39 protein-coding genes and 3 tRNA genes are annotated in these 45,482 nt (G+C 61.5%); 23 read left to right on the top strand and 19 right to left on the bottom strand.

Annotated features, from left to right (window positions below; all coding sequences use genetic code 11):
* The first annotated feature begins 184 nt into the window (after window positions 1-184).
* On the top strand, window positions 185-586 hold the full coding sequence (locus J7E36_RS08260) for a MerR family transcriptional regulator (RefSeq protein WP_215001715.1): 402 nt from the start codon (window positions 185-187) through the stop codon (window positions 584-586).
* Between the two features lie 138 nt (window positions 587-724).
* Entirely contained in the window at window positions 725-1,624 is a 900-nt protein-coding gene (locus J7E36_RS08255; RefSeq protein WP_215001713.1) for a hydroxymethylglutaryl-CoA lyase, read from the top strand.
* A gap of 566 nt (window positions 1,625-2,190) precedes the next feature.
* Here J7E36_RS08255 and J7E36_RS08250 read toward each other — a convergent pair.
* A complete protein-coding gene (locus J7E36_RS08250) occupies window positions 2,191-3,888 on the bottom strand; it encodes an AMP-binding protein (RefSeq protein WP_215001711.1) in 1,698 nt (565 codons plus the stop codon).
* Between the two features lie 297 nt (window positions 3,889-4,185).
* On the opposite strand from J7E36_RS08250, the gene J7E36_RS08245 reads away from it, so the two are divergent.
* From J7E36_RS08245 to J7E36_RS08230, 4 genes are all read left to right on the top strand, one after another.
* Window positions 4,186-5,349: an isovaleryl-CoA dehydrogenase gene (locus J7E36_RS08245; RefSeq protein WP_215001709.1), complete on the top strand. Its 1,164-nt coding sequence runs from the start codon at window positions 4,186-4,188 to the stop codon at window positions 5,347-5,349.
* Window positions 5,350-5,446: 97 nt separating this feature from the next.
* Window positions 5,447-7,051, top strand: a complete 1,605-nt coding sequence (locus J7E36_RS08240; RefSeq protein WP_215001707.1) for a carboxyl transferase domain-containing protein — start codon at window positions 5,447-5,449, stop codon at window positions 7,049-7,051.
* A gap of 13 nt (window positions 7,052-7,064) precedes the next feature.
* Window positions 7,065-7,886 (top strand): gamma-carboxygeranoyl-CoA hydratase, encoded by an 822-nt coding sequence (locus J7E36_RS08235; RefSeq protein ID WP_215001705.1) that lies wholly within the window; start codon window positions 7,065-7,067, stop codon window positions 7,884-7,886.
* A complete protein-coding gene (locus J7E36_RS08230) occupies window positions 7,883-9,832 on the top strand; it encodes an acetyl/propionyl/methylcrotonyl-CoA carboxylase subunit alpha (protein ID WP_215001703.1) in 1,950 nt (649 codons plus the stop codon). Before J7E36_RS08235 ends, J7E36_RS08230 begins: the two co-directional genes overlap by 4 nt.
* A gap of 29 nt (window positions 9,833-9,861) precedes the next feature.
* Here the strand turns inward: J7E36_RS08230 and J7E36_RS08225 are convergent, their stop codons facing one another.
* A complete protein-coding gene (locus J7E36_RS08225; RefSeq protein WP_215001701.1) occupies window positions 9,862-10,491 on the bottom strand; it encodes a LexA family protein in 630 nt (209 codons plus the stop codon).
* 129 nt (window positions 10,492-10,620) lie between these two features.
* Here J7E36_RS08225 and J7E36_RS08220 point away from each other — a divergent pair, with 129 nt between their 5' ends.
* Complete coding sequence (locus J7E36_RS08220) at window positions 10,621-10,968, top strand: DUF6124 family protein (protein ID WP_215001699.1); 348 nt, start codon at window positions 10,621-10,623, stop codon at window positions 10,966-10,968.
* A gap of 481 nt (window positions 10,969-11,449) precedes the next feature.
* A complete protein-coding gene (locus J7E36_RS08215; protein ID WP_215001721.1) occupies window positions 11,450-12,601 on the top strand; it encodes a M14 family metallopeptidase in 1,152 nt (383 codons plus the stop codon).
* 62 nt (window positions 12,602-12,663) lie between these two features.
* Here the strand turns inward: J7E36_RS08215 and J7E36_RS08210 are convergent, their stop codons facing one another.
* Both J7E36_RS08210 and J7E36_RS08205 read right to left on the bottom strand, forming a co-directional pair.
* The gene (locus tag J7E36_RS08210) at window positions 12,664-13,212 is read right to left on the bottom strand and encodes a cytochrome b (protein WP_215001697.1); all 549 of its coding nucleotides are present in this window, start codon (window positions 13,210-13,212) and stop codon (window positions 12,664-12,666) included.
* Window positions 13,209-14,291: a catalase family peroxidase gene (locus J7E36_RS08205; RefSeq protein WP_215001695.1), complete on the bottom strand. Its 1,083-nt coding sequence runs from the start codon at window positions 14,289-14,291 to the stop codon at window positions 13,209-13,211. The genes J7E36_RS08210 and J7E36_RS08205 overlap by 4 nt, the downstream gene beginning before the upstream one ends.
* Before the next feature lie 167 nt (window positions 14,292-14,458).
* Between J7E36_RS08205 and J7E36_RS08200 the strand changes: the two genes are divergently transcribed.
* Window positions 14,459-14,965, top strand: a complete 507-nt coding sequence (locus J7E36_RS08200; RefSeq protein WP_215001693.1) for a sigma-70 family RNA polymerase sigma factor — start codon at window positions 14,459-14,461, stop codon at window positions 14,963-14,965.
* Window positions 14,962-15,714: an anti-sigma factor family protein gene (locus tag J7E36_RS08195; protein ID WP_215001691.1), complete on the top strand. Its 753-nt coding sequence runs from the start codon at window positions 14,962-14,964 to the stop codon at window positions 15,712-15,714. Before J7E36_RS08200 ends, J7E36_RS08195 begins: the two co-directional genes overlap by 4 nt.
* A 146-nt stretch (window positions 15,715-15,860) precedes the next feature.
* On the opposite strand, the gene J7E36_RS08190 is transcribed toward J7E36_RS08195, so the two are convergent.
* A complete protein-coding gene (locus J7E36_RS08190; protein WP_215001689.1) occupies window positions 15,861-16,697 on the bottom strand; it encodes an IclR family transcriptional regulator in 837 nt (278 codons plus the stop codon).
* Between the two features lie 245 nt (window positions 16,698-16,942).
* On the opposite strand from J7E36_RS08190, the gene J7E36_RS08185 reads away from it, so the two are divergent.
* From J7E36_RS08185 to J7E36_RS08150, 8 genes are all read left to right on the top strand, one after another.
* Window positions 16,943-17,968, top strand: a complete 1,026-nt coding sequence (locus J7E36_RS08185) for an ABC transporter ATP-binding protein (protein ID WP_215001687.1) — start codon at window positions 16,943-16,945, stop codon at window positions 17,966-17,968.
* Window positions 17,965-18,834 (top strand): ABC transporter permease, encoded by an 870-nt coding sequence (locus J7E36_RS08180; protein WP_215001685.1) that lies wholly within the window; start codon window positions 17,965-17,967, stop codon window positions 18,832-18,834. Before J7E36_RS08185 ends, J7E36_RS08180 begins: the two co-directional genes overlap by 4 nt.
* A gap of 6 nt (window positions 18,835-18,840) precedes the next feature.
* Window positions 18,841-19,635, top strand: a complete 795-nt coding sequence (locus J7E36_RS08175) for an ABC transporter permease (RefSeq protein WP_215001683.1) — start codon at window positions 18,841-18,843, stop codon at window positions 19,633-19,635.
* A 7-nt stretch (window positions 19,636-19,642) separates the two neighbouring features.
* Window positions 19,643-19,933, top strand: a complete 291-nt coding sequence (locus tag J7E36_RS08170; protein ID WP_215001681.1) for a (2Fe-2S)-binding protein — start codon at window positions 19,643-19,645, stop codon at window positions 19,931-19,933.
* A gap of 187 nt (window positions 19,934-20,120) precedes the next feature.
* The gene (locus J7E36_RS08165; protein ID WP_215001679.1) at window positions 20,121-21,476 is read left to right on the top strand and encodes an NAD(P)/FAD-dependent oxidoreductase; all 1,356 of its coding nucleotides are present in this window, start codon (window positions 20,121-20,123) and stop codon (window positions 21,474-21,476) included.
* Window positions 21,473-22,588 (top strand): NAD(P)/FAD-dependent oxidoreductase, encoded by a 1,116-nt coding sequence (locus J7E36_RS08160; RefSeq protein ID WP_215001677.1) that lies wholly within the window; start codon window positions 21,473-21,475, stop codon window positions 22,586-22,588. The genes J7E36_RS08165 and J7E36_RS08160 overlap by 4 nt, the downstream gene beginning before the upstream one ends.
* A 17-nt stretch (window positions 22,589-22,605) precedes the next feature.
* Window positions 22,606-23,652 (top strand): ABC transporter substrate-binding protein, encoded by a 1,047-nt coding sequence (locus tag J7E36_RS08155; protein WP_215001675.1) that lies wholly within the window; start codon window positions 22,606-22,608, stop codon window positions 23,650-23,652.
* 68 nt (window positions 23,653-23,720) lie between these two features.
* Window positions 23,721-25,040: a leucine-rich repeat-containing protein kinase family protein gene (locus J7E36_RS08150; RefSeq protein WP_215001673.1), complete on the top strand. Its 1,320-nt coding sequence runs from the start codon at window positions 23,721-23,723 to the stop codon at window positions 25,038-25,040.
* A gap of 44 nt (window positions 25,041-25,084) precedes the next feature.
* Here J7E36_RS08150 and J7E36_RS08145 read toward each other — a convergent pair whose 3' ends face one another.
* Window positions 25,085-25,789 (bottom strand): YebC/PmpR family DNA-binding transcriptional regulator, encoded by a 705-nt coding sequence (locus J7E36_RS08145; RefSeq protein ID WP_215001671.1) that lies wholly within the window; start codon window positions 25,787-25,789, stop codon window positions 25,085-25,087.
* 218 nt (window positions 25,790-26,007) lie between these two features.
* Here J7E36_RS08145 and J7E36_RS08140 point away from each other — a divergent pair, with 218 nt between their 5' ends.
* Both J7E36_RS08140 and J7E36_RS08135 read left to right on the top strand, forming a co-directional pair.
* Entirely contained in the window at window positions 26,008-27,414 is a 1,407-nt protein-coding gene (locus J7E36_RS08140; RefSeq protein ID WP_215001669.1) for a type VI secretion system Vgr family protein, read from the top strand.
* A 101-nt stretch (window positions 27,415-27,515) separates the two neighbouring features.
* A complete protein-coding gene (locus tag J7E36_RS08135) occupies window positions 27,516-28,064 on the top strand; it encodes a cytochrome b (RefSeq protein ID WP_215001666.1) in 549 nt (182 codons plus the stop codon).
* Between the two features lie 6 nt (window positions 28,065-28,070).
* Here the strand turns inward: J7E36_RS08135 and J7E36_RS08130 are convergent, their stop codons facing one another.
* Both J7E36_RS08130 and J7E36_RS08125 read right to left on the bottom strand, forming a co-directional pair.
* On the bottom strand, window positions 28,071-28,979 hold the full coding sequence (locus tag J7E36_RS08130; RefSeq protein WP_215001664.1) for a 1-aminocyclopropane-1-carboxylate deaminase/D-cysteine desulfhydrase: 909 nt from the start codon (window positions 28,977-28,979) through the stop codon (window positions 28,071-28,073).
* A 176-nt stretch (window positions 28,980-29,155) separates the two neighbouring features.
* A complete protein-coding gene (locus J7E36_RS08125; protein ID WP_215001662.1) occupies window positions 29,156-31,195 on the bottom strand; it encodes an FAD-dependent oxidoreductase in 2,040 nt (679 codons plus the stop codon).
* Window positions 31,196-31,398: 203 nt separating this feature from the next.
* On the opposite strand from J7E36_RS08125, the gene J7E36_RS08120 reads away from it, so the two are divergent.
* Window positions 31,399-32,529, top strand: a complete 1,131-nt coding sequence (locus tag J7E36_RS08120; protein WP_215001660.1) for a carbon-nitrogen hydrolase family protein — start codon at window positions 31,399-31,401, stop codon at window positions 32,527-32,529.
* Between the two features lie 2 nt (window positions 32,530-32,531).
* Window positions 32,532-33,569: an AraC family transcriptional regulator gene (locus tag J7E36_RS08115; protein ID WP_215001658.1), complete on the top strand. Its 1,038-nt coding sequence runs from the start codon at window positions 32,532-32,534 to the stop codon at window positions 33,567-33,569.
* A 78-nt stretch (window positions 33,570-33,647) separates the two neighbouring features.
* On the opposite strand, the gene J7E36_RS08110 is transcribed toward J7E36_RS08115, so the two are convergent.
* The 11 genes from J7E36_RS08110 to J7E36_RS08060 all read right to left on the bottom strand — a co-directional run bounded on the left by J7E36_RS08110 (window position 33,648) and on the right by J7E36_RS08060 (window position 44,306).
* Window positions 33,648-33,830 carry a hypothetical protein gene (locus tag J7E36_RS08110; protein WP_215001656.1) on the bottom strand — a complete coding sequence of 61 codons (183 nt, stop codon included), beginning with the start codon at window positions 33,828-33,830 and terminating at the stop codon, window positions 33,648-33,650.
* Window positions 33,831-33,904: 74 nt separating this feature from the next.
* On the bottom strand, window positions 33,905-34,762 hold the full coding sequence (locus tag J7E36_RS08105; protein WP_215001654.1) for a DUF2242 domain-containing protein: 858 nt from the start codon (window positions 34,760-34,762) through the stop codon (window positions 33,905-33,907).
* Between the two features lie 223 nt (window positions 34,763-34,985).
* Window positions 34,986-36,857, bottom strand: coding sequence for a SurA N-terminal domain-containing protein (locus J7E36_RS08100; protein WP_215001651.1), 1,872 nt, complete (start codon window positions 36,855-36,857; stop codon window positions 34,986-34,988).
* A gap of 223 nt (window positions 36,858-37,080) precedes the next feature.
* A complete protein-coding gene (locus tag J7E36_RS08095; protein ID WP_002552737.1) occupies window positions 37,081-37,353 on the bottom strand; it encodes an HU family DNA-binding protein in 273 nt (90 codons plus the stop codon).
* Between the two features lie 148 nt (window positions 37,354-37,501).
* Window positions 37,502-39,898 (bottom strand): endopeptidase La, encoded by a 2,397-nt coding sequence (gene lon, locus J7E36_RS08090; protein ID WP_215001649.1) that lies wholly within the window; start codon window positions 39,896-39,898, stop codon window positions 37,502-37,504.
* Window positions 39,899-40,114: 216 nt separating this feature from the next.
* Window positions 40,115-41,398: an ATP-dependent Clp protease ATP-binding subunit ClpX gene (gene clpX, locus J7E36_RS08085; protein WP_024778305.1), complete on the bottom strand. Its 1,284-nt coding sequence runs from the start codon at window positions 41,396-41,398 to the stop codon at window positions 40,115-40,117.
* 107 nt (window positions 41,399-41,505) lie between these two features.
* Window positions 41,506-42,147, bottom strand: a complete 642-nt coding sequence (clpP, locus tag J7E36_RS08080; RefSeq protein WP_003183177.1) for an ATP-dependent Clp endopeptidase proteolytic subunit ClpP — start codon at window positions 42,145-42,147, stop codon at window positions 41,506-41,508.
* 92 nt (window positions 42,148-42,239) lie between these two features.
* Window positions 42,240-43,550 (bottom strand): trigger factor, encoded by a 1,311-nt coding sequence (gene tig, locus J7E36_RS08075; RefSeq protein WP_215001647.1) that lies wholly within the window; start codon window positions 43,548-43,550, stop codon window positions 42,240-42,242.
* Between the two features lie 420 nt (window positions 43,551-43,970).
* A tRNA-Leu gene (locus J7E36_RS08070) sits at window positions 43,971-44,055 on the bottom strand.
* 58 nt (window positions 44,056-44,113) lie between these two features.
* Window positions 44,114-44,189, bottom strand: a tRNA-His gene (locus J7E36_RS08065).
* 40 nt (window positions 44,190-44,229) lie between these two features.
* Window positions 44,230-44,306: transfer RNA gene (locus J7E36_RS08060), tRNA-Arg, on the bottom strand.
* Window positions 44,307-44,587: 281 nt separating this feature from the next.
* Here J7E36_RS08060 and folD point away from each other — a divergent pair.
* The gene (gene folD / locus J7E36_RS08055) at window positions 44,588-45,442 is read left to right on the top strand and encodes a bifunctional methylenetetrahydrofolate dehydrogenase/methenyltetrahydrofolate cyclohydrolase FolD (RefSeq protein WP_215001645.1); all 855 of its coding nucleotides are present in this window, start codon (window positions 44,588-44,590) and stop codon (window positions 45,440-45,442) included.
* Window positions 45,443-45,482 lie beyond the last annotated feature (40 nt).

The raw sequence follows: 45,482 nt of genomic DNA, 5'->3' as shown, positions 1-45,482 counted from the left end.
AGTTCAGCCTGCTCGCGATAGCGTCAGGTCAGGCAACATTGATACCGGCCGATCCAGCGCTATCGCGAGCAGGCTCGCTCCCACAGGTTCTGCGTGTGCCATGAAGCGAGGGCGTCTCATTGCTTGACGCAAACGTCAACCTGCCTTTAGCTTAGCGCCAGCCCCTTTTGTTTCGAGCGCGTCCATGAGCAGCCAGACCTACAGCATCTCCGACCTCGCCCGCGAGCTGGACATCACCACCCGGGCCATCCGCTTCTATGAAGAACAAGGCCTGTTGAGCCCGGAGCGGCGGGGACAGGAACGCATTTATTCGCCGCGGGACAAGGTCAGCCTGAAGCTGATCCTGCGGGGCAAGCGCATCGGCTTTTCCCTGGCCGAGTGCCGCGAACTGATCGAACTCTACGACCCCACCAGCGGCAATCAGAAACAACTGCACAGCATGCTGGCAAAAATCACCGAACGCCGCGAACAGCTCGAACAGCAATTGCTGGACATCGAACAGATGAAGCTGGAACTCGATACGGCCGAAGAACGCTGCATCCAGGCGCTGGAGCAGACGATCAAGGGGCAGGAAGCTGTTCAATAACGATGTAGATCCCTCGTGGGAGCGGGCTTGCTCGCGAAAGCGGTGTGTCAGCCAACACATTCGCCAGCTATAAGTCCGCATTCGCGAGCAAGCCCGCTCCCACATTGCTCAACGCCTCCACTACTACAGGTCAACCCCATGTCCCTCCCTTCCTTTGTACGCTTGATCGAAGTCGGCCCCCGCGACGGCCTGCAAAATGAGGCGCAGCCCATCAGCGTCGCCGACAAGGTGACACTGGTGGATGCCTTGAGCGCCGCCGGCCTGGGTTACATCGAGGTCGGCAGTTTTGTCTCGCCCAAGTGGGTGCCGCAAATGGCCGGTTCTGCCGAGGTCTTCGCGCAGATCCAGCGCAAACCCGGCGTGACCTATGGCGCCCTGGCGCCGAACCTGCGGGGTTTTGAAGACGCGTTGGCGGCTGGGGTGAAAGAAGTGGCGGTGTTTGCCGCCGCGTCCGAAGCGTTCTCCCAGCGCAACATCAACTGCTCCATCCAGGAGAGCCTGGAACGCTTCGCGCCGATCATGGCGGCCGCCAAGCAACACGGCGTCAACGTGCGCGGTTACGTCTCCTGCGTGCTGGGTTGCCCCTATGAAGGTGCGGTCAAGCCCGAACAGGTCGCCTGGGTCGCGCGTGAGCTGTATGCGATGGGCTGCTATGAAGTATCCCTGGGCGACACCATCGGCACGGGCACTGCCGGCGCGACACGCAGGCTGTTCGAGGCAGTTGGCGCGCACGTGCCGCGGGACAAGCTCGCCGGGCATTTCCACGACACCTACGGCCAGGCCATGGCCAACGTGTACGCCAGCCTGTTGGAGGGCATCGCGGTGTTCGACAGTTCCATCGCCGGCTTGGGTGGCTGCCCTTATGCCAAGGGCGCCAGCGGTAACGTCGCCACCGAAGACGTGCTCTACCTGCTCAATGGCTTGGGCATCGAAACCGGCGTCGACCTGGAGGCCTTGATCGGCGCGGGCCGACAGATCTGTGACGTGCTCGGCCGCCCCACCGGCTCGCGCGTCGCCAAGGCCCGCAGCGCACAGTGAGGTGTTACCGCAGGGTTTAGTAACGGCGACGAAACGAGTAACACGGAAACAATTTGTCAGGTTTGCTCTGACAGATTTTTTTAGCAGAATTTTCAACTTGTTGATTTTAATAGAATTTTTAAAGTTGGCACGGCACCTGCTATATCTCTGGCATAACAAGAATAAAAAAACGCAGCAAACCCAATAAAAACAAGACGAAACGACTCTGACATAACAAAAACAACACGGCAGAGACGCAGCTAACAGATTTTTTTGGAGAAGATGGGCTTTTCAGGGTGCTTCCAGGAGCAACCCGCAACCGGGCAGAGAACAATAAAACTACCTTCAGGTAGCTCCCGAATCGGTTGGATCGCAAGGCGAAAAAGCAGATCAGCGCTCAAAAAAATACGTTTGCTCTTGATCCCGGATGGGGATCGCCAAAAACAGCGGTAAAGGGTCACGGCTGCCAAAAACAACAACAGGCCGCCCCTCAATAATAAAAAAGAGCACGCGACGACAAAATTAAAGGGGAGCTTCGGCTCCCCTTTGTGCTGTCTGGTGTTTGGGTTTCCTTTGTGGGGTTGAGGCTAGTCTTTTTTATCGCACAGCTCTTCGATACTGATTTCCCGCATGCGGAATTTCTGGACCTTGCCCGTTACCGTCATCGGAAACGCCTCGACGAACCTGAAGTGCCGTGGCGTCTTGAAGTGCGCAATGCGCTCCTTGCACCAGGTTTGCAGCTCCTGTTCGGTGGCACTGTGGCCGGGATGGAATTTGATCCAGGCGACGATCTCCTCCCCATAGCGCTGGCAGGGGATGCCGATCACCTGCACGTCCGCCACCGCCGGGTGGGTAAAGAAGAACTCTTCCAGCTCGCGCGGGTAAATATTCTCACCGCCACGGATGATCATGTCCTTGTTACGCCCGACGATACGGACATAGCCCTGCTCGTCCATGGTCGCCAGGTCGCCCGTGTGCATCCAGCGGTCCCGGTCGATGGCTTCGGCAGTGCCCTTGGGGTTGTTCCAATAGCCGAGCATCACGCTGTAACCACGGGTACACAGCTCGCCAATCTCATCGCGGGGCACGATCTCACCGGTTTCATCGACGATTTTGCTTTCCAGTTGCGGCTGGGTGCGACCGACGGTAGTCACCCGTAACTCCAGGTCGTCTGAAGGACCGGTCTGCAATGACACCGGACTGGTTTCCGTCATGCCGTAGGCAATCTGTACCTCGCTCATGTGCATCTCGTTGATGACCCGGCGCATCACTTCGATCGGGCACGTGGCCCCAGCCATGATGCCGGTGCGCAGGCTGGACACGTCGAACTCGCCGCGCTGTGGCTGATCCAGCAGGGCGATGAACATGGTGGGCACGCCATAGAGCGCCGTGGCCTTTTCTTCAGCCACGGCGCTCAGGGTCAGTAACGGATCAAATGCATCGTTGGGGTAGATCATGGTGCTGCCGTGGGTCATGCAGCCCAGGTTGCCCATGACCATGCCAAAGCAATGGTAGAGCGGCACCGGAATCACCAGTCGGTCGGCGGCGGTCAGCCCCAGACTCTCTGCGACCATGTAGCCGTTGTTGAGGATGTTGTGATGACTGAGGGTCGCGCCCTTGGGAAAACCGGTGGTGCCCGAGGTGTACTGGATGTTCACCGGCTGATCGTAATGCAGGCTGGCCTGGCGCTCAGCCAACTGCCCGGTGGTGATCGACGCGCCAAGGGATGCCAGTTGCGACCAGGGCAGGAAACCCGATGGCGGCTGGCGGTCGAGGCTGATTACACCACGCAAGTCCGGCAACCGCTCGCTGTGCATCTGGCCGATCGACTGCTCTGCCAGCTCCGGCGCGAGCGCTTGCAGCATGGCGTGGTAATCCGAGGTCTTGAACGCCCCGGCACACACCAGCCACTGGCAGCCGGATTGCTTGAGCACGTATTCCAATTCGGAAACCCGATAGGCCGGGTTGATGTTGACCAGAATCACGCCGATCTTCGCACTGGCAAACTGGCTGATGCACCACTGGGCACAGTTGGGCGCCCACACGCCGAGGCGGTCACCGGTTTTCAGTCCCAGCGCCAACAACGCTCGGGCATGCAGATCGACAGCGTCGGCCAGCTGTTGCCAGGTGTAGCGCAGCGACTGATGGCGAACCACAAGCGCCTCGCCGTCAGGATAACGATCCACGGTCTGGTCGAAAGCCTGGCCAATGGTCTGCGCCAGTAAGGCCTTGGTCTGAGAGCCGTGGGTGTAGCTGAGCTGCGAATGCGCCCCGGGTTGATCCATGACGCCCCCTCTTGTCTTTATTAGTGGGTTGCTACGCTTGAACCTGTGCAACGCAACCTGTGGGAGCCGAGCTGCTCGCGATGAAGGCGCCTCGGTTCCGTGCCGGGAGACCGCGTTATCGTTCATCGCGAGCAAGCTCGGCTCCCACAGGAGCACGCTGCCAGCCGCCTCTACTCTGGACCAAGTTGACGTTAACGTAAAGGTGATTGACAGCCATTTGCCCCAGGTTTACGTTAACGTCAAGTTGAGAGCCATTTCCCAGCGCTCCGCACCCGATAAAAAAGCCAAAGGTGTCCCATGAGCTACCCATCCCTGAACTTTGCCCTCGGCGAAACCATCGACATGCTGCGCGACCAGGTGCAAGCCTTCGTTGCCAAGGAAATCGCCCCTCGGGCGGCTCAGATTGATATCGACAACCTGTTTCCCGCTGACCTGTGGCGCAAGTTCGGTGACATGGGCCTGCTCGGCATTACCGTACCGGAAGAATATGGCGGCGCCGGCCTGGGCTACCTGGCCCACGTGGTGGCGATGGAAGAAATCAGCCGTGGGTCGGCCTCGGTGGCCCTGTCCTACGGCGCGCACTCCAACCTCTGTGTGAACCAGATCAACCGCAACGGCAATCACGAGCAAAAAACCAAGTATCTGCCCAGGTTGATCAGCGGCGAACACATCGGCGCACTCGCCATGAGCGAGCCCAATGCCGGTTCCGACGTGGTGTCGATGAAGCTGCGCGCCGACAAGCGTGGCGACCGTTACGTGCTCAACGGCAGCAAGACCTGGATCACCAACGGCCCCGACGCCAACACCTATGTGATCTACGCCAAGACCGACCTGGAAAAAGGCGCCCACGGCATCACGGCGTTTATTGTCGAGCGCGACTGGCAAGGCTTCAGCCGCAGCAACAAATTCGACAAGCTCGGCATGCGCGGTTCCAACACCTGCGAGCTGTTCTTCGATGACGTCGAAGTCCCGGAGGAGAACATTCTTGGCGTGCTCAACGGTGGTGTGAAAGTGCTGATGAGCGGGCTCGACTATGAACGCGTGGTGCTCTCCGGCGGCCCCACCGGAATCATGCAGGCTTGCATGGACCTGATCGTGCCGTACATCCACGACCGCAAGCAGTTCGGCCAGAGCATCGGCGAATTCCAGCTGATCCAGGGCAAGGTCGCCGACATGTACACCCAGCTCAATGCCAGCCGCGCTTACCTGTATGCGGTGGCCCAGGCCTGCGAACGCGGCGAGACCACTCGCAAGGACGCCGCCGGGGTGATCCTCTACAGCGCCGAACGCGCCACGCAAATGGCCCTCGACGCGATCCAGATCCTCGGTGGCAATGGCTACATCAACGAATTCCCGGCCGGTCGCCTGCTACGCGACGCCAAGCTGTACGAAATCGGTGCCGGCACCAGTGAGATTCGTCGGATGCTGATCGGTCGCGAACTGTTTAACGAAACGAAATGAATTTCGTCAGCGCCGAGCGGCAAGCTTCAAGCGGCACGAGAACCGCGCTTTTACTTGTCGCTTGTAGCTTGAAGCTCAAAGCTGCTACGGAGTAGCCATGATCCTGCACACCCAGCTCACCCCCCGTTCGCCGGAGTTTGTCGCCAACCGCGACGCGATGCTCGCACAGGTCGAGGCCCTGCGCATCTTGCTTGCCCAGGTCCAGCAAGGCGGCGGTCCCAAGGCTCAGGAGCGCCATACCTCCCGGGGTAAATTGCTGCCCCGGGAACGCATCAACCGGCTGCTGGATCCCGGTTCGCCGTTTCTGGAGATCAGCCCCCTCGCCGCCCACGAAGTGTATGGCGAGGACGTTCCCGCCGCTGGCGTGATTGCCGGCATCGGCCGCGTGGAAGGCGTCGAATGCATGATTGTCGCCAACGACGCCACTGTAAAAGGTGGCTCCTATTACCCGCTGACGGTTAAGAAACACTTGCGCGCCCAGACCATCGCTCAGCAGAATCGCCTGCCCTGCATTTACCTGGTGGACTCCGGTGGTGCCAACCTGCCACGCCAGGATGAAGTGTTCCCGGACCGCGAGCATTTCGGCCGGATCTTCTTCAACCAGGCCAACATGAGTGCCCAGGGAATCCCGCAGCTTGCGGTGGTCATGGGTTCCTGCACCGCTGGCGGCGCTTATGTGCCGGCGATGGCGGACGAGGCGATCATGGTTCGCCAGCAGGCCACCATCTTCCTCGCCGGCCCGCCGCTGGTGAAGGCCGCCACGGGTGAAGTGGTCAGTGCCGAAGACCTCGGCGGCGCCGATGTGCACTGCAAGATCTCGGGCGTGGCTGACCATTACGCCGACAACGACGAACATGCCCTGGCCCTGGCCCGCCGCAGCGTGGCCAACCTCAACTGGCGCAAACTGGGCGAGGTGCAACAACGCCAGCCTATCGCCCCGCTGTATTCGAGCGACGAGCTGTACGGCGTGGTATCGGCGGATCCCAAGCAGCCGTTCGATGTCCGGGAAGTGATCGCACGCCTGGTGGACGGCTCGGTGTTCGATGAGTTCAAGGCACTGTTCGGCACCACCCTGGTGTGCGGCTTTGCTCATCTGCACGGCTACCCCATCGCCATTCTGGCGAACAACGGGATTCTCTTTGCCGAAGCGGCGCAGAAAGGCGCGCACTTCATCGAGCTGGCCTGCCAGCGCGGCATCCCGCTGCTGTTCCTGCAGAACATCACCGGCTTCATGGTTGGGCAGAAATACGAAGCCGGCGGCATCGCCAAGCACGGCGCGAAGCTGGTCACGGCGGTGGCTTGCGCCCGGGTGCCGAAATTCACCGTGATCATCGGCGGCAGCTTCGGCGCGGGCAACTACGGCATGTGCGGCCGGGCGTACGACCCACGGTTCCTGTGGATGTGGCCGAACGCGCGGATTGGGGTGATGGGCGCCGAGCAGGCAGCCGGGGTGCTGGTGCAGGTCAAGCGCGAACAGGCCGAGCGCAGTGGCCATCCGTTCAGCGCGACCCAGGAAGCCGAGATCAAGCAGCCGATCCTCGATCAGTACGAAGAACAGAGTCACCCCTACTACTCCAGCGCGCGGCTGTGGGACGACGGCGTCATCGACCCGGCCCAGACCCGCGATGTGCTGGGCCTGGCCTTGTCCGCTTCACTCAACGCGCCCATCGAATCGAGCCGCTTCGGCGTGTTCCGGATGTAAACGGGGAATGCCCATGGATAACTTCAACACCCTCGAACTGCTCAGCGACCCACGCGGCTTCGCCACCCTGTGGCTGAGCCGCGAGTCGAAGAACAACGCGTTCAACGCCGAAATGATCCGCGAACTGATTCTGGCCCTGGACCAGGTCAGCAGCGATCCGAACCTGCGCTTCCTGCTGGTCCGTGGCCGTGGCAAACATTTCAGCGCCGGCGCCGACCTGGCCTGGATGCAGCAATCGGCCGAGCTCGACTACCACACCAACCTGGACGATGCCCGGGAACTGGCGGAGCTGATGTACAACCTCGCCAAGTTGAAAATTCCCACGCTGGCCGTCGTCCAGGGGGCGGCGTTCGGCGGCGCACTGGGCTTGATCAGTGCCTGCGACATGGCGATCGGCGCCGATGAGGCGCAGTTCTGCCTGTCGGAAGTGCGCATCGGTTTGGCGCCGGCGGTGATCAGCCCGTTCGTGGTCCAGGCCATCGGCGAGCGCGCCGCCCGGCGTTACGCCCTGACCGCAGAACGTTTCGGCGGGCAACGTGCGAGAGAGATCGGTTTGCTGTCGGAAAGTTACCCGGCCGAGGCGCTGGAGCATCACCTTGAACAGTGGGTCGACAACCTGTTGCTCAACAGCCCGGCGGCCATGCGCGCCAGCAAGGACTTGTTGCGCGAAGTCGGTAACGGCGCCCTCACCCCGGCGTTGCGGCGCTACACCGAAAACGCCATCGCCCGCATCCGCGTCAGCCCGGAGGGCCAGGAAGGCCTGCGGGCCTTCTTGCAAAAGCGCGCGCCAAGCTGGCAAGCCGAGTCGAATGTCAACAAGGAGCCGCGTCGATGAGCGCCCCCGTCCTCACCACGTTACTGGTGGCCAACCGTGGCGAAATCGCCTGCCGCGTGATGCGCACCGCCAAGGCCATGGGCCTGACCACCATTGCCGTGCACAGCGCCACCGATCGCGACGCCCGCCATAGCCGTGAAGCCGACATCCGTGTCGACCTGGGCGGCAGCAAGGCGGCTGACAGCTACCTGCAGATCGATAAGCTGATCGCCGCCGCCCAGGCCAGTGGCGCCCAGGCCATTCACCCCGGCTATGGCTTCCTGTCCGAAAACGCCGGATTCGCCCGGGCGATCGAAAACGCCGGGCTGATCTTCCTCGGCCCACCCGCCTCGGCCATTGATGCCATGGGCAGCAAATCCGCGGCCAAGGCCCTGATGGAAACAGCGGGCGTGCCCCTGGTACCGGGCTACCACGGTGAAGCCCAGGACCTGGACACGTTCCGCGATGCCGCCGAACGCATTGGCTACCCGGTGCTGCTCAAGGCCACCGCCGGCGGTGGCGGCAAGGGCATGAAAGTCGTCGAGGACGTCAGCCAACTGGCCGAGGCCCTGGCTTCGGCTCAGCGCGAAGCGCAGTCCTCGTTCGGTGATTCGCGGATGCTGGTGGAAAAATACCTGCTCAAGCCGCGCCACGTGGAAATCCAGGTCTTTGCCGACCGACACGGCCACTGCCTGTACCTCAATGAACGTGATTGTTCGATCCAACGCCGCCATCAGAAAGTGGTGGAAGAAGCCCCTGCTCCCGGCCTGACTCCGCAACTGCGCCGGGCGATGGGTGAGGCGGCGGTGCGCGCGGCCCAGGCGATAGGCTATGAGGGTGCTGGCACGGTGGAGTTCCTGCTGGATTCGCGGGGCGAATTTTTCTTCATGGAAATGAACACCCGGTTGCAGGTCGAGCACCCGGTCACCGAAGCGATTACCGGATTGGACCTGGTGGCCTGGCAGATCCGCGTTGCACAGGGCGAACCGTTGCCGATCACCCAGGAGCAGGTGCCGTTACGGGGCCATGCCATCGAAGTGCGGCTGTACGCCGAAGACCCGGCCAACGATTTCCTCCCGGCCACCGGGCGCCTGGCGTTGTATCGCGAATCAGCCGAGGGGCCGGGCCGCCGGGTCGACAGTGGGGTTGAGGAAGGCGATGAGATCTCACCGTTCTACGACCCGATGCTCGGCAAGCTGATTGCCTGGGGTGAGGACCGGGAACAGGCGCGACTGCGGCTGCTGAGCATGCTCGACGAGTTTGCCATCGGCGGGCTGAAAACCAACATCGATTTTCTGCGACGCATCGTCGCCCACCCCGCCTTTGCGGCGGCAGAGTTGGACACTGGATTTATCCCACGCTACCAGGCGCAATTGCTGCCAGAGCCTGGCGAGTTGGATGACGACTTCTGGGTCGCAGCAGCGCAGGGTTTCGCCTTGAGCCTGACGCCGCAGGTGCGTGCCGACGACGCCCACTCACCCTGGTCCAGCGCTACCGGCCTGCGCCTGGGGCTGCCAAGGGAAACCAGCCTGCACTTAAGCTGCGAAGGACAGGATCGCACGATCACCCTGAACGCCATCGATCAGCGTGCGGCACGCCAGGGCGAGCAACTGGTGATCGAGCGCAACGGCCTGCGCCGCAGTCATCGCGCCATTCGCCAGGGCGAAAGCCTGTACCTGCAATGGGACGGTGACTTGCACCGTGTCGACCTGTACGACCCACTGGCCGCCGCAGAGGCCAGCCACAGCCATCAAGGCGGCCTGACGGCGCCCATGAACGGCAGCATCGTACGGGTGCTGGTGAGTGCCGGCCAGGCGGTCGAGGCTGGGGCGCAACTGGTGGTGTTGGAAGCGATGAAAATGGAGCACAGCATTCGTGCACCCCAGGCCGGTGTGATCAAGGCGCTGTATTGCCAGGAAGGCGAAATGGTCAGTGAGGGCAGCACACTGGTAGCGTTCGACGAATAGGCATCGGCCCGTTTGCAGGGCCGATCCGGTTAAAAACGAATGGTGGCTTGCACGACCACACCGATCAGGCGGCATTGCTCGGTGTACAGGCTTTTCGGGTAAGTCGGATTGAGCGGGACCAGGTAACGCTGCCCGCTTTCCTCGATCAGTTTACGAAAGGTCGCATCGCTGCTGCCGGGCAGGTAGGCAACCACCAGCTTGCCGGGCACGGCTTCGATGGCCGGATCCACCAGGATCGACATGCCCTCGGGTATGCTCAAACCGCTCGGTGCGGTCATCGCATCGCCCACCACCACCAGCCAGAACGCATCCCCCTGGGCGTGGTAATCCGTCAGCTCATAGCGCAGATCGCCGTCGCGTACGTTGCCGACCTCGTGCCATTCACTGACCGGGTACCGGAAGTACGGGTTGTACTTCTGCGCCAGGGTCATGCCCTCCTCCGTCGAGGTGTCCGGCTCTCGAATCACCATCGCCACTTCAAGAAACTCCAGGCCCAGCTCCTTCAGGACCCGATTCATGTCATCGACACTGGGCTGCCGGCGCTTGGTCAGCCAATGGCCGACGCCGCCCTGGGACATGCCCAACCGTTCTGCGAGCACCACTTGCGTGACGCGCAGCTCCTTCATCTTGGCCTTGACCAACTCTATCCATTTATCCATGTGCGGCACGATACGTGGCTGGCTCCGACCGTCAAAACACAAATTGTAGTATTTAAATTATCGTCACAATTACGATAGGTACTATTCTGAATTAAGGATTTCAGCCCCCACACGGAGACACATGACACCATGGACACACTCAACAAAGATCAGCCCAACAACCCGTTCGATAGCACGTTCCCCCCACTTCAGGATTGCCCAGCCGCTAAAAGGGCGCTCGACTATTACTTGAAACCGGGTGTTTCAGAAGCGCCGACAGAGCACCGGTTCTTCGACGCCAACCATAACATCGGCGCGGAGGAAGCCCTTGTCCATGCGTGCGATCTGCTGCGCTGTGCGGCAGCCACGGCTCACGAGTCCGCCAATCGGCTGGACGGTTCGAGCCGTGACCTGGCATTTTCGGTGGTGCACATGATTGACCTGGTCAAGGTGATGCTTGACCGATCCCTGGATGGCTACCCGACTCGTCAGGCGTAATGCGCAGTAAGGTTGCCGCAAATGGACAACGGGAAAATTTCCAATCGATGCAATAAAACCATTTGACTTGCAAATGATAATGATTATTATTGCATCAACTGATCGCGAGATCAGTGATAGCCCAGAAGCCCTTAGGTCGGACTGCTGGGATATCTCCTCATCAGGCTAATCACGGTTTTTGACCCGGCTTTTGCCGGGTCTTTTTTTGCCGATTTTTCGGCTCATGGCTTCAGGCCAATGAAGTCTTTGGGTGTCGCTGAATCTGCTGGCGGGATGGTATCAAATGAAGATTCACTTACAAGCCTCCCCCTGTTCCACGCGGCCAGAAACTCTCCACGGCAGCACTTGAGAATCAATAACGGACGCTCTAAGCTGACCCAGCGTCCAGGGAGGACGCCCCCCCTCGCCGTTGATGTAAATCGTCCCGACTTCCCCCTCCTTGCGTGTAAAGTAACCGCCATGAACATCCTTTTCGGGAATGGTGACCGTGGCTAAATCTTCTTTTGAAATCAGCGCCAACTTTGACAGCGGCAACATTGAAGTCGTCGACATCAGCAACCCGCTACAGTCGCTCCTCAAGATCAGGCCCGATACCCGCAGTGCTCATTTCCAGTGGTTCCACTTCAAGGCCAGTGGCCTGCACGTCGGCCAGGAGTATTCCTTCCGGCTGCTCAATGCCAGCCAATCGTCGTATAGCAAGGCATGGACCGGCTACCAGACCGTTGCATCCTACGATCACGTCAACTGGTTCCGTATCCCTACTCAATATGAAGGTGATGCCCTGCGCTTTCACTTGGAGGCAGAACAACCCCACGCCTGGTTCGCCTACTTCGAACCGTACAGTCGCGGCCGTCACGATTGGCTGATCGAGCAAGCACTGCACAAGGCCGGCACCGAACTGCTGGCCGTTGGCAAAAGCGTCGAGGGCCGTGACATTCAACTGCTGCGCAAGGGCAACGGTGGCGAAGGCCGGCGGAAAATCTGGATCATCGCCCAACAGCATCCCGGCGAGCACATGGCCGAGTGGTTCATGGAGGGCGTGATCGAGCGCCTCCAGCAACATGATGATGCGCAACTGAACCGACTGCTCGACAAGGCCGACTTGTACCTGGTACCCAACATGAACCCGGACGGTGCGTTCCACGGGCATTTGCGGACCAACGCTAATGGGCAGGACCTCAACCGTGCCTGGCAGAACGCCAGTTTGGAAATCAGCCCTGAGGTGTTTTTCGTACAGCAGCAGATGGAAAAGTACGGCGTCGACCTGTTCCTGGACGTGCATGGCGATGAGGAAATTCCCCACGTGTTCACGGCCGCCTGCGAAGGCAACCCAGGCTACACGCCGCGCATCGCCCACCTCGAAGAGCGCTTTCGCAGCCACCTCAAGCACCAGACCAAAGACTTCCAGACCGTTCACGGCTACACCCGCGACGAGCCGGGCCAAGCCAACATGACCTTGGCCTGCAACGCAGTCGGGCAGAAATACGACTGTTTGTCCCTGACCCTGGAAATGCCGTTCAAGGACCACGACGATCACCCGAATCCACTCACTGGCTGGTCGGGTAAGCGTTCGATGCAGTTGGGCAAGGACGTATTGAGCACCCTTGGCGACCTGGTGGACGAGTTGCGCTGACCCAGCGTACAGATCGCGCAACCCGGTGGGAGGGAATGTGTTCTCCCCACCGTTTTTACGAATCAGCCCTTGCCACGCAACATACTGTCCATCACCTCATCCCGACGCACCCAGGCGTGAAACAGCGCTGCCGCCAGATGCACCAGCACCGTCAGGAACAACAAATAAGCCAGGTAACCATGGGCCTTTCGCAGCATCGCGAAGGTCTGCGCGTGCGCGGGCAGGATCGCGGGCAGGATCGCGGGCAGTCGCAGCGAATGGCCGAGCATCACCGGATCGCCCGCCGCTGAAATCATTGCCCAGCCCAACAGCGGCAGAATCAGCATCAGGGCGTACAACAACCCATGCGAAGCCTTTGCCGCCAACACCTGCCAGCTTGGCAGATCGGCCGGCAGCGGTGGCTGTCGAGTGGTAAAGCGCACCACCAGGCGCGCGATCACCAGCAGCAAAATCGCGATCCCCAAAGGCTTGTGCAGTTGGAGCAACCATTCATGGCGTTCGGACACCGAAGCGACCATGCCCGCGCCAATAAACAGCATGGCAATGATCATCAATGCCATCAGCCAATGCAGCAGCCGGGCCAGCGGTGCAAAGTGACGGGGGGCGCTCATGGGCGGGACTCCTGGGTGGCGGGCAACTGATGGACTTCGCTGGTGCGGCGCAGGTACGAGCTGGCATACGCGGCGGAACGCGCCGCCAACAGCGGATCGTCGGAACCTTCGATGCCGGCGGGCAGGATCAGCGGGTCATAATTGATATCGCGGCACTCACCGTTGTCCTGCGCCTGGGTGCGCTCCAGCACCAGCGTGCCGGCATTGAGCACCTTGCGATCAGCCGGCCAGGGCTTGCTGGCGTCAGTCACCGGATCGCCCGGATTGGCCAAGGTGATGTTCAACTGCCAGCGCAACGGCCCGGCGGCAAGACGCTTTACCAGGTCCTGCTCAAGGAAATCGGCGCCCTGAGGTGGCGTCGCGTCCGCGGCGTCCTGGCTCATCGGCACCACGCCCCAGCGCACCGCCTGGCGCTGTCCGGTGGGGTTGATCAGATAGAACGCGTTGATGCCGTTATAGGTCTCGGTGGCATAACTGGCCGATGGCTTGGCGGTCTTGATCCATTGCAGGAAGGGCATGGCTTCCGGGTGAGCGGCAAAGAACGCCGGTACGGCCGCAGGGTTGGGTTTTCCGGTGGCAGGATCCGGCGACTGGGCCTGCTGGAATTGGTAGAAAGCCTCGGGCGTCCCCACCGGGAACACCGGCATGCTGTTCATGCCCGTGCGCCATTGCTGGCCGTTGGCCTGGGTAAAACGCAGCGCCAGGCTGCGAATCGGCACGCTGCCATCCGGTGCATAGGGGTTGCCGCTGGGCAAGGCAAAGCGTCCGACCACCGGTGTTCGTGCTTGCGTGAACACCTGGGCAGTGGAATAGGCGCCGGCCTCGCCAGTGCTCTCGAAGTAGCCCGCCACACAGACACCTTTTGAGTGATTGCGCCGAAACCCCGGGTGGGTCCCGTTGTTCTGCTCCAGGATATTGACCAGCGCCTTGGGCGTCAGTCGCTGTGGATCAAGGGTGCCATTGACGTAGGCAAACGCCCCGCCCAGCGCCGCGACAACCACGGCAATGCCGGCCAGGCGCAGGGCCAGGGTTGCTGCACTCAAGGGCGGCCGACTCGGTGAAGAGGAAGGGTCAACCATGACAAAGCTCCAAGGCCCGAGGCCATTTGCGGAAAGGACCCGTCAGACGAAGGGCTTGCAGGTTTATTCCCGCGCCTCGTATTTATTTTTCCTGCACTGGAATAATCTCGTTCGCGGGTCGTCTTTCCAGTCCCGGTGCAGCGACTGCCCCTAGAAGCCACACGCCCATGAACGAACTCGATGAACAGCTGCGCGAGCTCATCCCCAGGCTACGGCGCTTTGCCGTGTCGCTGACGCGCAACCCGAGCAACGCCGACGACCTGGTGCAGACGTGCCTGGAACGGGCGTTGTCGAAATGGAACGACAAGCGTCCGGACGGCGATCTGCGGGCCTGGCTGTTCTCGATTCTGTACCGGCAGTTTCTCGACGCCCATCGCCGTTCCCGGCGCTATGCGCGCATGCTGGAATTCTTCACCGGCCGCGACGATGGCCACCCTTCGGCCGAGCGCAGTGTTATCGCGCTATCGTCCCTGCAGGCCTTCGACCAACTCACGACGGAACAACGTGCATTGTTGTTATGGGTCTCGGTGGAAGGCTTGAGCTACCAACAAGTCGCCGACATCCTCGGCGTGCCGACCGGCACGGTGATGTCCCGCCTGTCACGCGCGCGCCAGGCCCTGCGCCAACTCAGCGATGGCGAAATCACCCGCCCTGCCCTGCGGATACTCAAATGATCAACATGCCCCCCAGCGACAACGACCTGCACGCCTATGTCGATCGCCAACTGAGCGAAGCCGACCGGCGCCTGGTGGACACCTACCTCGCCAACCACCCCGACGTCGCCGCTCGGGTCAGGGCTTGGCAACAGGACGCGCAACACCTGCGCAGCGCCTTCAGTGGCGCGTTGCAACAACCGGCCAATCCGGCGCTCGACCCGGCGATGATTCGTCAGCGCCTCAAGCATCGGTCCAGGCGCTACATGGCCAGTGCGGCGGTGTTGCTGCTGGCCGTCAGCGTCGGTGGATTCAGCGGTTGGCACGCGCGGGAAATGACCCTGCTCAGCAGTGCAGCGCCCATGGCTGACGCGCTGCAGGCGTACCGGCTGTTCGCCCAGCAGGGCCTGCTCCCGGCCGATTTCCAAACCGGCGACGCACGCAGCATGCAAGACTGGCTCGACCGCTACTTCACTCAGGCCAACCGACTCCCGGACCTGTCCGGCGCGGGCTTCAAACCGGTCAGCGGCCGCTTGCTCAGCACTGAGCAAGGTGCGGCGGCCATGGTGGTTTACCAGGACCCGAGCGGCGAGAAAATCAGTTTCTACGTACGCCCGCCGGGCCCGAAAAACTTCCTGCTGCCCCGTGGCAGTCGCCGCGATGGCGAGTTACAGGCCGAGTACTGGTCCGGGCCGGGATACAACTATGCGATGGTCATCCCCAGCGGTACGCCGACGACGCAGCGGCTCAAGCAAACGCTGAATTTCTGATCACCACCCCATCACCTGTGGGAGCGAGCCTGCTCGCGATTGCGGTGTATCAGTTAAATAATCACTCACTGGACCACCGCTATCGCGAGCAGGCTCGCTCCCACAGGGGCCTGAGTGTTCTTGAAAGAGTGTTCTTGAAATTTTGCTCACCCCTGCCCAAACACCTGCGAAGGCCGGCGCAGCAGCGGGTCAAACGGGTTGATCCGCGGCCCGATCAGCGCCGCCTCGCGCTTGAGCATTTCCACCACCGTCGGCAGGCGATCGGGCCCGAGGCGGTCGCTCACCGTTGCCACGCTCAAGGCGGCCACGGCCCGACCGTCCCGATCCAGGATCGGCACCGCGACCCCGGCCATGCCCTGCAACACGCCGGTATTGCGGCCGGCGTAACCGAGCGCACGCACGCTTTCCACTTCCGAGCGCAGGAAGACTTCGTCGTACAAATGAAAATCCTTGAGCCGCGGCAGGTTGTAATGGATCACCGTGTCGCGCTCCTCCTCCGGCAGGAACGCCAGGATCGCCAGGCTGCCCTGGCCCACGCCCAATGCCACGCGGCCGCCGATGTCACCGGTAAAGGTGCGAATCGGAAACGGTCCTTCGCTACGGTCCAGACAGATGGCATCGAACCCGCTGCGCGCCAGCAGAAACAGCGAGTCGCCCAGAGAAGCTGACAACCGCAGCATGGCCGGTCGCACCAGTTCCCGCAGGTTGCCGGTGTTGCCGGCGCGGGCGGCCAGGGCGAAGAAGTCCAGGCTCAGTCGGTAGCGCTTGGTGCTCGCGTCCTGCTCGACCATGCCCTCGTCCATCAGGCTGCGCAGCAGGCGATGCGTGGTTGGCTGGGACAACCCGATGCGCTGGGCCAGCTGCGTCACCCGTTCGCCACCCCCGGCGGTGTCCCCCAGGCTGCGCAGGACGGCAAACAACCTCGAAACCGCACCGACGCCGACTTCGCTCTTTTCGCTATTCCGATCAGTGGGATTATTCATCCAATATCCATAATTAAAATTTACTCAATGAATAAAACTGAAAATAAACATCTTCTCAGTGAAATAGATCATTGAGCCCATCCTAGTCTTCGTCCTACTCTGCGTCCATACAGGGGCGATTCGAACAACAGCGGCAGCCGACCCAGGTCGAGCGCCAACGCACCCGCAGTACCCCCTTTCGTATCTGCCCATACAAAAAAGCGCGCCTCGCGGCGACGCATAACAATTCCAGGTGGAGCGCAGCGATGGCTTTTGTGCGACTTGAAGAACTTGGCAAACGGTACGGCGCGATCGACGCCGTGGTCGCCACCAACCTCTCGGTGGAGAAAGGCGAATTCGTCTCGCTGCTCGGCCCTTCCGGCTGCGGCAAGACCACCACCTTGCAGATGATCGCCGGCTTCGTCGACGTCAGCAGCGGGCGCATCCTGCTGGACGGCCGCGACATTACCCACGCCAAGCCCGCCAGTCGTGGCCTGGGCGTGGTGTTCCAGAGTTACGCGCTGTTTCCCCACATGACTGTCAAGGACAACGTCGCCTTCGGCCTGCGCATGCGCAAGGTGGCCAACGCCGACCTGCAACAACGGGTGGCCCGGGTGCTGAAACTGGTGCGCCTGGACGCACACGCCGAACGCTACCCCCGGGAGCTTTCCGGCGGCCAGCGCCAGCGCGTGGCATTGGCCCGGGCGCTGGTGATCGAGCCGCCGGTGCTGCTGCTTGACGAACCGCTGTCCAACCTCGACGCCAACCTGCGCGAAGAGATGCAATACGAGATCCGCCGCATCCAGCGCGAAGTCGGGATCACCACGCTGATGGTCACCCACGACCAGTCCGAAGCCCTGTCCATCAGTGACCGTGTGGTGGTGATGCAAGCCGGGCGCATTACCCAGATCGACGCGCCGTACACCCTCTACGAACACCCACGAACCCAGTTCATCTCCGGCTTCGTCGGCAAAGCCAACCTGCTGCCCGGCGAGCGTGACAGTGCGGGCGTCGTTCAAGCCTGCAGCCACGGCCAGGGTGACCTGACGCTGAGCCTGCGCCCGGAAAAAATCGACCTGTGCCCGGCCGGTTCAGGCCGGCTGCAAGGCACGGTCGTCAGCCGCTTTTTTCTCGGCAGCCAATGGCTGTACGGCGTTTCCACCCACCTGGACGAACTCTGCGTGGTACGCCGCAACGACGGCTCCGCGCCACTGAACGAAGGCACGGCGGTGGGCCTCGATTGGGACCCGGCCCTGCTGCGGGTATTGAGCGCCGACGAGGTGTCGGCATGAAGTGGATCGCTGCGATGCGCCGCGGGCGTCAGGGCTACCTGATGTCCGCGCCGGCCCTGGCCTTGTACCTGGGCCTGTTGGTGATCCCGCTGGGCCTGACCCTGGTGCTGTCGTTCAACGTCTTCGACTACAACTCGGGTATCAACGGCGACGCGTATACATTCGATCACTACACCAGCCTGCTCGGCGATCCGTACTTCTATGAGATCTTCTTGCGCACGCTGTGGATCAGCGCCCTGACCACCCTGTTATGCGTGTTGATCGGGGTGCCCGAGGCGTATGTCCTCAGTCGCATGGGCGCGCCGTGGCGCTCGATTTTCCTGATCCTGATCCTCACGCCACTGCTGATTTCGGTGGTGGTGCGGGCCTTCGGCTGGAGCCTCCTGCTCGGCGCCGATGGCCTGGTCAACCAGACCCTGCAAGCCTTCGGCGGCTCGCCGATGAAACTGCTCTACACACCGTTCGCCGTGGTCATCGCCCTGGTCCATGTGATGCTGCCGTTCATGATCATTCCGGTCTGGACCTCGCTGCAAAAACTCGACCCCGCCGCCGAACAGGCCGCGCTGTCCCTGGGGGCGAGCCAGTTCACGGTGATACGCAAGGTCGTGCTGCCGCAGATCATGCCCGGCGTGCTGTCGGGCACGCTGATCGTGTTCGGCCTCGCCGCCAGTTCGTTCGCCATCCCCGGACTGCTCGGCGGACGCCGCTTGAAAATGGTCGCCACGCTGATCTACGACCAGTACCTGTCGGAGCTCAACTGGCCCATGGGGGCGGCCATTGCCGTCGCGCTGCTGCTGCTCAACCTGCTGATCATGCTGTCGTGGAACCGCATGATCGAAGGCCGCTACAAGAAGTCATTGGGGTAATTCGTCATGTCCAGGAACGGTCCTTTCGCCCTGTTGTTCCATGCCTTGGTGGTGGTGTTCATGCTGGCGCCACTGGTGGTGGTGTGCCTCGTGGCCTTCACCCCGGAAAACACCCTGAGCCTGCCGACCACGGCGTTCTCCCTGCGCTGGTTCCGTGCGGTGTTCGAGCGCGCGGACTTCGTCGATGCGTTCTACAACAGCCTGATCCTGGCGTTTTGCGCGGCTTCGCTGGCGACGCTGATTGCGGTGCCGGCGGCCCTGGCGATCACCCGCCTGGAATTCCCCGGTCGAGACTTTTTCAACGGGCTGTTCCTGTCGCCGATCATCATTCCGCACCTGGTGCTTGGCGTGGCGCTGCTGCGCTTGTTCGCGCTGATGGGCGTGAACGGCAGCTTCGCCTGGCTGATCTTCGCCCACGTGCTGGTGATCACTCCGTATGTGCTGCGCCTGGTGCTTGCCTCGGCCATCGGCCTGGATCGCAGTGCCGAACAGGCGGCGCAATCGCTGGGAGCCGGGCGCTTCACGCTGTTTCGGCAGATCACCTTGCCGATGATTCTGCCGGGTGTGGCCGGGGGCTGGTTGTTGGCATTCATCAACAGTTTCGATGAGGTCACGCTGTCGATCTTCGTCACTTCGCCGGCCACGCAAACCCTGCCGGTGCGCATGTATGTCTACGCCACCGAATCCATCGACCCGATGATGGCGGCGGTGTCGGCACTGGTCATCGCGCTCACGGCGCTGACCATGATTCTGCTTGATCGGGTCTATGGCCTGGATCGGGTTCTGGTAGGTAAACAATGAGGGCGCCATGGCTCTGCTGAAACGACTGGCCGAAGGCGACCGCCCGGCCCTGGACTTTACCCTCGACGGCGCACCGGCCAGCGGCCTGTTGGGCGACACCCTGCTCACCGCTGTGCTGACCTGCAGCGAGCACCTGCGCGGCAGCGATTTCAGCGCCGAGCCCAGGGCCGGCTTCTGCCTGATGGGCGCCTGCCAGGACTGCTGGGTCCGCTTGGGCGACGGCCGCCGCGTCCGCGCCTGCTCGACCCTGCTCGAAGCGGGCCAGCACATCAGCCGCGAACCGGGACGGCTGGTATGACCGTTTCCAGCAGGCATGACCTCATCGCGAGCAGGCTCGCTCCCACAGTAAGTCTGTGGTGGTACCCGACGTTGGGTACGCCACAAATCCCCTGTGGGAGCGAGCCTGCTCGCGATTGCAAATTGTCTGTCACCACCGTCGCTGAATGTACCGCCACAAAGCCCCAGGCCTTGTCGACGAGGTGGTCATGAAACCCACCGCCATCATCGGCGCCGGCCCGGCGGGTATCCGGGCGGCGCAGACGCTGGTCGCCCACGGCGTGTATCCGGTCTTGCTGGACGAGGCCGCCCGCGGTGGCGGGCAGATCTATCGGCAGCAGCCGGCCAACTTCAAGCGCTCGCCGGTCAAGCTTTATGGCTTCGATGCGCACAAGGCCAACGCCATCCACCAGACCCTCGACGAACTGCGCGAACAGCTCGATTACCGTCCCGACACATTGGTGTGGAATACCGAAGCCGGCCTGTTGGATACCTTGCACGAAGGTCGCGCCGACCGTCTCGAATACGCCAGCGTGATCGTCGCCACCGGTGCCACCGACCGGGTCCTGCCAGTACCGGGTTGGACCCTGCCTGGGGCCTACAGCCTGGGCGCCGCCCAGATTGCCCTGAAATTCCAGGGCTGCGCCATCGGTGAGCGGGTGGTGTTCGCCGGCAGCGGCCCACTGTTGTATCTGGTGGCGTATCAATACGCCCGAGCCGGCGCCAACGTGGTCGCGGTGCTCGACAGTTCCCCCTTCAGCGCCCAGGTCCGCGCGCTGCCCGGCCTGTTGGCGCAACCGGCGACCCTCGCCAAGGGCCTCTACTACCGCGCCTGGCTGACTGCCCACGGCATCCCCGTGCAGCAAGGCGCAAGCCTGTCGCGTATCGACGGCGAACACCGGGTGCAGTCGCTGCACTGGCGCAACGCCAAAGGTGAACACACCCTCGACTGCGACGCGGTGGCCTTCGCCCATGGCTTGCGCAGCGAGACCCAACTGGCCGATCTGCTCGGCTGCGAATTCGCCTGGAACAGCCTCAATCGCGCCTGGCTGCCGCTACGGGACCGCGCCGGGCGCAGCAGCGTCCCCGGGGTCTATCTGGCTGGTGACGGCGCCGCCATCATGGGCGCCGACGCTGCGGAAATGGCCGGTGAACGGTCGGCCCTGGCCTTGCTCGAAGACATGGGCTATCTGATCGACGCGCAACGCTGCAGCGAACTGGAGCAATCCCTCGAACGCATCGGCCAGTTCCGACAAGGCCTGGAGCGTGCATTTGCCTTTCCCGAGGACTGGGCCGCCGAGGCCGCCGACCATCTGATGATCTGCCGCTGCGAAGAAGTCCGCGTCGGCGACATCCGCCGGGTGGTGGGTGAAGGCCATTGGGAGATCAACCGGGTCAAGGCGCATTGCCGGGTTGGCATGGGCCGCTGCCAGGGACGGATGTGCGGCGCCGCAGCGGCAGAAATCATTGCCTGCACGAGCGGTCGCCCGGTTTCCGGGATTGGTCGCCTGCGCGCCCAAGCGCCCATCAAGCCCGTGCCGTTCGGCCTGGAGGTCGAGCCATGAGCGAAGTCGACGTGGTGATCATTGGCGGCGGCATCGTCGGCGCCTCGGCCGCGCTGTTCCTGAGCAAGGCCGGACGCCGAGTGGCACTGCTGGAACGGGATTTCTGCGGCTCGCACGCAAGCGGCGTGAACTACGGCGGTGTACGCCGCCAGGGCCGACCGTTGTCGCAACTGCCCCTGTCGCAACGGGCCCATGAAATCTGGAGCCGGTTGCCCGAGTTGATCGGCATTGATGGCGAATACCAGCGCAGCGGTCATCTGAAACTCGCCCGCAGCCTCGATGATCTGCGCGCCCTGCACGACTACGCCGCCAGCAGCCAGGGCTTTGGCCTGGATCTGCAACTGCTGGATCGTGACCAATTGCGCGCTCGTTTCCCGTGGGTTGGCGCCGTGGCGGTGGGGGCGTCGCTGTGTCCGGATGACGGCCACGCCAACCCGCGCCTGGTATCGCCGGCTTTTGCCCAGGCAGCCCGCCGGCATGGCGCGCAGATCCACGAACAATGTGCCGTCAGCACCGTCGAGCACGACGGCCGACGCTTCAGCGTACACACCGAAACCGGCCGGGTGTTCCATGCACCGTGGCTGCTCAATTGCGCCGGCGCCTGGGCGAGCCATTTCGCCGCGCAGTTCGGCGAAGCGGTGCCCATGCACGCGGGGCACCCGGCGATGCTGGTCACCGAACCCCTGCCAGTGGTCATGGACGCCAGCACCGGCGTCGAGGGTGGCGGTATCTACGCGCGCCAAGTCGCCCGTGGCAACTGCGTGCTGGGGGGCGGTCAGGGTTTCGCCCTGGACACTGCGCGCGCCCGGCCCGGCCAGCACGCCGTGCTCGAAATCCTGCGCCAGGCAGTCGAACTTTACCCGTTTCTGGAAGGCGCCCAGGCGATTCGCACCTGGAGCGGCACCGAAGGCTACCTGCCCGATCGCCAGCCGGTGATCGGCCCCAGCGGCACCCAACCCGGCCTGCTGCATGCGTTCGGTTTTGCCGGCGCCGGCTTCCAGATCGGTCCCGCGGTGGGCCAGGCGCTCACCGAGATCATCTGCAGCGGCGCATCAAGCACGCCGCTGGATGCGTTTTCCATCACCCGGTTTCACTCCATCTCCGTTGCTTGATAGAGGAAGGTCGCGCCATGAATAACGTCAAACGCACTGCATTACTGGGTTTTTCCTGCTTGAGCGCATTGCTCACCGTTGGCCAGGCACACGCCGAGCCGACGCTGTACCTGGGCATGAACGGCGGTACCATGGAGCGGCTCTACGCCGACAAGGTCCTGCCGGCCTTCGAGAAAGCCAACAACGTCAAAGTCGTGATTGTGCCCGGCACCTCCGCCGACATCCTGGCGAAGGTCCAGGCGAGTAAAGGCAACCCGCAGATGCACGTGATGTTCCTCGATGACGGCATCATGTACCGCGCCATCTCCATGGGACTGTGCGACAAGCTGCAGGACAGCCCGACCCTGGCGCAGATCCCGGCCAAGGGCCGTATCAAGGATCAGGCCGTCGCTGTCAGCCTCGGGGTGACGGGTCTGGCCTACAACACGCGGCTGTTCAAGGAAAAAGGCTGGAACACGCCGACGTCCTGGATGGACTTGGCCGACCCGCGTTTCAAGGACAAGGTGGTGTTCCAGTCGATGGCCTCGTCGACCTTCGGCCTGCACGGTTTCCTGATGTTCAACCGGATCCAGGGCGGTACCGAAAGTGATGTCGAACCAGGCTTCAAGGCCTGGCCGAACACCATCGGGCGCAACGTGCTGGAATACATTCCCAGCTCGGCGAAGATTTCCGAAATGCTGCAGACCGACGAAGCGGCCCTGTTCCCGCTGACGCCGACCCAGGTGACCGCGCTTAAACTCAAGGGCATGCCGGTGGAGTACGCACAACCGAAGGAAGGCGCCGTGGTCCTCAACGTCGCCGAATGCACCATCGCCCAGAACACCCAACCTGAGCTGGCGCAGAAACTCGCGGCATTTCTATTGACGCCGGAAGCCCAGGCCATTGCCCTGGAAGAAGGCGACCAGATCCCGTCGAACCCGAACACCCCGACCACCGACAAGACTCGTGGCCAGGTGGAAGCGATGAAGCAATACCTGGGAACCGCGATCGCCGTGGATTGGGATCAGGTCAACGAACAGCGCCCGGCCTGGAACGCCCGGTGGAACCGCAGTATCGAGCGCTAGGGCGAGCACATCCACCCACGCTTTGCCGGTATCATGCGGCGTCCAGACGCAATGAACTGACCCCATCCATGGATACCCTCACCCAACTCCGCACCGGCCAGCTCTCAGGCACGACTCGCCTGGACCTGGCCTGCGGCCTGACGCAGTTTCCGCGGGAAATCTTCGACCTGGCCGATTCCCTCGAAATTCTCAACCTCAGCGGCAATCAACTCGACGCGCTGCCCGACGACCTGCATCGGCTGACCCGCCTGCGGGTGCTGTTCTGCTCGGACAACCGCTTCACCGAACTGCCCGAATGCCTGGGCCGTTGCGCCGCGTTGACCATGATCGGCTTCAAGGCCAACCGCATTGAGCGCGTAACCGGCGCTGCCTTGCCGCTGCGGCTGCGCTGGCTGATCCTGACCGACAACTGCATCAGCGACCTCCCTGATGAACTGGGCCAACGCACGCACCTGCAAAAACTGATGCTGGCCGGTAACCGTTTACAGCAGCTGCCTTCGAGTCTGGGCCAGTGCCAGCGTCTCGAACTGCTGCGCATCGCTGCCAATCAACTGGTTGAACTGCCGCAAGGATTGCTGGAACTGCCAAGCCTCAGTTGGCTGGCTTACGCCGGCAATCCGCTGGAACCCCAGGCCGACGCCGTCGCTTTGAATACGACGACGCCTATCGACTGGTCGCAGTTGAACCTGCAGCAACCGTTGGGTGAAGGCGCGTCGGGAGTGATCTACCAAGCGCTGTGGCAAGCCCCAGGCCAGGCGGCGCGAAACGTTGCGGTAAAACTGTACAAAGGCCAGATGACCAGTGACGGTTCGCCGCTGCACGAAATGCACGCCTGCATCACCGCCGGTCGACACCCCAACCTGATCGACGTGCTGGGCCAGGTCGCCGGCCATCCCGAGGAGCAGGCCGGGCTGGTGATGGCGCTGATCGAGCCCAGTTACCGCAACCTCGCCGGGCTGCCAAGCCTGGCCTCGTGCACCCGCGACGTGTATGCCGACGAGCTGCGCGTCAGCGCCTCCGCTGCCTTGCGCATCGCCCGCGGCATCGCCTCGGTGGCGGCGCATCTGCACCGCCAGGGCATCACCCACGGTGATCTGTACGCGCACAACATTCTGTTCAACGACCAAGGCGACTGCCTGCTGGGGGACTTTGGTGCGGCGTCGTTCCATCCCACCACCGACACGAGGCAAACGCGCGCATTGCAGCGCATCGAAGTACGGGCCTTCGGGATTTTACTGGGGGAACTGCTGGAGAGAATCGAACCGGCGCTTGATGCCGCGGCGCTGACAGCGCTGCAAGATTTGCAGGCCGGCTGCTGCCAGCCAGAAGTGCTGGCACGACCGGGGTTCGAGGAGATTGAAACGCTGTTGAGCCGGTTAAACGACTGACCGTGGCGAGGGAGCTTGCTCCCTCGCCACGGAAAGGCCTGCGGTTACCCCGCCAACCCGACAAACATGTCCTGTACGTCATCGTGGTTATCGAGGCCTTCAAGGAAGGCTTCGACTTCAGCCATCTGCTCGTCGGTCAGACCGGCGACCGGGTTTTTCGGTTGATAGCCCAATTTGGCCGCCAACACGGTGAAACCCTGCTCCGGCAAGGCCTTCTGCACCGCGTCGAGGTCAGCAGGATCGGTGATGAACAAGGTCGCGCCCTCTTCGCCCGCTTCGAAATCCTGGGCACCGGCCTCAATGGCGGCCATTTCCGGATCGGCGTCCGGGCTGTCCGGCGAGGCCTCGATCATGCCGACATGGTTGAAGTCCCACGCCACCGAACCCGAAGCGCCCAATTGGCCCTTACGAAATGCGACGCGGATTTCGGCAACGGTGCGGTTGATGTTGTCGGTCACGCATTCAACGATCAGCGGCACCTGATGCGGCGCGAACCCTTCATAGGTGACGCGGTGGTACTGCACGGTCTCACCGAGCTGGCCCGAACCTTTCTTGATCGCACGCTCCAGGGTCTCGCGCGGCATCGAGGCCTTCTTCGCCTGCTCGACCACCAGGCGCAGATGCGCGTTGGTCGAGGTGTCGGCGCCGTTGCGCGCGGCAATGGTGATTTCCTTCACCAGCTTGCCGAAGATCTTGCCCTTGGCGTTCGCAGCCGCTTCTTTGTGTTTAACCTTCCACTGTGCGCCCATTACTCACTCTCTTGTCTGACGCGCCGAGACATCTGCCGGCCGGCGCTGTGGCGCAAGTTTATACGGCCTAAACCGGCTGATCGACCAAAAAATTCAGCCTGCTGAATCGGCATTTTCACAGTGCGTTGTAGGGCTTTTCTGAAAAGAGGACCACAAGCACCATTTCCCTTTGGGGTTTCGTACCCTCTGCGCCTCTCTCCCTGCAAGAAAGAGCCGCAATGCGCAACGACACGGAAAGTCCATTCAGCCTGACCCTCACGCAAAGCGACTTGCAACTGCAAGTACTACGACTCAATGGTCGGGAAGCCCTCAACCAGCCGTACCGCTTTGACCTCGAACTGATCAGCCTGGCGCCCCCCATGAACCCCGACACGCTACTGGGGCAGCCGGCCTTCCTGCGCCTGGATGGCGAATCGGGCATCCACGGGGTCGTCCACAGCGTCAGTCTGAGCGCGCATGCGCCGCACCGCGTCGGCTATCGCCTGACGTTGGTGCCTTACCTCCAGCGTCTGGAGCAAGGTCCCCGGCGGCAGGTGTTCACTCGACTCAGCGTCGTGCAATTGCTGCAACGCCTGCTGGAGCACCACGCACTGCCCGCCGACAGTTACCGCTTCGAATTGCCTCATGGGCAGTACCCGCGCCGGCCCTTCTGCATCCAATACGAGGAAAGCGACCTGGCTTTGCTGCAACGGCTGTGTGAAGAAGAAGGTATTCACTATCACTTTGAACACGCGCCCCAGGGGCATGTGCTGGTGTTCGCCGAAGACCCGGCAAGCTTTCCCCCATCGCCCATGGAGTTGACCCTGTGCACAGACGACAGCGTGAAGCCGGCGATCAAGCGGTTGTACCTGCGTCACCAGCCAATGATGCCAGGCCTGCCCGTCGGGTTCAGTGATCGGGCCAGCGGCGAAATCGAGGCCTCGGCGGCCAATCATGCCTTTGAACGTACCGAGCCCGAAGCCTTGCGGGGCAATCCGGTCCTGGCTCATCCCCACCAGACCGCTCGCCGCCACTTGGAACGCCTGCGCTGCCGACAACGGCAAATCCACGGCCACAGCACTCAACCGACCCTGCGTGGCGGCCACCTCGTGCAGATCGGCGAACACCCGGTGTCAGCCTTCAACGACCAGTGGCTGATCACTGAAGTCCAGCATCGCGGTCGGCATTTCTCCATCCTGGAACCGAACCTGCCCACGCCACCCTCGGCCCGGGACTACCGCAACCGGTTCACTGCCATCCCGTGGTCCACCGTATTCAGGCCGGCGCTTAAACACCCCAAGCCGTGCATCCCGGGCTATCACCTTGCCCATGTGCTCGGCGACACTGGCCAACCGGTGAAGCCCGATGAACGCGGCCAGGTCAGTGTCAGCCTGTGGGCGCCGGATCAGGAGGGCATCCCGCTGCCGGTGTCGCGATTGACGCCCAAGGAGCAGTCCGCCTTGCTGGCCGGCAGCCAGGTGCTGGTGAGTTTCCTCGATGGCGACCCCGACCGACCGGTGCTTTGCCCTGGGGTTTTGGACCCCGGTGCCGGGCCCACCCCCGTACCGGTGAAAACGCCGCAGGGACCCCATGATGCGGGGCTGCTGCTGGACTGGCTGCTGAACCCGCCGGACCTGGCGCCCTGACAAAACCTGATCCAGCACAAGCAAACCCAGCGAAACGGGCTTACAGTACACATAACGCTGCTCAAGACGGCGCTTCACCCTGATTGTTGGAGAGACCTGCAATGCCCTGGAAAAACTCAGAAAGCCGCTACAGTACCGTCACGGTGACCTTGCACTGGCTGATGCTGGTTCTGCTGGCCGTGGTTTACGCCTGCATCGAATTCCGCGGGATTTTCCCCAAGGGCAGTGGCGGTCGGACCCTGATCAAGGAAGCGCATTTCATGCTCGGCCTGACTGTGTTCCTGCTGGTCTGGCTGCGCCTGTTCGCCCGCAGCATGGGCAAGGCCCCGGCGATCTTTCCGGCGTCGCCTGTCTGGCAAACGCTTCTGGCTCGCCTGATGCACTGGGCGCTGTACCTGTTCATGATCGCCATGCCGCTGCTGGGCTGGCTGATCACCAGCGCCGAAGGGCACCAGGTGATGTTCTACGGTTTCGATTTGCCGTTGCTCATCCATCAGGACAAGAACTTCGCCAAACAGCTGGAAGGCTGGCATGTGCTGGGCGGCACTATCGGCTATTGGTTGATCGGGCTGCATGCTCTGGCGGGGCTGTATCATCACTATGTGGTCCGCGACAACACGTTGCTGCGGATGATGCCCAAGCGCGGCTGAGGGCGGTTATTCGAACCCCCGGCGGCCTTGCAAGCCGCCGGTGTGCACGAAGACCAGGCGCGTGCCCGGGGCAAATCGCCCGGCCTCGACCTGCGCCTTGAGCGCCATCAGGGCCTTGCCGGTGTACAGCGGCTCCAACTCGATGGCGTCGGTGGTGGCGATGAAGGCAGTGAGTTCGGCATCGACCCGGGCAAAACCGCCACGGCTGCCGTCGAACAATTCATAACGCGAATGGGCAAGCCCCGCTGCGGCGATGATGCTCTCGACCTGCTGCGCCACGCCGTGATCCTCGGGCACGGCCAACACGCCATGGACCGGACGCTCCCCCGCCTCGGCCAGCACCAGCCCCGCCAGCGACGTCCCCGTGCCGCAAGCCAGCCACCAGCCGTGATAATCCGCCCAACCCAACGCTGCCAATTGTTCCCGAACGCTGGTTACCCAGGCCATGCAGCCTTGGGCGCCGGGCAATCCTGAACCGCCTTCGGGCACGGGGTAAAAATGCGGATAACGTGCTCGCCAGGGCACCCAGAAATCCGCCGCGTGGCGCGCTCGGTAACCGCCGTAACCCAGCCAATGCAGTTCCATGCCGAACGCTTCAAGGTCCAGCACGGTCGGCGTCTCCCGGGGCTGACCGCGCAGCAGTCCGAGCGTTGCAAAGCCATAGCGCTTGCCCGCCGCCGCCAACGCATGCAGATGGTTTGAATAAGCGCCGCCCAGGCTCATGACGCCCCCAGCACCCGCCTCGTGGGCGGCACGCAGATGATGAACCAGCTTGAACCACTTGTTACCGCTGATCAGCGGATCAATCCGGTCCAGGCGCAACACCGCCACTTCCACACCGGCACGGGCGAGCCAGTCGAGATGAAGGCGTTCGAGTCGCGGTTGTGGGTGCCAGTCGAGGGTGGAGCAAAGCATTGCGACAGACCGAGGGAAAAGATGATCGCTATCTTACCAGCTCGATGGCCGTAACCCCTGTGGGAGCGAGCCTGCTCGCGATGGCGGTGGATCAGTCAGCACGTCTGCAACTGACAAACCGCCATCGCGAGCAGGCTCGCTCCCACAGGGGATCAAACGTCTACAGGGCGGGCGCCTTAGAGCTGCGCCGCCAATCGCGAACCCTGGTTGATCGCCCGCTTGGCATCCAGCTCCGCCGCCACGTCAGCACCGCCGATGAGATGAACATTCTGCCCTGCCGCTTCCAGGCCTTCCTGCAATTCACGCAGCGGATCCTGGCCGGCGCAGATCACGATGTTGTCCACCGGCAGCACCTGTGGCTCGCCAGCTTCGCCGATGCGAATGTGCAGGCCGTTGTCGTCGATCTTCAGGTACTCGACACTGTTGAGCATCTGCACTTGCTTGTTCTTCAGGCCCGTGCGGTGAATCCAGCCGGTGGTCTTGCCCAGGCCGTCGCCCACCTTGGATGCCTTGCGCTGCAACAGGAATACCTGACGCGCCGGGGCATGGGGCTCGGCGCGGATCCCGGCCACACCGCCACGGGCCTGGAGGTGAGTGTCGATGCCCCATTCCTTCCAGAACGCTTCACGGTCCTGGCTGGTGGAAACGCCTTGGTGCACCAGGAACTCCGACACGTCGAAGCCGATACCGCCGGCGCCAATCACCGCGACGCTGTGACCCACCGGTTTGCGTTCCAGGATCACGTCCAGGTAGCTCAGCACCTTGGCGTGATCCACGCCGGGAATCGCCGGTACACGCGGGGCGATGCCGGTGGCGAGGATGATCTCGTCGTAACCACCGTCCACCAGCTTCGCCACGTCCACCCGGGTGTTGAGACACAGCTCGACATTCGTCGTCTGCAACTTGCGATTGAAATAACGCAGGGTCTCGTAGAACTCTTCCTTGCCCGGCACGCGCTTGGCCACGTTGAACTGGCCACCGATTTCGCTGGCCGAATCGAACAACGTCACCTGGTGCCCGCGCTCGGCGGCCACGGTGGCGGCGGACAACCCGGCCGGGCCGGCACCGACCACGGCGATTTTCTTCACCTGGGTCACCGGCAGGTAGTTGAGTTCGGTTTCATGGCAGGCCCGCGGGTTCACCAGGCAACTGGTGAGCTTGCCGCCGAAGGTATGGTCGAGGCAGGCCTGGTTGCAGCCGATGCAGGTGTTGATTTCATCGCTGCGACCGGCGGCTGCCTTGTTGACGAACTCCGGATCCGCCAGGAACGGTCGCGCCATGGAGACCATGTCGGCATCGCCTTCGGCGAGGATCTGCTCGGCCACCTCCGGCGTGTTGATGCGGTTGGTGGTGATCAACGGAATGCTCACCGAACCGCGCAGCTTGGCCGTGACTTTGCTGAACGCCGCTCGCGGCACCTTGGTGGCGATGGTGGGAATCCGTGCTTCATGCCAGCCGATGCCGGTGTTGATGATCGTCGCGCCGGCCTGCTCGATAGCCTTGGCCAACTGGACGATTTCGTCCCAGGCGCTGCCGCCTTCCACCAGGTCAAGCATCGACAAACGAAAGATAATGATGAAATTCGGCCCGACCGCCTCACGCACCCGACGGACAATTTCCACTGGCAGGCGCATGCGGTTTTCGTAGCTGCCGCCCCAGCGGTCGGTGCGATGATTGGTGTGGGCTGCCAGGAACTGGTTAATGAAATAACCTTCCGAGCCCATGATCTCGACGCCGTCGTACTCAGCCTTCTGGGCCAATACCGAACAGGTGACGAAATCGCTGATCTGCTTCTCGATGCCCGCCTCGTCCAGTTCCTTGGGCTTGAACGGGTTGATCGGTGCCTGGATCGCACTGGGCGCCACTTGCTTGGGGCTGTAGGCGTAGCGCCCGGCATGGAGAATCTGCATGCAGATCTTGCCACCGGCCTCGTGGACCGCGCGGGTCACGATCCGATGCTTGAGAGCTTCCTCTTCGGTGGTCAGCTTGGCCGCGCCGGAGTAAACGCCGCCCTCGTCATTCGGCCCGATCCCACCGGTGACCATCAGGCCCACGCCGCCTCGGGCGCGCTCGGCAAAATAGGCCGCCATGCGCTCGAAACCGCCCGGCTTTTCTTCGAGACCGGTGTGCATCGACCCCATCAGGGTACGGTTGCGCAAGGTGGTAAAACCCAGGTCCAACGGAGCCAGCAGGTGCGGGTAATGGGCGGCGGTCATCGGTAACTCCACAACGGGCGAACACGGAAAAGGCGGAAGCTCTGTGGCTTCCCTCAGTCATGCCCACAGCCTAAGAGCCGGGCTGCGGGCGCTCAATGACCGTAACTGACAACTTAATGATCCAAATGCGCAGCCCCCCTTGGCAATAACGTCCCCGAGCCCTACCCTTGTCATCGAATCCGCACCCGGCCGCTGATGTCCCCATGCGCAAATTTCTGTACCTGCTGTTTTCACTGGCCCTGGTCGCCGTCCTGATCACCTATGCACTGTGGACGGCGGATCGTCCGGCGGGTCATTACCTGTCGGACCTGCGCATCAACCTGGCAGTCGACCAGGGCACACCTGCAGACCGTGGCAACTTGCTGGGCATCCAGCCCGAACTGTTCCCAACCGACTACCAGAGCCCCGAGCGCCTGCACCGCAAACTGGCGGCCTATTTGCAGACTGCTCGCGACCAGGGCTTGCTCAACGACAAGACCATCGTGGTGTTGCCCGAACACATCGGCACCTGGCTGATGGTCAGCGGTGAAAAGGATGAGCTGTATCAGGCTGCCACGCTGAAGGAAGCCATGAGATGGCTGGCGATCAGCAACCCGGTGGCATTCATCCAGGCGCTGCTCAGTACCCGAGGCGATAACCGGCTGGACGATGCCTACCTGCGCATGAAGGCCGAGCGGATGGCCCATGACTACCAGGCGCTGTTTGGCGGTTTGGCCAAGGAGTTCGGCGTCACCCTGGTAGCCGGCTCCATCGTGCTTCCCGAGCCCAGCGTCAGCGAAGGTGAACTGAAGGTCGGTCGCGGTGCGTTGTATAACAGCAGCCTGGTGTTCGGCAGCGATGGTCGTCCAGTCGGCCAGCCACAACGCCAGCGACATCCGGTGTTCGAGCAACGGGACGTGCTGGGGGCCGAGCACCCGGAGGCCATCCACGTCATCGACACGCCCGCCGGGCGCCTCGGCGTGTTGATCGGCAGCGACAGCTGGTACCCGGTCCACTACCGACAACTCAATGAGCTGGGCGCGCAACTGATCGCGGTGCCCGCTTTCGTCATCGGGCGCGACACCTGGGACAAACCCTGGAGCGGCTATAAGGGCCTGTCCACGCCAAGCGAAATCAGCCTCAAACCTGGGGAAACCAGCGAAGGCCAGGCCTGGCATCGCCTGACGCTCACCTCCCAGTTGCCCATCAGCCAGGCCCGGGGCGGTATCAGCGTCTTCCTGCGGGGTCAATTCTGGGACAGCGGCAGCAGCGGCCAGAGCTTCGTCAGCCATGACGGCCAACACTTTGCGGATGGCAAAGCCCGTGGCGCGCGTCTGCTGAACCTGTGGCTGTGAACATGAAACCGCAGCCGATGCGCCTGGGGGATCTGTCGGTGGGCTTCGTCCACAGCCTGGCCGACGCAGTAGCCAGCCATGGACAGGACCCCCAGCCCCTGCTCGAACAATACGGTCTCGATGCGGCGCGGTTGAGCGAACCCGGCGCACGCCTGTCGATTCCGCGTTATATGCGCCTGGGCCACGCCGCCATCCAACAGACCGGGGAGCCGGCCTTGGGCCTGCGCATGGGCCAGCTCAGCCGTTTGAGCCAGGCCGGGCTGGCGGGCGTCACCGCTGCCCAGGCGCCAACCGTGCGCGAAGCCGCCCGTTGCATGATCCGCTTCGAGCCGCTGTATGGTTCCAACTATCGCGGTCAATCCAGTTTCCACGAGGATGCCCGGGGCGCCTGGCTGCGGTTCTATTCCATCAGCCCGTATAACGCCTACAACCGCTTCGTCGTGGATTCGATCATCGCCGGCTGGCTTACCCAGATGTCCAGCGTGTGCAGCGTCGCGCTGCGGCCGGAACGCATCGAGATCGAATTCGACGAGCCAGCGTACCTGGACGCCTATCGCACGCTCGGTGATTGCCCGATCCAGTTTGGCGCCGAACACAATCAACTGCGCCTGGGTCTGGACAGCCTGGCCCAGCGAAACCCGCAGCATTGTCCAAGTACCTGGCAACACCTGGTTCAGTTATGTGAACGGGAACTGGAGCAATTGACCCGTACCCGCAGCCTGCGCGAGCGCATTATCCAGCTGCTGGGACCGTTGCTCAACGGTGGCCGGGAACCCGACCTGGAAGAGGTGGCGGCGCGCCTGAAACTGCCCACCTGGACCCTGCGTCGCAAGCTGGCCGAGGAAGGTACGCAGTTTCGCGCAATCCTCAACGACACCCGCCGCGACCTGGCCATGACGTACATCCGCGACACCGAACTGGCGTTCGGTGAAATCGCCTATCTGTTGGGATTTGCCTCAGCCGAGGCTTTCCAACGTGCGTTCAAGCGCTGGAACGCCCAGACGCCGGGGGAGTTTCGCCGCAGTCATAGGGTTAACTGAGCTTCAAGCTTCAAGCCTCAAACCTCAAGCTTCAAAGTATTCAGCTTGCGGTTAATAACTTGCAGCTCGCAGCTGCTCCTAAAGCTCCGTCGCATCCTCGGCAGGCTCCAGCGGGTCCAGTTCATACGCCTGGTATTCCAGCAGCTCTTCCTGATAGTCATCCATTGCGAGTCCTTCCTCTGTTGTTGAAACCGATGCCTTGATGGCCTGGGTGCCAGCATAAAGCTGCTTTATGAACAAAACATGAAGCCAAGGCTTCATGTTTTAAACGTAGCACAGCGCCGGGAAATCGCCGCAAGCAGGTGTGGCAAGAAATGTCGCTGCTGCCACCGGCTTCAGTACGAGGGAAGCGGTTGGATTGACTCGGTCGGGGCCGGCAAGTGACTCGCCGGGGGTGGGGTAATCACCTCCATCGTCGATTCCGGCGCTACTGGCGGTGCATATTCGGCGGGCGCAATCGGCGCGGGCTCGCTCGGCGGTGCGACCGGCTCCGACGCAGCAGGGGCTGTACCAGCAGGCGCAGCCGTGTCTGCCGGCGCGGCAGGTGCCGGTGCCGGTGCCGGTTGAGGCTCGGAAGCAGGCGCCAGTGCAGCCGGCTCGCCCTTGGTTTCCGGAACACCCAGCTCCGCCTTCGGCTTGTCGGCATTCACGGCGTTTTTCTTCGCTTCAGGCGGCAGGAAAACCTCCACCAAGGCAAAGAACCGCTCATAGAACTTGGCCGCCGACACGGTTTCGCTGGCGACCTTGACCATCGCATCATCGGATGACCCGATCGGCATCGATACCGAGCCCAACACGCCGACGCCAAGGCTGGCGGAGTTGTTGGTCTTCTTCAGGGCATAACGGTCCTGCAAGGCGTTGGCGAACATGGTCGCGCGGTGCCCGGCTCCGCCGTCTTCGGCGCAGACCAGGTTGAAGCTGATCTCCAGGTGGCTTTCGCCCGTCTGCTGAAAGCTCTTGTGACCGCTGACCAGTTTCGGATCGCTGCTGGTGATGATGTATCCCTGACTGAGCAACGCCCGACGACCGGCCTCGCAAGTGGCCGTATCGCTGACGGGATAAGTGCGCGAGAACGTGCCGGAATCATCGAAGCTCTCGTGCTCGTACACGGCGGTTTTCTTCGACGAGCAACCGGCGGCGGCGAGCAGCGCCAATGCGAGTCCAAGGGTGCGCATATGAAATGATGTAAACATTGAACATCCTGAGGAAAACGATCCGGGGCGTATTGTGCAACAGAACGCGACCCGACAGCGTGAGTAATCTTGTTTCAAAGGAGTGACAAGTCTACTGGGGGTTGTTTGCAGGAAAAAGACGTGAGCCCGATGGACTGACGAGTACCACCTTTCAAACGCAAAGGTGGATACAAAAAGACCCCGGCGTTTCGGCCGGGGTCCTGGACTGGCAACCTTCAGGGCATCAGAAACGCTTGATGTCCGCCTGGCTTTCCAACTGCTTGCGGTACGCCGCAAAGTCCTGCTGGCCGACGCGCGACGCGAGGTAGCGGCGGTATTCGACTTTCTCTGCATCCGTCGGAGCCGCCGCTTCGTTCACGCCGTTCAGACGCACGATCACCAGACTGCCGTCAGGCAACGTCACGCTGGCGAACGTCGGCTTGCCCTTCGACTCAGGCTTGGGCATACGGAACAGGGCCTGCAGCACCGCAGGGTCGATACCCTCCTGGCTGCGGGTCACCGCTTCGGAAGCCTTCCAGGCCTGGCCGTCGACCGGCTTATCCAGGGCAGCCTTGCCGTCGCGCAAGCTGGCAATCAATTCGTCAGCCTTGGTCTTGGCAGCCGCACTGGCATGCTCCTTGGCCAATTGGGCGCGAATCGGCCCCGCCACACTTTCCAGCGGCATCTGCTCAGGCTTGCGATGCTCCTTGGCACGCAGCACCACGACCGTTTCCGGGTCCAGCTCGATGGCGGTGCTGTTGGCACCCTCCTCCAGCACTTCCGGGCTGAACGCAGCGGTCACGACCGCACGGTTGGCCGCAATCCCTTCCCCGCCTTCACGGCCGAACGGCGCCGACGTGTGAACGGCCAGCTTAAGGTCCTGGGCTGGCTGGGCCAAATCGGACGCTTCGAAGGAGGCATCCTCCAGTTGCTTGGTCGCCTCGACGAAACGCTGCTCAACCTGTTGGGTCTTCAGCTCGCGGGTCAGCTTGTCCTTGAGGCTGGCAAAGCTGGGCACCTCAGGCGCTTCGACACCCAGCAGCTTGATCAGATGCAAACCGAAGTCGGTGCGCACCGGTGCCGAAACCTGGTCCTTGTTCAAGGCATACAACGCCTTCTCGAACGCCGGATCGTAGACACCCGGCCCCGCGTAACCCAGATCGCCGCCGTTGCTCGCCGAACCCGGGTCCTGAGAGAACTCCTTCGCCAGGGCTTCAAACGATTCGCCTTTGGCCAGGCGCGCCTGGATTTCTTCGACCTTCGTCTTGGCCTGGGCTTCGGTGACCTTGTCGTTCACTTCGATCAGGATGTGCGCCGCCCGACGTTGTTCGGACAGGTTGGCGATTTCTTTCTGATAGGCCGCTTGCAGGTCCTCGTCCTTGACGCTGACCTGGTCAAAGAACGCGGCCTTTTTCAGCTCGAGGTAATCGATGACCACCTGATCAGGCGTCATGAATTCCTTGGCGTGCTGGTCGTAGTAAGCCTTGACCTCGTCATCGGTCAACTTCACGGTCGCCGGATCGGCCTTGATGTTCAAGGTGGCGAAATCACGGGTCTGTTTTTCAAGACGGGCAAAGGCCAATACCTGGGCATCGGTGACGAAACCGCTACCGGCCAGGCCAGCGCGCAGCTGGCCGATCAGCATTTCCTGGGCCAACATCTGGCGGAATTGCAACCGGCTGTAACCCAGTTGGCGGATCACCTGGTCGAAACGCTCGGGGCTGAACTTGCCATCGATCTGGAACTCAGGCGTTTGCAGGATCACTTGATCCAGCGCGGCCTCGGAGAAGGCGAATTTTGCGTCGTGCGCGCCCTGCAGCAGCAGCTTGCGGTCGATCAGGCCCTTGAGCGCCGACTCACGCAGCATTTTTTCATCCAGCAGCGAGGCATCGAAGTCCTTGCCCAGCTGTTGCATGAGCTGACGGCGCTGCATGTCGACGGCCTGGCTCAGCTCGTTCTGGCTGATGTTTTCGCCGTTGACCTTGGCCGCTTCGTTGCTGTTGGTAGTGGCTTTGAAAATGGCATCGAAACCAGTCAACGCCATCAATGCGACGATGACCCCGATGATGGTCTTGGCAATCCAGCCTTGTGAATTGTCCCTGATATTCTGCAGCATGCGTCCCCCAGAAACGGTTGAACTTCAAATTTAGGCAACCGTGGAGCGTGGGTAGAATCCGGATAGAAGAAAGGCGCATCCGAGGATGCGCCTTCTCGTAACTGGCGGAGCGGACCCGGCTTGAACCTTCAAGCCTTGGCGTGCCAGACCGGTCGCAACCGGCCCTGTTACCGCTCCGCTGCCAAGCCAGGCATGACCCGACCCGGATAAACTCAACGAAACCTTAGTTAACGGCTTCTTTCAGCGCTTTACCAGCTTTGAAGCCTGGCTTCTTGGCAGCAGCGATTTCCAGCGTTTTGCCGGTCTGCGGGTTGCGACCGATACGTGCTGGACGATCGGTAACGGAGAAGGTACCGAAACCCACCAGAACAACGGAGTCGCCAGCCTTCAGAGCGCCAGTGACGGATTCGATTACAGCGTCCAGCGCACGGCCAGCAGCAGCTTTCGGGATATCAGCGGATGCAGCGATAGCATCAATCAGTTCCGACTTGTTCACTCTAAGTCCCCTTATATCTATTTGAGATGATTCTAAGTTTTTTTGGTGAAAGCAAAAACGAGTGCTGAATGGCCTGCAGACACTTAAGAGCCGCTTTATAACAAGGGCTCTAAAAAACTGTCAAGAAAGCCCCCCAGGCAAATGCGTATTAATGCGTGCTAATTCTTTCCTTAGAGTCAGATTCGCGCTTTTCGTCCTTCGCGACTATCTCCGGAGCCACATCCGGCAAGGGCTCCGGCGCGTATTGCAGCGCAATTTGCAGGACCTCGTCAATCCATTTAACCGGTTTGATCTGAAGATCGCGCTTAATGTTGTCAGGAATTTCCTTCAGGTCGCGGACATTCTCTTCGGGAATGATCACAATCTTGATCCCGCCACGGTGTGCCGCCAGCAGTTTTTCCTTCAAGCCACCGATTGCCAACACCTGGCCGCGCAGGGTGATTTCGCCGGTCATGGCGACATCGGCACGCACCGGAATCCCGGTCAACGCCGACACCAGGGCCGTGCACATGCCTACGCCGGCGCTCGGGCCATCCTTGGGGGTCGCCCCTTCCGGCATATGGATATGCGTGTCGCGCTTTTCGTGGAAGTCCAGGGGAATCCCCAGGCTACGGGCACGACTGCGCACCACCGTCAGCGCGGCGGTGATCGACTCGACCATCACGTCGCCCAGGGAACCGGTCTTGATCAGTTGGCCCTTGCCCGGCACCACGGCCGCTTCGATGGTCAGCAACTCACCACCGACCTGCGTCCACGCCAGGCCGGTGACCTGGCCGATCTGGTCCTGCTGCTCGGCCAGGCCGTAGCGGAATTTGCGCACGCCGAGGAAATGCTCCAGCAGGTCTGCAGTGACCTTGACCGCGAAGCGTTTTTCCAGCGCATGCTCCTTGACCGCCTTGCGGCAGACCTTGGCAATCTGGCGCTCCAGGCCCCGCACACCGGCTTCTCGGGTGTAGTAGCGGATGATGTCGCGAATCGCCTCTTCGTCGAACTCCAGCTCGCCTTTTTTCAGGCCATTGGCCTGGATCTGCTTGGGCGAAAGGTATTTGACGGCGATGTTGATCTTCTCGTCCTCGGTGTAGCCCGGCAGACGAATCACCTCCATCCGGTCCAGCAATGCCGGCGGAATATTCATGGAGTTGGAGGTGCAGAGGAACATCACGTCCGACAGGTCGTAATCGACCTCCAGGTAGTGATCGTTGAAGTTGTGATTCTGCTCCGGATCGAGCACTTCGAGCAACGCAGAGGCGGGATCGCCGCGCATGTCGCTGCCCATCTTGTCGATTTCGTCCAAAAGGAACAAAGGGTTGCGCACGCCAACCTTTGTCATCTTTTGAATCAATCTTCCTGGCATCGAACCAATGTATGTGCGGCGATGACCGCGGATTTCCGCTTCATCGCGCACGCCACCGAGGGCCATGCGGACAAATTTGCGGTTGGTGGCGTGAGCAATCGACTCCGCCAGGGAGGTTTTACCGACCCCGGGAGGCCCCACCAGGCAAAGGACCGGGCCACGAATTTTCTTCACGCGCTTTTGCACGGCGAGGTATTCGAGAATACGTTCCTTGACCTCTTCCAGACCATAATGGTCGGCGTCGAGGATGTCTTCGGCACGCGCCAGGTCGAGACGTACTTTGCTCTGGGCCTTCCACGGCACCTGGACCAGCCAGTCGATGTAGGAGCGCACCACGGTGGCTTCCGCAGACATTGGCGACATCTGCTTGAGCTTGTTCAGCTCTGCTTGGGCCTTGGCCAGTGCATCCTTCGGGAGACCGGCGGCATCGATGCGTTTTTTCAGTTCTTCGATTTCGTTGTGGCCCTCGTCGCCATCGCCGAGCTCCTTCTGAATGGCCTTCATCTGCTCATTCAGGTAGTACTCGCGCTGGCTGCGCTCCATCTGTTTCTTGACGCGACCGCGGATGCGCTTCTCAACCTGCAGCAGGTCGATTTCGCCGTCGAGCAATGCCAACACGTGTTCGACACGGGCCGACAAATCTATGATCTCGAGAATTTCCTGCTTCTGCTCGATCTTGAGCGCCATGTGGGCCGCCATCGTATCGACCAGCCGCCCAGGTTCATCGATGCTGTTAAGCGACGACAGAACCTCGGCAGGCACCTTCTTGCCCAGTTGAACGTATTGTTCGAACTGCGACAGCAGGCTGCGAACAAACACCTCGGATTCACGCTCGGGCGCATCGACCTCGTCGATCAGCGACACTTCGGCACGGCAGTGGCCGTCCACTTCGCTGAAACGCTCGACCGTGCCGCGCTGCTCGCCTTCCACCAGGACCTTGACGGTGCCATCGGGCAGCTTGAGCAGTTGCAGAACCGTCGCAATTGTACCTACGCGGTAGAGTGCGTCTTCACCGGGATCATCATCAGCAGGATTTCTCTGAGCCAGCAAAAGAATCTGCTTGTCACCCGTCATCGCAGCCTCGAGGGCTTCGATAGACTTCTCGCGCCCCACGAACAGCGGGATAACCATGTGCGGATACACCACGACATCACGCAATGGCAGGAGAGGCAATTCGATGGTTGTCTTCATGATTTGGCCTCTACGGCGGCCCTAGGGCCGGAAACAGATGGAAGTAAGCTTGAAACCAAGATGGGGGCAGCTCTGAAAAAAAACAAGCGCTAAGGCCATGCCAGCCTGCTAAAAGAAATAAAAGCCGTGTGCTGGTTTGTGGCGAGAGGGTTTATTACACCGCCACAAAAAGCAAAGGGGCCCGAAGGCCCCTCCTTTGTTCCGGCAGCGGGACGCTTAAGCGTCCGGTGCGGCCTTGGCAGCCGGCTCACTGTTTTCGTAGATATACAGTGGCTTGGACTTGCCTTCGATAACGCTTTCGTCGATCACGACCTTGCTCACCTCGGACTGCGAGGGGATTTCATACATCGTGTCGAGCAACACGCCTTCCAGGATCGAGCGCAATCCACGGGCACCGGTTTTACGTTCCAGGGCACGCTTGGCGACCGACTTCAGCGCATCCGAACGGAATTCCAGGTCTACACCTTCCATTTCGAACAGCTTGGCGTACTGCTTGGTCAGGGCGTTCTTCGGCTCGGTCAGAATCTGCATCAACGCTGCTTCATCCAACTCGTCCAGCGTCGCCAGGACCGGCAAGCGGCCGACGAATTCCGGAATCAGACCGAACTTGACCAAATCGTCAGGCTCGACTTCACGCAGGGACTCGCCCACCTTCTTGCCTTCTTCCTTGCTGCGCACTTCGGCGTTGAAACCGATGCCGCCACGGGTAGAGCGATTCTGGATGACCTTTTCCAGGCCGGAGAACGCACCGCCGCAGATGAACAGGATGTTACGGGTGTCGACCTGCAGAAACTCCTGCTGCGGATGCTTGCGGCCACCTTGGGGTGGAACGGAAGCAACCGTGCCTTCGATCAACTTGAGCAAGGCCTGCTGAACGCCCTCGCCGGAAACATCCCGGGTAATGGACGGGTTGTCGGACTTGCGGGAAATCTTGTCGATTTCGTCGATGTAGACGATGCCCATCTGGGCTTTTTCCACATCGTAGTCGCACTTTTGCAGCAACTTCTGAATGATGTTCTCGACGTCCTCACCGACATAACCCGCTTCGGTAAGCGTGGTAGCGTCGGCGATGGTGAACGGAACGTTCAGCAAGCGGGCCAGGGTTTCGGCAAGCAGGGTCTTACCCGAGCCTGTCGGGCCGATCAGCAGGATGTTGCTCTTGCCGAGTTCGACCTCGTCATTCTTTTTGTCACGCTGGTTCAGGCGCTTGTAGTGGTTATACACCGCTACGGCCAGTACCTTTTTCGCACGTTCCTGACCGATTACATACTGGTCAAGGATGCCGCTGATTTCTTTAGGCGAAGGCAATTTATGCGCGCTGCTTTCGGCCTGGGCTTCCTGCACCTCCTCGCGGATGATGTCATTGCACAGGTCGACGCACTCGTCGCAAATGAAGACCGAGGGGCCGGCAATCAATTTGCGTACTTCATGCTGGCTTTTGCCACAGAAGGAGCAATAAAGCAGTTTGCCGTTGTCCTCGCCGTTGCGGGTGTCAGTCATTCGATCGATCCAAATCCGATAGGCTTGCAACACAAGATGAAGGCAATTGCGGGCTTTTTCAAGCCCGCAGGCGGCCGGTCATCCCAACCACCTGCATTTTGAGCGGCTTAGGCAGGCATTTGACGCTTGTTGATCACAGAGTCGATCAGCCCGTATTCGGCTGCACGCTCGGCGCTCATGAAGTTGTCGCGCTCGGTGTCACGCTCGATGGTTTCGAGGCTTTGGCCGGTGTGATGGGCCAGCAGCGAATTCAGGCGCGAACGGATATGGAGGATTTCCTTGGCATGGATGTCGATGTCCGACGCCTGGCCCTGGAAGCCGCCCAATGGCTGGTGAATCATCATGCGCGAGTTAGGCAGGCAGTGACGCTTGCCCGCTGCGCCGCCGGCGAGCAGGAACGCGCCCATGCTGCAGGCCTGGCCGATGCAGATGGTGGAAACGTCCGGCTTGATGAACTGCATGGTGTCGTAGATCGACATGCCTGCAGTCACCGAACCGCCCGGTGAGTTGATGTAGAGATGGATGTCCTTGTCCGGGTTTTCCGCTTCAAGGAACAGCAGTTGCGCCGCGACCAGGTTGGCCATGTAGTCTTCAACGGGGCCGATCAGGAAAATGACGCGTTCCTTGAGCAGGCGCGAGTAGATGTCATAGGCACGTTCGCCACGGGCGGACTGCTCGATAACCATCGGGACCAGGCCGCCTGCGGCTTGGATGTCAGAGCTCTGCTGGTAAAAAGAATTGCGGGACATGTCTCGCAGTCACTCCCAAATAGTTATGTCTTGAATACGCATAAGCCAGCACGAAGGCTGGCTTATGGTGTGTATTTCTTACCGCAAAACCATCAATCGGCTTGTGGAGCTTCCACCGGCTTGACCGCTTCTTCGTAAGAGACCGCTTTATCGGTCACGCTAGCTTTCTGCAGAACAGTATCCACAACTTGTTCTTCCAGCACAACCGAACGGACTTCGTTCAGTTGCTGCTCGTTCTTGTAGTACCAGGACACGACCTGCTCAGGTTCCTGATAGGCCGACGCCATTTCCTGGATCAGCTCGCGAACGCGGGTTTCGTCAGGCTTGAGTTCAAACTGCTTGACCACCTCGGCAACGATCAGGCCCAGCACGACGCGACGCCGGGCTTGCTCTTCGAACAGCTCGGCCGGCAGTTGGTCCGGCTTGATGTTGCCACCGAACTGCTGGACGGCCTGCACGCGCAGACGGTTCACTTCGTTGTCCAGCAGGGCCTTTGGCACTTCGATCGGGTTGGAGGCCAGCAGACCGTCCATGACCTGGTTCTTGACCTTGGACTTGATCGCCTGGCGCAGCTCACGCTCCATGTTCTTGCGAACTTCGGCGCGGAAGCCTTCCAGGCCGGTTTCCTTGATGCCGAACTGGGCGAAGAACTCTTCGTTCAGCTCAGGCAGTTTAGGCTCGGAAACGCTGTTGACGGTCACGGTGAACTCGGCGGCTTTGCCAGCCAGGTCCAGGTTCTGGTAGTCCTCGGGGAAGGTCACGTTCAGCACGCGCTCTTCACCGGCCTTGGCGCCGACCAGGCCATCTTCGAAGCCCGGGATCATGCGACCGGAACCCAGCACCAGCTGGGTGGCCTTGGCGGAACCGCCGGCGAACACTTCACCGTCGACCTTGCCGACGAAATCGATGTTCAGCTGGTCTTCGTTCTGGGCAGCACGATCGGCCACTTCGAAACGGGTGTTCTGCTTGCGCAGGATGTCCAGCATCTTGTCCAGGTCGGCGTCCGTCACGTCGGCGCTCAAGCGCTCGACAGCGATGGAGTCGAAACCGGCGACGGTGAACTCCGGGAACACTTCGAACGTCGCGACGAATTCCAGGTCCTTGCCTTTTTCCAGCACTTTAGGCTCGACCGACGGCGCGCCGGCCGGGTTCAACTTCTGCTCGACCACGGCTTCGTAGAACGAAGACTGGATCACGTCGCCCACGGCTTCCTGGCGCGCATCAGCTTCGTAACGCTGACGGATCACGCTCATCGGCACTTTGCCTGGACGGAAACCCGGGATTTTGGCCTTTTGGGCAGTCTGCTGCAGACGCTTGTTGACCTGAGTCTCGATGCGCTCAGCCGGCACGATGACGCTCATGCGGCGCTCAAGAGCAGAAGTATTTTCAACAGAAACTTGCATGGATATTCCTCGTTGCACAGACGTTGGCCGGGCGTTTCCGACCCCAGAATCAAGGGCATGCATTCTAGTAGGTCAAACTCAAGAAGTCACCCTACTGAAAACGGGTTGGAAACAGACGCCGGATTTAGAAGCGAGGCAAACGGTGCCGCCTCGCCCGGTTTGCAAATACACTCGATCAACCAAAGGCTCTGCGCCAACGCTTCCTATATATAGAAGCGCAGGGTCGAAGCGCGCGATGCCCAGCCCCACAAGGAAACCGACGGCTTGCTGCGCATCATCACGAAACACAATCGCGACGAAGCAACCACCGCGACAGCTCCGGAGCAGGAACGGCAGCAGCCACAAAACCCCTGAAAACAAAAACGGCGCAGCCCTTTTCAGGTACTGCGCCGTTTTCTGCTATTTAAATAGCGACTTGTATGGTGCGGACGGAGAGACTCGAACTCTCACACCTTGCGGCGCTGGAACCTAAATCCAGTGTGTCTACCAATTCCACCACATCCGCGTATCAAGCTTTTAAAGCAAAGGCGCCAGATGATTACATCTGGCGCCTTTCTAGAATATGGGGTGGACGATGGGGATCGAACCCACGACAACGGGAGTCACAATCCCGTGCTCTACCAACTGAGCTACGCCCACCATATTGCCTTGTTGCCTTACTTGTGCCAAAGCTGCCTAATGGCGCACCCGGCAGGACTCGAACCTGCGACCATCCGCTTAGAAGGCGGATGCTCTATCCAGCTGAGCTACGGGCGCCTTTTTAATCTGTATTCTTGGACGATTACAAACTAAGTGCTTTCAGTTTTGCCAAGCTGAAACATCCAACTCCGCTCTACCTTCTTAACCAGTGCTAGGCTGTGCCCGACAAGTGCGACGAATGTTATAGACGGCCCGATAGGTCGTCAACTCTTTTCTAAAAAAAATTCATTTAATTAAAGGGGTTAGGGGAATTTGCAGACCAAGCGCCTTTGCCCTCACGCCCCGGCATGCGAGAATGCGTTCTCTTTTTTTCCCCTCTCGATGGTTAACCACGCGCAATGACTGCACAACTTATCGACGGCAAATCGATCGCCGCCAGCCTGCGCCAGCAGATCGCCCAACGAGTCTCCGAGCGCCGCCAGCAAGGCCTGCGCACGCCCGGCCTTGCGGTGATCCTGGTCGGCAGCGATCCTGCCTCTCAGGTTTATGTCTCGCACAAGCGTAAAGACTGTGAAGAGGTCGGCTTCCTTTCCCAGGCCTACGACCTGCCTTCCGAAACCACTCAGCAAGCGTTGGCCGATCTGATTGATCGCCTGAACGAAGACCCGAACATTGACGGTGTCCTGCTCCAGCTGCCACTGCCTGAACACCTCGACGCCTCCCGGCTGCTGGAGCGTATCCGCCCGGACAAGGACGTCGACGGTTTCCATCCTTATAACGTCGGTCGCCTGGCCCAACGCATCCCGCTGCTGCGCCCCTGCACCCCCAAGGGCATCATGACGCTGCTGGAAAGCACTGGCGTGGACCTCTATGGCCTTGATGCCGTGGTGGTGGGCGCCTCCAACATCGTTGGCCGGCCGATGGCCATGGAGCTGCTGCTGGCCGGTTGCACCGTCACCGTGACCCACCGCTTCACCAAGGACCTGGCCGGTCACGTCGGCCGTGCGGACCTGGTGGTGGTGGCCGCCGGCAAGCCTGGCCTGGTAAAGGGCGAGTGGATCAAGGAAGGCGCCATCGTCATCGACGTCGGCATCAATCGCCAGGAAGACGGCAAGCTGGTGGGCGACGTGGTCTACGAGACCGCCCTGCCCCGCGCCGGCTGGATCACTCCGGTTCCGGGTGGCGTAGGCCCGATGACCCGCGCCTGTTTGCTGGAGAACACGCTGTACGCAGCGGAAACGCTGCACAGCTGATACCCGCTCCAGCGCACCACATACCCTGTGGGAGCGAGCC

This window comes from Pseudomonas fluorescens, from assembly GCF_018614775.1.
GTDB classification, from domain to species: domain Bacteria; phylum Pseudomonadota; class Gammaproteobacteria; order Pseudomonadales; family Pseudomonadaceae; genus Aquipseudomonas; species Aquipseudomonas fluorescens_BY.
The sequence above is the reverse complement of the archived record's forward strand: the minus strand, read 5'-3'. Positions and strand labels throughout refer to the sequence as shown.

Excerpts from the sequence above, each read along its gene's own strand:
- J7E36_RS08260 (WP_215001715.1), top strand. The coding sequence starts at position 185 with ATGAGCAGCCAGACCTACAGCATCTCCGACCTCGCCCGCGAGCTGGAC.
- J7E36_RS08255 (WP_215001713.1), top strand. The coding sequence starts at position 725 with ATGTCCCTCCCTTCCTTTGTACGCTTGATCGAAGTCGGCCCCCGCGAC.
- J7E36_RS08250 (WP_215001711.1), bottom strand. The coding sequence starts at position 3,888 with ATGGATCAACCCGGGGCGCATTCGCAGCTCAGCTACACCCACGGCTCT.
- J7E36_RS08245 (WP_215001709.1), top strand. The coding sequence starts at position 4,186 with ATGAGCTACCCATCCCTGAACTTTGCCCTCGGCGAAACCATCGACATG.
- J7E36_RS08240 (WP_215001707.1), top strand. The coding sequence starts at position 5,447 with ATGATCCTGCACACCCAGCTCACCCCCCGTTCGCCGGAGTTTGTCGCC.
- J7E36_RS08235 (WP_215001705.1), top strand. The coding sequence starts at position 7,065 with ATGGATAACTTCAACACCCTCGAACTGCTCAGCGACCCACGCGGCTTC.
- J7E36_RS08230 (WP_215001703.1), top strand. The coding sequence starts at position 7,883 with ATGAGCGCCCCCGTCCTCACCACGTTACTGGTGGCCAACCGTGGCGAA.
- J7E36_RS08225 (WP_215001701.1), bottom strand. The coding sequence starts at position 10,491 with ATGGATAAATGGATAGAGTTGGTCAAGGCCAAGATGAAGGAGCTGCGC.
- J7E36_RS08220 (WP_215001699.1), top strand. The coding sequence starts at position 10,621 with ATGGACACACTCAACAAAGATCAGCCCAACAACCCGTTCGATAGCACG.
- J7E36_RS08210 (WP_215001697.1), bottom strand. The coding sequence starts at position 13,212 with ATGAGCGCCCCCCGTCACTTTGCACCGCTGGCCCGGCTGCTGCATTGG.
- J7E36_RS08205 (WP_215001695.1), bottom strand. The coding sequence starts at position 14,291 with ATGGTTGACCCTTCCTCTTCACCGAGTCGGCCGCCCTTGAGTGCAGCA.
- J7E36_RS08200 (WP_215001693.1), top strand. The coding sequence starts at position 14,459 with ATGAACGAACTCGATGAACAGCTGCGCGAGCTCATCCCCAGGCTACGG.
- J7E36_RS08195 (WP_215001691.1), top strand. The coding sequence starts at position 14,962 with ATGATCAACATGCCCCCCAGCGACAACGACCTGCACGCCTATGTCGAT.
- J7E36_RS08190 (WP_215001689.1), bottom strand. The coding sequence starts at position 16,697 with ATGAATAATCCCACTGATCGGAATAGCGAAAAGAGCGAAGTCGGCGTC.
- J7E36_RS08185 (WP_215001687.1), top strand. The coding sequence starts at position 16,943 with ATGGCTTTTGTGCGACTTGAAGAACTTGGCAAACGGTACGGCGCGATC.
- J7E36_RS08180 (WP_215001685.1), top strand. The coding sequence starts at position 17,965 with ATGAAGTGGATCGCTGCGATGCGCCGCGGGCGTCAGGGCTACCTGATG.
- J7E36_RS08175 (WP_215001683.1), top strand. The coding sequence starts at position 18,841 with ATGTCCAGGAACGGTCCTTTCGCCCTGTTGTTCCATGCCTTGGTGGTG.
- J7E36_RS08170 (WP_215001681.1), top strand. The coding sequence starts at position 19,643 with ATGGCTCTGCTGAAACGACTGGCCGAAGGCGACCGCCCGGCCCTGGAC.
- J7E36_RS08165 (WP_215001679.1), top strand. The coding sequence starts at position 20,121 with ATGAAACCCACCGCCATCATCGGCGCCGGCCCGGCGGGTATCCGGGCG.
- J7E36_RS08160 (WP_215001677.1), top strand. The coding sequence starts at position 21,473 with ATGAGCGAAGTCGACGTGGTGATCATTGGCGGCGGCATCGTCGGCGCC.
- J7E36_RS08155 (WP_215001675.1), top strand. The coding sequence starts at position 22,606 with ATGAATAACGTCAAACGCACTGCATTACTGGGTTTTTCCTGCTTGAGC.
- J7E36_RS08150 (WP_215001673.1), top strand. The coding sequence starts at position 23,721 with ATGGATACCCTCACCCAACTCCGCACCGGCCAGCTCTCAGGCACGACT.
- J7E36_RS08145 (WP_215001671.1), bottom strand. The coding sequence starts at position 25,789 with ATGGGCGCACAGTGGAAGGTTAAACACAAAGAAGCGGCTGCGAACGCC.
- J7E36_RS08140 (WP_215001669.1), top strand. The coding sequence starts at position 26,008 with ATGCGCAACGACACGGAAAGTCCATTCAGCCTGACCCTCACGCAAAGC.
- J7E36_RS08135 (WP_215001666.1), top strand. The coding sequence starts at position 27,516 with ATGCCCTGGAAAAACTCAGAAAGCCGCTACAGTACCGTCACGGTGACC.
- J7E36_RS08130 (WP_215001664.1), bottom strand. The coding sequence starts at position 28,979 with ATGCTTTGCTCCACCCTCGACTGGCACCCACAACCGCGACTCGAACGC.
- J7E36_RS08125 (WP_215001662.1), bottom strand. The coding sequence starts at position 31,195 with ATGACCGCCGCCCATTACCCGCACCTGCTGGCTCCGTTGGACCTGGGT.
- J7E36_RS08120 (WP_215001660.1), top strand. The coding sequence starts at position 31,399 with ATGCGCAAATTTCTGTACCTGCTGTTTTCACTGGCCCTGGTCGCCGTC.
- J7E36_RS08115 (WP_215001658.1), top strand. The coding sequence starts at position 32,532 with ATGAAACCGCAGCCGATGCGCCTGGGGGATCTGTCGGTGGGCTTCGTC.
- J7E36_RS08110 (WP_215001656.1), bottom strand. The coding sequence starts at position 33,830 with ATGAAGCCTTGGCTTCATGTTTTGTTCATAAAGCAGCTTTATGCTGGC.
- J7E36_RS08105 (WP_215001654.1), bottom strand. The coding sequence starts at position 34,762 with ATGTTTACATCATTTCATATGCGCACCCTTGGACTCGCATTGGCGCTG.
- J7E36_RS08100 (WP_215001651.1), bottom strand. The coding sequence starts at position 36,857 with ATGCTGCAGAATATCAGGGACAATTCACAAGGCTGGATTGCCAAGACC.
- lon (WP_215001649.1), bottom strand. The coding sequence starts at position 39,898 with ATGAAGACAACCATCGAATTGCCTCTCCTGCCATTGCGTGATGTCGTG.
- clpX (WP_024778305.1), bottom strand. The coding sequence starts at position 41,398 with ATGACTGACACCCGCAACGGCGAGGACAACGGCAAACTGCTTTATTGC.
- clpP (WP_003183177.1), bottom strand. The coding sequence starts at position 42,147 with ATGTCCCGCAATTCTTTTTACCAGCAGAGCTCTGACATCCAAGCCGCA.
- tig (WP_215001647.1), bottom strand. The coding sequence starts at position 43,550 with ATGCAAGTTTCTGTTGAAAATACTTCTGCTCTTGAGCGCCGCATGAGC.
- folD (WP_215001645.1), top strand. The coding sequence starts at position 44,588 with ATGACTGCACAACTTATCGACGGCAAATCGATCGCCGCCAGCCTGCGC.